The 52917-nt window shown below is 55.6% G+C and carries 50 protein-coding genes and 6 pseudogenes; 21 read left to right on the top strand and 35 right to left on the bottom strand.

Going from position 1 to position 52917, the window contains the following annotated elements; translation table 11 throughout:
- Positions 1-260: 260 nt before the first annotated feature.
- The 5 genes and pseudogenes from K7431_RS26375 to K7431_RS26355 all read right to left on the bottom strand — a co-directional run.
- Positions 261-1358: a hypothetical protein gene (locus tag K7431_RS26375; protein WP_224265960.1), complete on the bottom strand. Its 1098-nt coding sequence runs from the start codon at positions 1356-1358 to the stop codon at positions 261-263.
- A gap of 295 nt (positions 1359-1653) precedes the next feature.
- Entirely contained in the window at positions 1654-2745 is a 1092-nt protein-coding gene (locus K7431_RS26370; protein ID WP_012723700.1) for a bifunctional transcriptional activator/DNA repair enzyme AdaA, read from the bottom strand.
- A gap of 84 nt (positions 2746-2829) precedes the next feature.
- On the bottom strand, positions 2830-3666 hold the full coding sequence (locus tag K7431_RS26365) for an isocitrate lyase/PEP mutase family protein (RefSeq protein WP_003191438.1): 837 nt from the start codon (positions 3664-3666) through the stop codon (positions 2830-2832).
- Between the two features lie 408 nt (positions 3667-4074).
- Positions 4075-5397 (bottom strand): chloride channel protein, encoded by a 1323-nt coding sequence (locus tag K7431_RS26360; protein WP_012723701.1) that lies wholly within the window; start codon positions 5395-5397, stop codon positions 4075-4077.
- Between the two features lie 135 nt (positions 5398-5532).
- Positions 5533-5678 (bottom strand): annotated as a pseudogene (locus K7431_RS26355) (potassium transporter TrkH); the annotation flags it as partial.
- A 1-nt stretch (position 5679) separates the two neighbouring features.
- On the opposite strand from K7431_RS26355, the pseudogene K7431_RS26350 reads away from it, so the two are divergent.
- A pseudogene (locus K7431_RS26350) lies at positions 5680-6105 on the top strand (methyl-accepting chemotaxis protein); the annotation flags it as partial.
- A 171-nt stretch (positions 6106-6276) separates the two neighbouring features.
- Positions 6277-6642, top strand: coding sequence for a histone-like nucleoid-structuring protein, MvaT/MvaU family (locus K7431_RS26345; protein ID WP_012723702.1), 366 nt, complete (start codon positions 6277-6279; stop codon positions 6640-6642).
- 116 nt (positions 6643-6758) lie between these two features.
- On the opposite strand, the gene K7431_RS26340 is transcribed toward K7431_RS26345, so the two are convergent.
- The gene (locus K7431_RS26340) at positions 6759-7721 is read right to left on the bottom strand and encodes a GlxA family transcriptional regulator (RefSeq protein WP_012723703.1); all 963 of its coding nucleotides are present in this window, start codon (positions 7719-7721) and stop codon (positions 6759-6761) included.
- Positions 7722-8050: 329 nt separating this feature from the next.
- Between K7431_RS26340 and K7431_RS26335 the strand changes: the two genes are divergently transcribed.
- From K7431_RS26335 to K7431_RS31325, 3 genes and pseudogenes are all read left to right on the top strand, one after another.
- Positions 8051-8509, top strand: a complete 459-nt coding sequence (locus tag K7431_RS26335; RefSeq protein WP_137201177.1) for a hypothetical protein — start codon at positions 8051-8053, stop codon at positions 8507-8509.
- A 144-nt stretch (positions 8510-8653) separates the two neighbouring features.
- Positions 8654-9427, top strand: a pseudogene (locus tag K7431_RS31330) (MCP four helix bundle domain-containing protein); the annotation flags it as partial.
- Positions 9401-10282, top strand: coding sequence for a methyl-accepting chemotaxis protein (locus tag K7431_RS31325; RefSeq protein ID WP_370636185.1), 882 nt, complete (start codon positions 9401-9403; stop codon positions 10280-10282). The pseudogene K7431_RS31330 and the gene K7431_RS31325, both read left to right, overlap by 27 nt.
- Positions 10283-10457: 175 nt before the next feature.
- Here the strand turns inward: K7431_RS31325 and K7431_RS26325 are convergent, their stop codons facing one another.
- On the bottom strand, positions 10458-11432 hold the full coding sequence (locus K7431_RS26325) for a helix-turn-helix domain-containing protein (RefSeq protein ID WP_012723706.1): 975 nt from the start codon (positions 11430-11432) through the stop codon (positions 10458-10460).
- Between the two features lie 312 nt (positions 11433-11744).
- On the opposite strand from K7431_RS26325, the gene K7431_RS26320 reads away from it, so the two are divergent.
- The gene (locus tag K7431_RS26320) at positions 11745-13058 is read left to right on the top strand and encodes a methyl-accepting chemotaxis protein (protein ID WP_012723707.1); all 1314 of its coding nucleotides are present in this window, start codon (positions 11745-11747) and stop codon (positions 13056-13058) included.
- Positions 13059-13111: 53 nt separating this feature from the next.
- Positions 13112-13384, top strand: a complete 273-nt coding sequence (locus K7431_RS26315; protein ID WP_224265959.1) for a DUF1652 domain-containing protein — start codon at positions 13112-13114, stop codon at positions 13382-13384.
- A 399-nt stretch (positions 13385-13783) separates the two neighbouring features.
- On the opposite strand, the gene K7431_RS26310 is transcribed toward K7431_RS26315, so the two are convergent.
- Positions 13784-14125: a carboxymuconolactone decarboxylase family protein gene (locus K7431_RS26310; protein WP_043205211.1), complete on the bottom strand. Its 342-nt coding sequence runs from the start codon at positions 14123-14125 to the stop codon at positions 13784-13786.
- Between the two features lie 21 nt (positions 14126-14146).
- Complete coding sequence (locus tag K7431_RS26305) at positions 14147-14815, bottom strand: FUSC family protein (RefSeq protein WP_012723710.1); 669 nt, start codon at positions 14813-14815, stop codon at positions 14147-14149.
- A gap of 59 nt (positions 14816-14874) precedes the next feature.
- Between K7431_RS26305 and K7431_RS31320 the strand changes: the two genes are divergently transcribed.
- Together K7431_RS31320 and K7431_RS26300 are read left to right on the top strand one after the other, a co-directional pair.
- Positions 14875-15201, top strand: coding sequence for an IclR family transcriptional regulator domain-containing protein (locus tag K7431_RS31320; RefSeq protein ID WP_370636183.1), 327 nt, complete (start codon positions 14875-14877; stop codon positions 15199-15201).
- A gap of 55 nt (positions 15202-15256) precedes the next feature.
- On the top strand, positions 15257-15493 hold the full coding sequence (locus K7431_RS26300; protein WP_052308660.1) for an IclR family transcriptional regulator domain-containing protein: 237 nt from the start codon (positions 15257-15259) through the stop codon (positions 15491-15493).
- Between the two features lie 150 nt (positions 15494-15643).
- On the opposite strand, the gene K7431_RS26295 is transcribed toward K7431_RS26300, so the two are convergent.
- Together K7431_RS26295 and K7431_RS26290 are read right to left on the bottom strand one after the other, a co-directional pair.
- On the bottom strand, positions 15644-16186 hold the full coding sequence (locus tag K7431_RS26295; RefSeq protein ID WP_043205215.1) for a cysteine hydrolase family protein: 543 nt from the start codon (positions 16184-16186) through the stop codon (positions 15644-15646).
- A 100-nt stretch (positions 16187-16286) separates the two neighbouring features.
- On the bottom strand, positions 16287-17177 hold the full coding sequence (locus tag K7431_RS26290; protein WP_012723712.1) for an MBL fold metallo-hydrolase: 891 nt from the start codon (positions 17175-17177) through the stop codon (positions 16287-16289).
- Between the two features lie 132 nt (positions 17178-17309).
- Between K7431_RS26290 and K7431_RS26285 the strand changes: the two genes are divergently transcribed.
- On the top strand, positions 17310-18338 hold the full coding sequence (locus K7431_RS26285) for a GlxA family transcriptional regulator (RefSeq protein WP_012723713.1): 1029 nt from the start codon (positions 17310-17312) through the stop codon (positions 18336-18338).
- Positions 18339-18387: 49 nt separating this feature from the next.
- Here the strand turns inward: K7431_RS26285 and K7431_RS26280 are convergent, their stop codons facing one another.
- From K7431_RS26280 to K7431_RS26270, 3 genes are all read right to left on the bottom strand, one after another.
- Entirely contained in the window at positions 18388-19326 is a 939-nt protein-coding gene (locus tag K7431_RS26280) for a GlxA family transcriptional regulator (RefSeq protein WP_224265958.1), read from the bottom strand.
- Positions 19327-19991: 665 nt separating this feature from the next.
- On the bottom strand, positions 19992-22073 hold the full coding sequence (locus K7431_RS26275; RefSeq protein ID WP_012723716.1) for a TonB-dependent receptor: 2082 nt from the start codon (positions 22071-22073) through the stop codon (positions 19992-19994).
- Between the two features lie 105 nt (positions 22074-22178).
- Complete coding sequence (locus K7431_RS26270; RefSeq protein ID WP_012723717.1) at positions 22179-22568, bottom strand: DUF2946 domain-containing protein; 390 nt, start codon at positions 22566-22568, stop codon at positions 22179-22181.
- A gap of 525 nt (positions 22569-23093) precedes the next feature.
- On the opposite strand from K7431_RS26270, the gene K7431_RS26265 reads away from it, so the two are divergent.
- A protein-coding gene (locus tag K7431_RS26265; RefSeq protein WP_370636182.1) for an IS3 family transposase occupies positions 23094-24313 on the top strand; the annotation gives its coding sequence in 2 pieces (ribosomal slippage) (positions 23094-23439 and positions 23439-24313; 1221 coding nt in all).
- A gap of 37 nt (positions 24314-24350) precedes the next feature.
- Here K7431_RS26265 and K7431_RS26260 read toward each other — a convergent pair.
- From K7431_RS26260 to K7431_RS26220, 9 genes and pseudogenes are all read right to left on the bottom strand, one after another.
- A pseudogene (locus tag K7431_RS26260) lies at positions 24351-24467 on the bottom strand (helix-turn-helix domain-containing protein); the annotation flags it as partial.
- Between the two features lie 216 nt (positions 24468-24683).
- Positions 24684-25160 carry a hypothetical protein gene (locus tag K7431_RS26255; RefSeq protein WP_012723720.1) on the bottom strand — a complete coding sequence of 159 codons (477 nt, stop codon included), beginning with the start codon at positions 25158-25160 and terminating at the stop codon, positions 24684-24686.
- Positions 25157-25366: a hypothetical protein gene (locus K7431_RS26250; protein ID WP_043205218.1), complete on the bottom strand. Its 210-nt coding sequence runs from the start codon at positions 25364-25366 to the stop codon at positions 25157-25159. The genes K7431_RS26255 and K7431_RS26250 overlap by 4 nt, the downstream gene beginning before the upstream one ends.
- A 98-nt stretch (positions 25367-25464) precedes the next feature.
- Positions 25465-26778: a sensor histidine kinase gene (locus K7431_RS26245; RefSeq protein ID WP_012723721.1), complete on the bottom strand. Its 1314-nt coding sequence runs from the start codon at positions 26776-26778 to the stop codon at positions 25465-25467.
- Between the two features lie 195 nt (positions 26779-26973).
- A complete protein-coding gene (locus tag K7431_RS26240; RefSeq protein WP_052308662.1) occupies positions 26974-27678 on the bottom strand; it encodes a hypothetical protein in 705 nt (234 codons plus the stop codon).
- Between the two features lie 375 nt (positions 27679-28053).
- Positions 28054-28494, bottom strand: a complete 441-nt coding sequence (locus tag K7431_RS26235; protein ID WP_012723723.1) for a hypothetical protein — start codon at positions 28492-28494, stop codon at positions 28054-28056.
- Entirely contained in the window at positions 28491-30374 is a 1884-nt protein-coding gene (locus tag K7431_RS26230; protein WP_012723724.1) for an integrase, read from the bottom strand. The genes K7431_RS26235 and K7431_RS26230 overlap by 4 nt, the downstream gene beginning before the upstream one ends.
- On the bottom strand, positions 30371-32050 hold the full coding sequence (locus K7431_RS26225) for a hypothetical protein (RefSeq protein WP_012723725.1): 1680 nt from the start codon (positions 32048-32050) through the stop codon (positions 30371-30373). Before K7431_RS26225 ends, K7431_RS26230 begins: the two co-directional genes overlap by 4 nt.
- Positions 32050-32697 carry a tyrosine-type recombinase/integrase gene (locus K7431_RS26220; protein ID WP_080567232.1) on the bottom strand — a complete coding sequence of 216 codons (648 nt, stop codon included), beginning with the start codon at positions 32695-32697 and terminating at the stop codon, positions 32050-32052. The genes K7431_RS26225 and K7431_RS26220 overlap by 1 nt, the downstream gene beginning before the upstream one ends.
- Here K7431_RS26220 and pncB point away from each other — a divergent pair.
- On the top strand, positions 32685-33902 hold the full coding sequence (gene pncB / locus K7431_RS26215; protein ID WP_012723726.1) for a nicotinate phosphoribosyltransferase: 1218 nt from the start codon (positions 32685-32687) through the stop codon (positions 33900-33902). The two genes, K7431_RS26220 and pncB, sit on opposite strands and share 13 nt — an antisense overlap.
- A 1-nt stretch (position 33903) precedes the next feature.
- The gene (gene nadE / locus K7431_RS26210) at positions 33904-34713 is read left to right on the top strand and encodes an ammonia-dependent NAD(+) synthetase (RefSeq protein ID WP_012723727.1); all 810 of its coding nucleotides are present in this window, start codon (positions 33904-33906) and stop codon (positions 34711-34713) included.
- Between the two features lie 6 nt (positions 34714-34719).
- On the opposite strand, the gene K7431_RS26205 is transcribed toward nadE, so the two are convergent.
- The 7 genes from K7431_RS26205 to K7431_RS26175 are packed head-to-tail and all read right to left on the bottom strand — an operon-like array spanning position 34720 to position 41159.
- Complete coding sequence (locus K7431_RS26205; RefSeq protein WP_012723728.1) at positions 34720-35751, bottom strand: ABC transporter substrate-binding protein; 1032 nt, start codon at positions 35749-35751, stop codon at positions 34720-34722.
- A gap of 14 nt (positions 35752-35765) precedes the next feature.
- Positions 35766-36863 (bottom strand): NAD(P)/FAD-dependent oxidoreductase, encoded by a 1098-nt coding sequence (locus tag K7431_RS26200; protein ID WP_012723729.1) that lies wholly within the window; start codon positions 36861-36863, stop codon positions 35766-35768.
- Complete coding sequence (locus tag K7431_RS26195) at positions 36860-38203, bottom strand: FAD/NAD(P)-dependent oxidoreductase (RefSeq protein ID WP_012723730.1); 1344 nt, start codon at positions 38201-38203, stop codon at positions 36860-36862. Before K7431_RS26195 ends, K7431_RS26200 begins: the two co-directional genes overlap by 4 nt.
- The gene (locus K7431_RS26190; RefSeq protein WP_043205219.1) at positions 38200-38490 is read right to left on the bottom strand and encodes a (2Fe-2S)-binding protein; all 291 of its coding nucleotides are present in this window, start codon (positions 38488-38490) and stop codon (positions 38200-38202) included. The genes K7431_RS26195 and K7431_RS26190 overlap by 4 nt, the downstream gene beginning before the upstream one ends.
- Positions 38490-39284: an ABC transporter permease gene (locus tag K7431_RS26185; RefSeq protein WP_012723732.1), complete on the bottom strand. Its 795-nt coding sequence runs from the start codon at positions 39282-39284 to the stop codon at positions 38490-38492. The genes K7431_RS26190 and K7431_RS26185 overlap by 1 nt, the downstream gene beginning before the upstream one ends.
- A gap of 4 nt (positions 39285-39288) precedes the next feature.
- Positions 39289-40134, bottom strand: coding sequence for an ABC transporter permease (locus tag K7431_RS26180; protein ID WP_012723733.1), 846 nt, complete (start codon positions 40132-40134; stop codon positions 39289-39291).
- Positions 40131-41159, bottom strand: a complete 1029-nt coding sequence (locus K7431_RS26175) for an ABC transporter ATP-binding protein (RefSeq protein WP_012723734.1) — start codon at positions 41157-41159, stop codon at positions 40131-40133. The genes K7431_RS26180 and K7431_RS26175 overlap by 4 nt, the downstream gene beginning before the upstream one ends.
- A gap of 243 nt (positions 41160-41402) precedes the next feature.
- Between K7431_RS26175 and K7431_RS26170 the strand changes: the two genes are divergently transcribed.
- Positions 41403-42233, top strand: coding sequence for an IclR family transcriptional regulator (locus K7431_RS26170; RefSeq protein ID WP_012723735.1), 831 nt, complete (start codon positions 41403-41405; stop codon positions 42231-42233).
- Positions 42234-42287: 54 nt separating this feature from the next.
- Here K7431_RS26170 and K7431_RS26165 read toward each other — a convergent pair whose 3' ends face one another.
- Positions 42288-42953, bottom strand: coding sequence for a response regulator (locus K7431_RS26165; protein ID WP_012723736.1), 666 nt, complete (start codon positions 42951-42953; stop codon positions 42288-42290).
- Positions 42954-43089: 136 nt separating this feature from the next.
- Positions 43090-43332: pseudogene (locus K7431_RS26160) on the bottom strand (3-carboxy-cis,cis-muconate cycloisomerase); the annotation flags it as partial.
- 113 nt (positions 43333-43445) lie between these two features.
- Between K7431_RS26160 and K7431_RS26155 the strand changes: the two are divergent.
- Positions 43446-44177, top strand: a complete 732-nt coding sequence (locus K7431_RS26155; protein WP_173390401.1) for a GntR family transcriptional regulator — start codon at positions 43446-43448, stop codon at positions 44175-44177.
- Here the strand turns inward: K7431_RS26155 and K7431_RS31315 are convergent.
- Together K7431_RS31315 and K7431_RS31310 are read right to left on the bottom strand one after the other, a co-directional pair.
- The gene (locus K7431_RS31315; protein WP_370636184.1) at positions 44174-44881 is read right to left on the bottom strand and encodes a methyl-accepting chemotaxis protein; all 708 of its coding nucleotides are present in this window, start codon (positions 44879-44881) and stop codon (positions 44174-44176) included. The genes K7431_RS26155 and K7431_RS31315 overlap by 4 nt on opposite strands.
- A 420-nt stretch (positions 44882-45301) precedes the next feature.
- A pseudogene (locus K7431_RS31310) lies at positions 45302-45790 on the bottom strand (MCP four helix bundle domain-containing protein); the annotation flags it as partial.
- 258 nt (positions 45791-46048) lie between these two features.
- Between K7431_RS31310 and fmdA the strand changes: the two are divergent.
- From fmdA to K7431_RS26125, 5 genes are read left to right on the top strand one after another with little or no spacing between them, the layout of a single operon-like run.
- Complete coding sequence (fmdA, locus tag K7431_RS26145; protein WP_010211069.1) at positions 46049-47278, top strand: formamidase; 1230 nt, start codon at positions 46049-46051, stop codon at positions 47276-47278.
- Positions 47279-47280: 2 nt separating this feature from the next.
- Positions 47281-47628, top strand: a complete 348-nt coding sequence (locus K7431_RS26140) for an FmdB family zinc ribbon protein (protein WP_012723739.1) — start codon at positions 47281-47283, stop codon at positions 47626-47628.
- Positions 47629-47643: 15 nt separating this feature from the next.
- Positions 47644-48687 (top strand): aliphatic amidase, encoded by a 1044-nt coding sequence (locus tag K7431_RS26135; RefSeq protein ID WP_012723740.1) that lies wholly within the window; start codon positions 47644-47646, stop codon positions 48685-48687.
- Between the two features lie 3 nt (positions 48688-48690).
- On the top strand, positions 48691-49656 hold the full coding sequence (locus K7431_RS26130) for an AAA family ATPase (protein ID WP_012723741.1): 966 nt from the start codon (positions 48691-48693) through the stop codon (positions 49654-49656).
- A gap of 55 nt (positions 49657-49711) precedes the next feature.
- Positions 49712-51067, top strand: a complete 1356-nt coding sequence (locus K7431_RS26125) for an MATE family efflux transporter (protein ID WP_012723742.1) — start codon at positions 49712-49714, stop codon at positions 51065-51067.
- Here K7431_RS26125 and K7431_RS26120 read toward each other — a convergent pair.
- Positions 51051-51638, bottom strand: a complete 588-nt coding sequence (locus tag K7431_RS26120) for a TetR/AcrR family transcriptional regulator (protein ID WP_012723743.1) — start codon at positions 51636-51638, stop codon at positions 51051-51053. The genes K7431_RS26125 and K7431_RS26120 overlap by 17 nt on opposite strands.
- Positions 51639-51778: 140 nt before the next feature.
- Here K7431_RS26120 and K7431_RS26115 point away from each other — a divergent pair.
- A partial coding sequence (locus tag K7431_RS26115; protein ID WP_224316754.1) for an MFS transporter occupies positions 51779-52917 on the top strand: 1139 nt, incomplete at its 3' end.

The raw sequence follows: 52917 nt of genomic DNA, 5'->3' as shown, positions 1-52917 counted from the left end.
CGCGATAAACGAGGCTTTTCATGACGCCGGATGAGGTCAGGCCATGGATTATCAGCCGTCCTACGGCTTTCTGAAGGACTGCTTATACCGTTCTGAGTCATACAAGGTGACTTTGGCAGACGCTTACGAACCGAGCTCCCGCGTCCCGCCGTATCTCGGCCCTGCGGGCGTCCATCCTTCACGCCTTCGGCTGTGCCAGCCTGCGCGCTCCGCTTGCGTTGGTTACTCAGTGCGATATGGTCGATACGCCAAGCGGCTCGTCATTTCTCCGATGGGGAAACCACATCTTGCCAGCCATCAATCAACTCCATATTTTGCGCAACGAGCTGGCAGGGCTTGCCAGTTGCCTTGCGACAATTGCTAAGCGCCTGCTTTCGTGCTGTCTTGAGTGAGCGCGCGCCGTAGTACCAGTAAATGCTGCTACTTTCCTTGGACATGGCCATGGCTTTCTCGGTAACGCTCTGAAGATAAGCCTCAGCGCTCGCACGGTCTTCGGGAGCCAGCTTCGAAAGCAGCAGCATTAATGCGCTGTCGTCCATGGCAGGAAGCCGGTTGCTCCTGAGAAAATCTTCGATATGAGGCTTTAAAAGGGTATTGGCCTCTTGTTTGTAGAGCGAGTGCCCATCCCTACCGAATGGGGGTAGCAGCGCCAGTTCAGCATTACCTCCCGCCGAGCGGTAGCCCGCGATCATCCGACCTACAAGATCTGGGCTGAAAAACGGATCATTCTCGGCGTAAATCCAGAGCGTTGGCGTTGGGTTGCCTTTGCCAAATTTCGTGAGGTTTCGCACAAGATCAGTTTGATATAACGAGCAATTAGAGTCCGCAGAGCCCACATTTGTGTAGTGGTAAACGCCGCCAGAGATGTTAACTACCGCCGTCAATGGGTGACTTGGTTGAGCCGCGAGGTCTAGCATTGACGCTCCGCCGATAGAGATACCAACACCTACTGCCAAGGATGGATCTACATCTGGACGCTCACGCACAGCCGCCAATGCGGCGCCAAGCTCTCTGCCATGCGCATCGAGAAATCGTGCCACGTTGGGATTGGTGCAAGTTCCCCCTTCATTCATGAAGTTTCCGGTCGAACGACCATAGCCGGGCCATACAATAGATGCGGCAAGCCAGCCACGGTGCGCAAAGTCGTGAGCGATATGAGCAAGCCAATCGGCATGTGCGGCGGACGGAGATGTTGCCGCCGAGCCGTTAACAATCAGTGCAATGGGGTACTTACCCTCCTTTACGGGACGAACGATTAATGCTTCGATTTTCTCAATATGTGAGTCAACCTGGATGGGCAGTAAGAGTTGTTCTTCGCTTACCAGTGAGTCTGCACGGGGTTGGCTTGCAAAAAGCATCAGACCAAACGTGATAGTCCTGAAGCGTAGTATTGATTGCATTTAGAACGCTCGCTGATACGTTAGAAGCCAAGCTTAAACTGGTGCGACAATAGCTGATCGTAAGGTTCTGTCCAACACGTCTTGTGGTTAGCCCGGGATGTCTCATCGCGTATCACTCAATCCAGCACCGTTGGGAAATAGGTGATGTGGAATTAACCTGCTGACACGTGGGGACTTACGCCATTAGTTCTGGAGTTCGGAGGGGCTGTTTCCGGAACTCTTTAGTTGTGTCTGCATATGTTCCGATTAGCAGCTAATCCAACAGGAATTCGTCCTGTTGAGTTATCTGCAAAGCAGTCTTCTCCAAACGCAGTAAAAATTCTTTTCGGGGCTGTCCTCCGCCATATCCGGCGAGTGCTCCATTCGTCGCTATGACACGGTGACAGGGAACGATAATGGATAAGCGATTGTGTCCATTTGCATTGCCCACTGCTTGGCTTGCACCTGGCTTACCGATGGCCCCAGCGATGGCACCGTAGGTTGAAATGGTTCCATAGTCGATTTTTAAAAGCTCTGCCCACACAAGCCTGTCAAAAGAACTGCCTGGCATATGGAGCGGTACTGAAAATTTCTTTAGCTTTCCCTCAAAATAAAGTTTTAGTTGCACTTCGATTTGCTTGATGTGGAGATGCTCGCCAGGCGCAATTGAATACCCATGACGCCCACGCAGTTCGTTTAATTCAGCGGTTAGCGCTGGACGGTCAAGAAATTCGAGGAGTACCAAACCTCGTTCCTCTGCCATGGCAATCATTGGGCCCAATGGTGTAGTCAGATGGCGATAAAGCAGGAGGGACGTTTCAGTTGCCTTACCGGGGGGCATTTGAAATGTTTTTTTGAAAGCATCCCTAAAGCCACTCAATGACTCGTATCCTAAGTCAAATGCTGTGTTATCCAGGGTTTCGCCCGAAGAAATCCGGCCTAGGGCGACACCGAGCCTTCTAGAGCGCATCCATGCATGAAAAGTCATGCCAAAATTTTGTTTGAACCACCTGCGTAAGCGTAACGGATCGATACCACGCGTAGTTAGTTCAGCATCACTCCAGCGAGCGTCAGGTGATGCAGATACAGAGGCCAGGAGCCCCTTGACCCAATCTGGCGCGGAAGCCGCGAGATCTAATGGCTTGCATCGTAAGCAAGGCCGATAACCTGCAGCCATCGCTTCGTTGGCCTGCGAAAAGAACTCTACATTCTCGGGCTTTGGCTTACGTGCACCACATGTAGGGCGGCAAAAAATACCTGTAGTTTTGACAGCAGTGAAAAAAACGCCTTCATAGGCGGTGTCGCTGCATAGCATCGCATTTACCATCTCGCTTCTGGGCGGAAGAGCGTGATTGTAAGATCTCATTAGAGCGTAGCCTCGTCTTCGAATGGGTGTGAAAATCGCTTTCGAGGTGCGGAAAACAGCGGCGATTTTCATGCGGATCACAGATTAATAGGGCGAAGATAACTTTTCGCTTAGGTGTTTTTTTGCTGCCATAAGGTTATTCAGGTCGCTGTAGGTATATGCGTCCAATGGATACTCGAAAAGCTTTCCCGTTCGCAGGAAGCTCTTGGCGAACGCCTTGTTGGCGCCGCATAAGAATTCAGCAATGCTGGAACCAGCGCTTAGCCGTTTGACGCCTAGACTCGTTAATTCATCCATGCCGGGTTGGCCGTTCCAGGCAAGCAGGTTGACGGGTAGCCGCGTTGCCTCGCACAGTGTAGCAATGTCGTTTTCCTCAACCATTCCAGCCGCAAAGATGCCGTCTGCACCTGCTTGCTCGAACAGCGATGCACGGAAGAGGGTCTCTGGCAATTGTCGCGCTGGCTCTACCAAACATCTCAGATAAACGTCAGTTCGTACGTTCACGAACAAGTCTATTCCATGCTTGTTTGCTACCTTCTTTGCCACTTCGATTTTTCGCAAAATCAGATCAGTGCTGCCTGTTCCGTCCTCAATGTTGATTCCAACGGCTCCAGCCCTAACTACGCAGTCAATAACTTTAGCAACCGATTCAAGGTCGTCGGAATAGCCCCCTTCGACATCGACCGTGAGGGGGACTGTAAGCACTCGAACCATTGACTCAACTGTAGTAGTCAGCAGTTTTAGGGGAAGTTGATTGCCATCCTGGTATCCATGCGCCCAAGCAACGGCGGCGCTGCTGGTCGCGACTGCCTTACTCCCTACGCTCTCGACAATACGTGCGCTGCCAGCATCGCTCACGTTGGCGAGTACCAACAAATTATCTTGGTGAAGGTTGCGGAAAACCGCACTTAGTGGCGTCATTCAGTGGTGCCCCGGAGAGAGAAGACTGATGCAGATCGCGCTATCGTAAGCTGACTACACAGACGTCTCCACCGAGAAATCGACAGTGATTTAAGATCTAGCGAATATAGTTTCTGCGGGCTAGGAATGGGTGAATACCTACTCAAAAGCCTGCTGAAAGACGTTGCCGTACACATCCAGTCATTGCAGGGATCGGATAGATGATTACGATCTTCTTCCATCGCCAACGCTGCACTGAAAGGCAAAGCGATGCAGGTGCATCAGTCTCGCTGGAATAAACCCAGCGATCTTTAAGGATGCATGCGGCAGGCACGTGGATCTTCTTATCACTCGTGCAGAGGACACGTTAGCGCTGCAGCATGAGAAGGATAAACTGAGCTCACTGGCTAGAACGACCACGCGGTAGGCTTATCGAGTAGGAATCTTTGGCTTAGTGGCAGGTTCTGCACTCTCGAGAAAGCCTCGCGCCAACTGCTGATACAACTCAGGGCCCATTCTTGAACTGACAGCCTTGGCGATCAGGGCTACCGCCATGAGACTGATCACCATGCTGTGGCTATTAATCATCTCCATCACAATGATTGCGGAGGTGATTGGCGACTGAGTAACGGCAGCCAGAAATCCGACCATGCAGAGTGCAATAGTGGGCTGCGCGGCCAGATGGAATAGCTCTGCGGTATTGGCGCCGACTGCGGCCCCTACAGCGAGCGAGGGGGCGAAAATACCTCCTGGAATACCAGAGAAGTAGGTCACTACGGTCGCTAAGAAGCGAGTAATGGGGGCGTGCCATGGCAGGACTACATCGGATGCGATGACCTGAGAAGTAATGCCGTACCCACTACCGAACGACATTCCGCCGCTCAACCAACCTAAGATGGCGACGACCAATCCACAGATGCCGGCAAACCACACCGGGTGCAGGCGCCGCCATTGCCAGATGATGAAGTGTGGATGCCGCTGCGGCCATAACAACATTCGACTAAACAAACCACCCAATAGCCCGCATCCAATTCCTATGACTAATGCCGGGACGACAATGTCGAGGTTTATGTCCTGAATGCCGAAGTGACCGAAATAGTTGTAGTTTCCCTGCAAGGCAATGGCAACCATCCCAGAGAGGATAATGGTGCTGAGAAGAACCCCGCTGGTACGGGTCTCCAGCTTGCGTCCAAGTTCTTCTACCGCGAATGCGATCCCTGCCAAGGGCGTGTTGAATGCTGCCGCAATACCCGCTGCACCTCCCGCCAGAATGAGATCCTCGCTGCGCACGATTCGCGCATTGGGCAGGAAGCGGTGAAAGAATTGCATGATGGATGCGGCAACTTGCACTGAGGGGCCTTCACGCCCCGCCGAAAAGCCGCCCGTCAGCGCCAGACTTCCAAGGCTTATCTTGGCGAAAGCAATGCGCAATGAAACCAGTCTGTTAATGGGCTTACCTTGACGTGCAAGTCGTGTTGCTGCGATTACCTGAGGAATTCCGCTACCTTGGGCGCCCACAAAAAAGCGCGTTGTCAGCAAGACTACGAGCATGCCGATCATTGGGGTGTAAACAAGCGGAAGCCACGCTCGCTCAGCGGTCTGTTGAGCAAACTGCGCCAAGGCCATGTCTGCCAGCCTAGCGAAAGCCACCACCAGCAGCCCAGCAATGGTTGCTGCAATCCATAGCGTTACCCTGGTGCGCCAGCGTATGGAGGCGAAGCCTCGGCGTAACAGCATTATCGGCTTGATCACCCGAGGAGCTCCTCTTGAAGTCGCTGTATTGACCGCAAGACTAACCAAATAAGCAGCTCGTTCCAAACAGCTTTGGCGGAGTCGCTCGACAGGCTTTTTTCGCGCCCATGGGTATTCACCTATTCATTGATAGGACTAATACCTCCAAAAAACCGGTTTTACGAGTACCAGGACGGTGAGTATCTCCAGCCGTCCCAGCAGCATGCCAATGGTAAGCAACCATTTTGCAGCGTCAGGTAATGACGAGAAGTTACCAGGGGGCCGATGATTGTGCCTAAGCCTGAGCAGGGTCGAGGATTCGCGGTGGTCGCCGACGAGGTCAGAACTCTGGCCTCGCGCACACAAAACTCCACTGAAGAGATCCGCCGGATTATCCAAGAGCTGCAACTGGCAACAGGCGACGCCGTCGAGCAAATGAAAGCGGGAAAACTGCGCGCGCAGGAGTGCATCGAATCCGCTGATCAGGCCTCTACCAGCCTGGATGCAATCAATGACGGCGTTGAGCAAATCGTAGGAATCAACACCCAGATAGCCAGCGCGGCGGTTCAGCAGCACGCCGTCTCGGAGGATATAAATCGCAATGTGACTGAGATTCGTAACGGTAGCCTTGCATTGATGGAGGGGATAGAGGACAACGCTGTGACTGCGGAAGAACTCTCGCTGCTGGCTGGGCAACTGCGTACTGTCGTTTCGCGTTTCAAGCTGTAACGCGACAGAAGGGGAGCTCAACTTGTTGCCTCCCTCCAGCTTTTGCTTACGCTCCTACCGATAGCGCGTTAACACCCAGCATTTTATAGGGGTCTAAGAGTTGAGTCTTCTCCTTCCTGCGAGTGTCTATTCTCTCGTAACGTGACAATACTAATTACTCAGGAAACTCCCATGTCCAAACTCGCAGAATTCCGCCAGCTAGAAAAACACCTCGCCGAACAGCTCCAAGCTCTCGAAGCCCTCAAGGGGGATGCAGGCCTCAAGAAAGAAATCGAATTCGAAACGAAGCTGCGCGATTTGCTCGCAAAATACGGCTACAGCCTCAAGGACGTGATCAACCTGCTTGATCCGCAAGCCGGTCAACGGGCTCCAGTAGCCGAGTCCAAAGTGGGCAGTCGCAAGCCTCGCCAGTTGAAGGTTTATAAAAACCCTCACACTGGTGAAGTCGTCGAAACCAAGGGTGGTAACCACAAAACGCTTAAAGATTGGAAATCCAAGCACGGCGCCGCGACAGTTGAGTCTTGGCTGAGCAAGTAATCACCTTCTGCAAGGAGGCCCTTATGGGGCCTTCTTGCTCACAATTTTACTGTGCGGGATCAGCTATAACGCTCGTTGACGAGTAATATCAGCAGTCTGATGGTCAGACCGTACATTCATATGGTTGACTTAAATCTTTGGCGATACTCACTTGGAGTTACGCCAAAAAACTTCCAAAATTTCCTTATCAAACTTGCCTCATGTCCCAGTCCCGTCAAGTGTGCGATTTCCTTGAGAGGGCACTCGGTGCTCACCAGCAAGTGACGTACGGCATCAACTCTTAGTTTTTCGACCATCTTGCTCGGGGTCTGCCCTGTTGTTGTCCTGTACCTTCTTATGAAGGTACGCTCGCTCATATGCATTCGCTTGGCAAGCGCCGCGATAGACAAGTCTTCTACAAGGTTTTCATTTACCCATGCATGCAGATCAGAAAAAGTGCAACTTCTGGTTTGCAAATCTAAGCTAGAGCTAAACTGACTCTGGTCACCAGGCCTCTTTAAGAATACGACTAAGTGCTTCGCGACTTTCAAAGCTAAAGCGTGCCCTAAATCAGCTTCAACAAGTGCTAAGGCTAAGTCAATACCTGAGGTGACACCAGCTGACGTCCAAATGCGTCCATCGTTGACAAATATAGGCCCACGACGAAGTAAAACATCTGGATGAGTTTTCTCAAGTTCATCATACGCAGACCAGTGGGTTGTAACTTTGCAGCCTGAGAGCGCTCCGGCTGCGCCTAGTCCAAACACTCCTGTACAAACGGAGACCAGACGCGTCACTTTCTCAACGTGAGCCTTAAATACAGCGCTAAATTGGGGATGTTTACAGAATTCGTATATGCCTAACCCACCAGGAACGATTAGCGTATGTGGGGCTAGTGAGCTCTCATCTAGAAGGGCGGTGTGGATATAGGTATCAGGAAGCAAAGCGGCTACGCTATCAAGCGAAACCATCGATAGATGGTAGGGCGGAGCTTTCGGATCTGAAAAATAGTTGGCTGTTGAAAATACTTCTAGAGGGCCGGCCAGGTCGATCAAATTAGCTTGGGCAAAAGCGATGAACTGAATCGTTTTAGTTAGCATTCAGCGGATTCCTGCGCACCTATGTAGTGCGCATGAATCCATTTTTGGCGTGAATCGTCAACCTGTTGTCATTTTTTTCGGACGAAATGATAGCGTATTATGATCACATCGCCACCTTCCTTGAGCCAACGTTAGATTGCAAAAACGGATTCTTTTAACAGTGTTATCGGTTTTAGACACGCATATGATCTGGATTGCGCGTAAATACATCTTCAAAGCGAGGGATAGTTAGCCATAAAATTTTGGTTCAGCTTCAGCGCGCTCGTCGTCATGGAAGACAAGAAAATAATAATTTCATGATAGTCAACGAACTCTGCTGGTTTCCTATAATGCCTAAATTAAAAAAATATATAGAAGCAACACAAAAATGCGAAGAACTTACCATGCAGATGGTAGAAGATGTAGGTGGGATTGTTTTTTCAGTGCGGGCGCTTGAGCATACCTTTTTGCTCGCTAATCTTGAGGTGGAAAAAGCTGCGCAACTCGACGTAAGTGATACCAATAAAACTACCTCGTTGCCTTCCTATATGCTTGCTAGAGAGTTGAAGAAACTGAATTTTTCACTTGAAGCATTGAAAACGTCTATTAAGCGTAACATCGGCGAAAGCCTTAGTTATCTCAATTCACTTACAGCCAATCTCGAAATGGAGATTCCGGATGACCCGGATGATCCGCTTTGGGAGGCATTTCGTGACTATAAGAAAGTGTTGATTAAAAGTGTCCGAACCTTGAAGAAGCTTGATGATGAATTATTTAATGCGGAAATTAGTCTTGTCGACGAATCGTGACGAAGCGCACTAGCATGCGAGCTACTTCCGTATCGCAGTAAAATTAGTTAAGGTTATTGCCTAGCGCAATAATATGCATTATTTCTATTAAAATACTTGTCCAGGCTAGCTAGCTTGTGATGAAAGACGACTGTCGGAGTCGCTATGAATTTCAAGAATTTAGGTATTTCAACTAAAGCTACTTTATGTTTCGGAAGTATCACTGCCATTCTCATTTTCTTAGGTGTTTTCGCTTACGTGCAGCTATCTCACTTAAGGGCCGCCGGACAACAGTTAGCAGAAAATGCTTTGCCGAGTACGCAGACTATCGATGATATCCAAATCTCCTTGCTTAACGCCCGGCTAGAAAGCATCAGGATGCTTGCTAACTCAACAAATGTGGCGGGGAAAAGCGCCGCCGAAGCTAAAGTCCAACATTCGGTGCAAATATTAGAAGAGCGTAGCGATTACTATCGTAAGAACCTCATGGCTGGTGAGAAGGATCGGGAGCAATTCGAGGCTGCAGATCAAGCAATGAAGATTTATATTGCAGGGCTTGCGCAATTGTCAAAGCTTGACTTGTCTGAGCATGAGCAGGCCTTGATATTTGCTAATTCTACCCAAGCGGATAATGCCAGCTCATTTCAGGAAAAACTTAATGTTATTAGGCAGTTCAATGCCGAACAAGCAAAAGCTTTGGGGGTCGAGGCGGACGTTGTTTATAATGAAAGCGTGAATGTACTTGTTACTATTGTTGTCGTTTCTCTTTTGCTTACTATTGTTTTAGCTATAGCATTGACGCGCAGTATAGTAAAGCCTGTGGGGGACTCGCTCAGGCTTGCTGAGGAAATTGCGTCGGGGGATCTTACGCGGCGTCTTGAAATTACGGGCACAGATGAGGTTTCTAGGCTAATGGTTGCCCTCAATCTTATGTCTAAGAATCTCCAGGACACAGTTTTAGAAATTTCTGAAGCGTCCATCCAGCTGAGTTCAGCTGCAGTCGAAATGACCTCCATAACTGAGGCTGCGGATCGGCATCTTCAGCAACAGAATAGCGAAATTGAACAAGCTGCCACTGCTGTAACAGAAATGACTTCCGCAGTTGAAGAAGTTGCTCGTAACGCAACCTCTACCTCCCAAGCAGCCCAGGAGTCTAGTGAGGCGGCTAAGCTCGGTAATCTCCGTGTTTCCGAAACTTTGTCTGCCGTAGAGACTTTGACAGAGCTCGTGGAAAGCTCCGCCTCTCAGGTGACAGAATTGGCGGGACAGGCGGAAGATATAAGCCAAGTCGTAGGCGTAATCAGAAGTATAGCGGAGCAAACCAACCTGTTGGCTTTAAACGCCGCAATTGAAGCCGCACGCGCAGGCGAACAAGGGAGGGGGTTCGCTGTTGTTGCTGATGAAGTGAGAGCGCTCGCGCATCGAACTCAAATTTCCACCTTGGAAATAGAGAAAATGATAACAGCAATTCAGAGTGGATCCTCAACAACAGTCGAGTCAATACGTCGAAGCACTGAAGAAGTTTATAATACTAAAAGGACAGCTGAGGGGGCGGGTCAATCATTGCGGCAGATCACGGATTCCGTTCTTCAAATCAACGAGCGTAACCTACAGATCGCAGTCGCATCGGAGCAACAAGCACACGTCGCTAGAGACGTTGACAGGAGCTTGTTGAGCATTAGATCTTTAGCGATCCAAAGCAGCGAGGGTGCAAATCAAACAATTAAGGCCAGCAATGAACTCAGTCGGCTAGCGGTTAACTTGAACCATCTCGTTCAAAAGTTTAAAGTTTGATATTGGTGCATTTGAAAATACTTTAAGAGCTGCTTTATTGGAATGCGCGTACCAGGCGCGGTACCCTAGGTGAGCCCGCAGCAAAGCCCAGGAGCCGCCGCTGCGTGCTCGCTGATCTTCCAGCCGCCACCAATCACCTCTCTCAACTTGCTCGCACCTAATAAACCCGTGTGTGTCACGATTTCTTACGAAGAGAGGGCTGTCCTATGAACGAAGGATGAATGAAATATTTAAGACTGTAGTATTTGCAAAAGGATTGATAATTGGTGAAGCCACACGCGTATGCAATTTCTTTTGGAGTGAGGGAGTTATCCTCCATGTTTAACATACGCCTCGCTTTTTCCAGTCTCTGCTCTCGCAAAAAGACGATAGGCGTAGTGTTCTTAAATTTCTTAAACCCCATTTGCAGAGAGCGAACGCTAAGGCCTGCATGGGTGGCGACTTCGCACACGGTTAAGTGTGGGTCTACACTGGATGCCATGTATTCTGCAGCCATGTTGATTAAGTGAGGCGTAAGCGTGATGGATCTTTTGGGGCCCAGGATACTCAAAGTGTAATTGTTACGAAAGTTGCAGAGAAAAAAACCTATCAAGCTTTCTTTTAGGCTGTCAGCAACTCTTTTTACAAATATTGGTGATTTTTCCGAAAAATCTAAAATGGTTTCTACGAGTCTCTGGATAGAATTAATCTGCCATCGTTCGCTTGTTCTTTGGTCGAAAAAAATTCTCGATTTAGGGGAGTAGCCTAAGATCAAGGTAAGTTGTTTTGCCATGTCAGCGTTGGAAATATATATCGTTGTGTAGTTTATTCCCTCGGCATAATTCGCGAGAAATATTTCTCTCTGGTCAGCGATTACGAGAGCTCCTCGCTCGACCCTGTGTATTCCATTATGGTTGCGCCATTGCATAAAGCCAGAATGTGGAACTGTAATAGAGAAACCATCCAGTTCGTTCGACGTTCTATATCCCCATCCAGACTGGCTATAAGAAAGACTTACGAATGACGTGCCCATAACACAAAACCTTTTTTCATAGTCTAGCGTCCCGTTCAAACCCGGAGTTATCGACATGAAATTATCGTAGCTTTGGAAGTGCTCTGACGCATCCCCTATGTCATGAAAATGTAGTTTGTTAGCGCCGTAGATATCCATCATTCATTCGTGGTCACAGAAAATTCTATTATAGCTTTTGCCCCGCCCTGCATTCAATTCCGTTTTTATTGCATTTGAATTGATAATCAAAGAAAAGCGCAATACTAAAGAAAAGCGCAGAATTATTTTTTTTTGTTGCTGGTGTTTATAAAAAGTCATATTTATCCTGGTCGCGAGTTGACGGTAGCCCTCTATTTTTAGCCCAATGGCTAGTTGACAATTAGGTGTGGATTGAGCTTGAGGGGTAGAGAGTTATCCATTAGGTTTTGCGCAATAACTATTCATTTCGTTATCATTTACTAAGGGCTGATCATGTTTAATAAAGCACTGAAAAGAAAACTATCCGATTTGGAAGCTAAAAGCAGCGAGCTTAACGAATTGTTTGTGGCTCTTGATCGGTCAACGGCTATCATTGAGTTTAATGCAGAGGGAAATGTGGCAAGTGCGAATAATAATTTTTTGCGCTTGTTTGGTTATCATGCTGACGAGATTTTGTGCAAAACGCACAAAGACTTTTGCCTGGCGAGCTTTGGCCGAAGCCCTGAATATCCTTCTTTTTGGCAGAGGCTGCAGTTAGGAGAGTCATTGTCTGGCACCTTCCCTCGGATTACGAAGAATGGTGAAGTTATTTGGATTGAAGCCACTTATAGCCCACTGTTGGGCGCATCTGGGAAAGTCGAAAAAATAATAAAATTCGCCTTTGATGTAACGGAGCAAGTCGCTCGAGATTCAGAATTGCGCGCGAAATTGAATGCGATTGACAGGGCGATGGCAATTATTGAATTTGACACATGTGGAAATATAATATGTGCAAATCAGAACTTTTTAAATGTTGTGGGTTATGATGTGTCCGGATTAAAAGGGAAGCATCATAGTTTGTTTTGTGAGCCGGAGTTGACGCGCACAGAAGGATACATTGATTTTTGGCGACGCCTGAATGCGGGCGATTTTTTTAGCGGCCAATTCAAAAGAATAGCCAAGAGCGGCAAAACGGTCTGGCTAGAGGCAAGTTATAATCCTGTTTACGATCGTGATGGGAAGTTAATCAAGATTATAAAATTTGCTAGCGACATTACAGCTCGCATTGAGAAAATTGGCGAAGATGCCCAAGGTGCATCACGTGCGTACCATATTTCCGCTGAAACTGAGCGAGTTGCAAAACAAGGAGCGCAGGTCATTCACGAGACAGCGATTGAGATGCGCTCAATAGCTGAGAGCATTGGAATATCTGCGCGATTGGTTGGAGAGTTGGGGGATAGATCGGAGCAAATAACGGCTATCGTCAACACTATACGGGGTATCGCTGAACAGACCAACCTACTTGCGCTGAATGCTGCAATCGAGGCAGCACGTGCCGGTGACCAAGGTCGTGGATTTGCGGTAGTGGCGGATGAAGTCAGACAGCTGGCGGGACGTACAAGCCGCTCTACAGCGGAAATTGCAGAAATGATCGGTAGAATTCTTACTGAGACACGCGACGCGGTGGCGAGCATGGTTTCTACGCGCGATCGTGCACAGCGCGGCGTGATGCTGGCTGATCAAGCGGGAGAGGTTATATCCCAAATCCAAAGGGGAACAAGCGATGCGGTTGAGGCGGTGAGCATGTTTGCTTCTAAATGTGACTGAAAGCAATCTATTATAGGTTGAGTTTAGTAGACCCTCTGATAGGGCGTCTCCGGGTGTCAAAAATACTAGCAGGAATTTCTGCGCTTCAGTTGCGAAAGGCTCTTGAGTCGGCTTTTCGACCACTTTCGTGCGATTGTACATTGAGCGCAGATGGCACCCTTACTATCAAACTTTACGAACCTTGTTCTGGTCGTGTGGATCTTCTTGTTACCGCTGTCCGTGGTGATATCCTTGCGTCCAGTTCCGCACTTTCGTCGCTGATCGAAGAGCTGAGCTTTGAGATCGACGCTTGCCGACGTTCGTTCTCTCAGATCGGTAGGAGATAAGTCTTTTTCCATACCCCGACATTCTTTCCGCTCGTGTGCCTTCATTCTGCTCACGGTAAAATATTCATACCGATTTACCCGGAGCGACCGAAATTGTTTGGTAAAAGGCGATAAAGTCGGGTGGGAGACATCCCGTGCTATACTTATGCGTGCCCACCGTGTGTTTGGCACCCATTACTTTCGAGTGAAGTGATTAGATGAGAATGACCTCGTTTGGTAAGCTCTAACTTGCATTAATGGACTGATTGAATGCCTCACATATGTTTTTCCAGACTCGAAGGGTCGGGCACGCCAAGCAAGTCCACATCACGTTTTATTTCTGTGCAAAGATCGGATTGCCGCGATGCGCAGCTTCGATCCGATAGCGTTTTTTTGAAACGTACCCAGACGAATACTGCTTTAGCGTCGTGACTCATCACTTTGATGGGCAGCTTTCATCGCTTGCCATCCATGGGTAATCCCTCCACCCGCTCGAAGCGCTGTCGCTACCATGATCGCCTCGGCTACATCTTGCTTCGACGCCCCCGCGCTGATGGCTCGCTTCGCATGGTCGGTAATGCAAGAAGAACACTGTGTAGTCACTGCTACGCCAACAGCGATTAATTCCCGCGTGGCTAAATTCAGGCTACCGACATCCTTGTTGAATACAGCTTTGTCAAAGTTGAAAAATGCCGCGACCATTTCGGGGGCAGCCTCTTGGAGATCTCGCACGAAGTTAGCATCAGCCTGATGGTTGTGCATTTTTGTATACCTTTAAATTCATTATTGGAGCGTGGAATTTGATGCTTGGTGCTGCTTGATTGAGTTCACGGTCATGCGGTGGCCAGACTCAAATACTTTAAGCCCACGCTGTGTCAGCTTCCTACCGACCGGCGATGGCGGCTCGTATGCAGCGAGAAAGGCCAGACGCTCAGCCGCACGTTGTGTAAGCCAGTTGACTGACAATCGCTTTTTCCGCATTTTTTCCAAGTCGGAATTAAGTGCTCTGATAATTCGTCGCTGCAGCCATGTGGCCTTGGGCGGCCCTAACAGATCAAACCCTGCGTACAGCAAGCCGAGGCCCGCTGCGATTCCCAGTCCCGTGGACAGGCATTGATCGACTGCAAATGTCATGTAGTTGCTCGGCTGAACAAGCACAGCCAAGGTGAGGCAGAAACCAAGCCCGTAGGGGGCGAGTGTCGGTGACGTCATGCTCATCAGCCCCAGAAAAAGAGGCGCAGAAAGCACCAGGATCAACATCTCGAAATCGCCCGAACCCTGCGCAAGCGAACTGAGTACAAACAGGATAGCGACAGGGATGGCGATCAAGGCTCCCCCAGTAACTTGGCGGTTGCCACGCGTGGCACTGGGTGTGAGGAGAATGCCTGGGAGAGCAAGACAGGTAGCACGATCATCATGATGAGTGCGGCTTGTTCTCCTGACAGAGTCCATACCCCGATAGCGCTTAGGAAAACAAGTGAGCCCAGGCGGTAGATCTGCCTCGCTCAACGGTGCAGCGCATCGTAGGAGCGCTGGAAGAGCAGGGAATGATTCGGAGTGAAGGAGCCGGAGGAATCAGTCTCGGGGCGGGTTTGTTAAGGCTTGTCGCGAATGCCCATGTCGACCGCATGACTGTCGTTCGCCCTTGGCTGCATAAGCTGAGCGAGGTGGTTCAAGAGACGGTTGTATTTTCGAGGCCTGCCGGCATCCAACTGATCGTTGGAGACCGTGTTGTTGCTGATCGTGAGTTACAGGTGGTGCCACGTCTTGGCCAATTGGATACCCCGTTGTATGGGACATCTGTTGGACGGGCGCTCTTGGCTCTAGACAAAAAATGAGGACGTTAAGGCTCTGTTTGCAGCTGAAATCGCTACGAAGCAGGAGACGGCAGTATTGTTGACGCTGCTGAAACAGTTGGACAATATTCGCAAAACCGGGATTTCAAGCGATCACGGTGAACTCATCGAGGGCATCACCACGACAGCTGTCGCGCTGGATACAGTGTTAGGCCGTTTTGCAATCTCAATGCCAATCCCTACATTTCGTTTCGAAAGGGCTCGCGATACCTACATTGAGGAGTTATTGCCTTGCAAGGCTGGAGTGTTCAAAGAGATCGGTATAGTCGGCTAGCGCACAAGCGGGACGATCCTGACAAGGTATAGTCCGTCTGAATCTAAGGCGATGAATGCTTAACTCGTTGCCGGCGCCATCAAATTGCTAGTGCGTTGATGATGAAAGCAAGGGCCCCATGGGGCCCCGCAAAGTCAAGTCGTCGCGCGGTTAGGCCGACAGGTACTCGTCCACCGATTTGACGGTGGCGTAGCCGAACTCAAAGGCTGCCATCATCGTTGCATGTGCATGAGCGGCTGGAACGTTTACACCACCAAATTTGAGATCCAAGGTCGCGCAGGCATCGTGCAGCACAGTAACCGGATAGCCCATGTCCACCGCCGCACGAACTACTGCGTCGATGCACATGTGGCTCATCGCGCCTATGACTACGACTTCCTGGACATCAGCGGCTTCCAACTGCTGTTTCAGATCGGTTTCTCTGAAGGCGTTGATGTGTTTTTTTACGACTACAGGTTCATTACCTTGTGGAGCTACATCTGGTTGAATTTCCGCACCCTTGGATCCCTTCGCAAAGATCGGAGCGCCTTCAGCGGACTCATGTCGTATGTGGAAAACAGGAAACCCCTTATCACGGAAGTGGCTGATCACTCGGATAGCATTCTCGACAGCGGTGTCGATGCCGGTCAAAGGCAGCTTGCCAGTGGGCAGGTATTCGTTTTGCAGATCAACTACTACAAGGCCACGTTTCATGAACGATCTCCGGTCAATTATCCGAGCATAGGGAATGGGTGACGAAGGCTCAGATCGGCAGGTAGAGCACCTGCCTTATTCCGAACCCAAAAGGTTTGAGTCAGAACTCCAGTGAAGCGCCATCTTCCGGAATATCGACCCGGCTCTCGATACCTTGCTTTTTGACGTATGTGCGTAGCTCGTCACGAGTCAGAGACATGTGGTTAATTGCGTCCAGGTGCACTGCGACGATTTTCGCGTCCTTCGCAGCCTTTGAGGCGCGTAGAACGTCTTCCTCGCCCATGATGATCGATCCCTTATAGCCGGTCATCATTGCTTTCCCGGCATTCAGTACGATGACTTCGGGATGATATTTCTCAATGGTCTGGTCGACCTCTTTACGCCAGACAGTGTCACCGGCCAGGTAAAGGGTCTTGTAGCCTGGAGCTTGAAAAACAACGCCCATTGCTTCGCCAAGAGGCTTCGCTAAAGCGGGTACTGCATACATTTCGTCGGTGCCATGCTGACCACCGGTCTTGGTGATTTTGACGCCGCCGAATTCAGCTTCGTCAGTCAGTACGCGCACATTTTTGAAGCCTTGGGAGCGGATCAACTTCGCATCCTCCTCGTGCTGCGTAAACAGCGGGATGTCTTTAGGCAGCGCTTTCTGTGCGGCATCGTCCCAGTGGTCAAGATGCGTATGAGTGACGATGACGGCGTCTACACCAGAGATCACTTTTTCGGGCGACTCAGTCAGATCAACCAAGGGATTGCGCAGGTCACTACGGTAGGTATTTTCAAATCCTGGGTAGGTACCCTTTTTGGACAGCATCGGGTCGATCAGAAAGGTCGTGCCGCCGTAGGAGATTTTTACCGTTGCGTTGCGAACTTGCTGTAAGTCGACTTTATGGGCCGCGTCCGGGGAATTGGGAGTGTCGGAGCTCGCAAATGCCGAAGAGGTTGCGGCAGTGCAGGTAAGGCCGAGGGCGATTGGAAGTGTTTTAAAGTTCATCTCGTTAATCCTGTTATTGCATCAGTGACTCCATTCTTGCCCAATACTCTGGGACTCAACAGTGGCCTGAATGACAGATTGCGATATAATCAGGCCATAAACCTGCGCTGTTCTCGAATGTGAGGCTGACTGATGCAATCCACACGCGTTGCTGTTCTGGCTTTTGACGGAGTCAGCCTGTTTCATCTTTCCGTCCCTGGAATGGTGCTTGGAACAGCTCAATCTGCACCCGGTGAACCTCATTACGAGGTCAGTTACTGTGCAGAGGCTCCGGGAATGGTGATAAGCGACCAAGGCATAGGCTTAGCGGTCGATCATGGCCTGGAACTGATGGAGGCATCCGACGTAATTGTCATTCCGGCGTGGGGTGATCATTCGGTCGCAGCGTCTGCAAAGCTTGTGCAAGCCTTACAACGTGCAAATTTCCAGGAAAAGCTCATCGTCGGGTTATGTCTGGGAGCATTCGTGCTCGGCGAGGCCGGGCTTCTTGATGGCAAAGAAGCAACCACTCACTGGGCAGTCAGAGACGAGTTTGGGCGACGGTTCCCAGAAGTTCGTTTCAGGCCTGAAGTGCTCTATGTAAGTGATGGCAACATCATTACCTCTGCAGGAACCGTTGCGGCAATAGATTGTTGCCTTCACTTGGTACGGCAGCGGCTCGGCGCCGATGTAGCGAATCGAACCGCAAAAATGCTGGTGACACCGCCGCACAGGCAGGGCGGCCAAGCTCAATACGTTGAGCATCCTGTGCCGCAGCTATCCAGCGAGACTCACTTGTCTGATGTGCTGGTATGGGCTCGTATGAATTTGGCCAGTGATCTGTCGCTCGACGTAATGGCGGACATGGCGAAAATGAGTAGGCGCACCTTCACTCGTCGATTCAGGGAATCGACTGGCAGTACCGTCTCAAAGTGGTTGAATGCTCAACGCGTTGTCAGAGCGCAGGAGCTGTTAGAAACGACTGACCTGCCTATCGAATGTGTAGCCGGTGAGGCAGGATTTGGAACGCCTTTATCGTTGAGGCAGCAATTCGCTGTGCACCTCGGCACGTCGCCTTCTGAGTATCGGCGAATGTTTTTCCGTGAAAAAAAATTGGAAGAAAAAAATAGCGAACTAGATGTTTTTCCAAGAATCAAGCTCGATATTACGCTTAATATATAAATACTAAGTTAGTATAGTATTCAGTCCGCCGCTTAATGTGAAAAACCTTTCAGAGAAGCGGCTTAAACCGCTCTCGATATTCCTTGGGCGTGACGGAGTATTTTTTTGTAAAGTTACGAATAAACGTTGACTCGTCACCTAGCCCACACTTATTGGCGATTGCTTTGAGTGGCGAGTTTGACGTCACAAGTAAGTGGCAAGCCGTTTCTAGGCGAATCTGCTCGACCATTTTACTCGGCGTGCTACCTGTGACTTCACTATATTTACGTGCAAAAGTTCTTTCACTCATGTTCATAAAATTTGCTAGTGAAGATATCGATAAATCGCTATTAAGATTGCTATTTAGCCAAGCGTGAAGATCTGAGAATTGACTGCTTTTTGACTGTAACGTCAAAGATGAGCTGAACTGATCTTGATCTCCTGGCCGTTTTAAAAAAACAACCAGATGTCGTGCTACTTCGAGTGCAGCAGAATGCCCCAAGTCGGCTTCAACCATTGATAACGCCAAATCGATCCCGGAAGTAACACCCGCTGAAGTCCATAAGTCCCCGTCATTAATAAATATAGGGCCGCGCCTTACGTTTACAAATGGAAAGTCTGTTTCCAATTTGTCATAGGCAGACCAATGAGTAGTAACGTGTCGCCCGTTTAGTTTTCCAGCTCTCGCTAGCGCAAATACCCCCGTGCAAACGGAAACTAGACGCTTTGCATTTTCAGCATGTCTTACAAAATGTGTAAAAAACTTTGGATGATCACAAAATTTGTGGATGCCAGGCCCGCCTGGGACGATCAGCGTGTGCGCTCCCGGTGTTTCCGCTCCCAAAACCGCAGCGTTTAATGAGAAATTAGAGAAAATCTCAGTGGTTCCACTTAAAGAAAGGATCGATAAGGAGTAGGGGGGATGATCCGGGTCTGCAAAGTGGTTAGCCGCAATAAAAACATCCAAAGGGCCTGCTAAGTCGAGAAGGCTAACTTCGGGATAAGTCATGAACTGAACAGATCTTACAAGCATTTGTGTTACACCTTCCGGGAGAGCACCTTGTGGGTTCTGGTGATTTTGGCAGAAATCATCAATTTTTTGTCATGTTTTTAACTTATTTTCGTCTATCGTAACTTTAACCTAGAACGCTGCAGCATAGCCCAATCTCACCTAGGGATAAATTTAGTAACTTGAACATCCTTGTGCGATGTATTGGTAATTCGCACGGCCTAATTATTTTTTCGATTTGGAGATTGGTTTTATGTCGGGGCTTATGAAGAGCGCTATGGGGTTCGAAGTGAACATGGATGATGAATTTGCAGATAAGATTTGTAATATTCTTGGGCTGTTGGAGATTGGTTCTTCAGGTGTTGCAGGATGTGAGTTGAGGAAGGTCGCCGAATCGAATAGTTGGATAATCGAATTTTTTTGGCGCGACGAACAATCTATGCATGCTCATTTTCGATCATGTCAACTGCAAGAACTGATTAAGCTGTTGGCTTCTAGATCGCGTAAGATTGTATTCGAATGCGACAGTGAATGAGCCTAATACATATAGATTTCTCAGGCGATTAGTTACCAACCAGCTTTCTCTTAGTTAATCGGATTGCGGTGAGGAAGACGCGCATTCCTTGGAGCTGATGAGGCCTAATAGGCCTCAACAGAATTCCTCCTCAGAAGTCCAAAGTCACTCCGGTGTAAAGCGCACGGCCATCACCCGGGGAATGTAGGGATGCCTGGGCACCGTCCGGGTCATACCAAGCATATTCATAATAACGATTTGTAAGGTTTTTCAGCTGTAAGTCGACACTAACTGATCGTGTCACTTTGTATGTTGCGCCGAGGTTCATCAGCACGTAACCGCCATACGTCCCTTTTTTATTCTCCCGTTCTAGGTAGTAATTGGTCTGGCCGTTCATCCAGGCCGTCAGATGTAATGCTGGTGTCGCGTCGTAGCTGATTCCCGCGTTGTAGAGGTGATGCGGGATGTGGTCGATTTCCTGACCTTTGCTGTTAGGCAACGTGGCACTCGGCTGGAGTATTTTCGAATATTGCCAAGAGTAGGCCATCCAGATATTGGTGCGTTCGTTCGGATACAGGTTCATCTGCAAGTCGTAACCCCAGCGCCGTGTTTCACCAACATTATCGGATTCGCCGCTTGGGTCGTTCAGCCTTCGACTAACTTCCCCCGAGGCCTCTTGCTGCCAATAAGCAACGCGCCCGTCTACCCAGTCATCCGGCGTGAACTTGATTCCGGTTTCCCAGCCCTCGTTGATCGAGGGTGCCAGATCGGTATCCCGGGGAGGTATCTTGTAAGCCGCCGCCCCGGTGCCCACTTGAAAGGTACGTCCCCAGTTCGCATAGAAGCTGGCAACGTCCCAGGGAGAATAGACAACGCTGATCTTCGGCTGCTTGATCAGCCCGTAGTCGTTGATGTCGTAATCTGTGCCGGTCATTTCATTAGTGAAGTCGCCCTGGATCTTGTCGACCCTGTAGGCGGGTACGATCTTCAGAGACTCGAAAGGTTTGATCTCTGCCTGGACATAAGCGCCGTAGGTGTCGAAGTCGAACTGTTGGTCGCGGGTGGTAGCTAGACGTGTGCGGTCTCTAGTGCGATAGCGCTCACTTTTATTTTGCTGCTGCTGTACGTCTGCGCCTCCTTCCAAGGCGAAGTCGTAAAGCCAGCTGACTTGCGGTCGCCAGGTCACGGAGGTTAGCGCGCCATATTGCGTCTCGTAAGCGTCGCGTTCCTGTTGAGCGCTGGTGCTCCAGTATTGCGTCCAACGCCTGTCATCGAAGGTGTTGACGTAGGTCTTCGCTGACCAAGCGAGGTTATCAGCCAGGTCTGTATCAAAATGCAGACTGACTTGGTTCATGCGACGCGTACCCTTGTCAGTAGCGTTGAAGCTGTTGGTCATTTCCGGGTGATGACGTGCATCGTCTTCTCTTAGATAACCTGGCTCCTGAGCTTCAGTTTCGTAGTGACGAGCAATAAGGCCGATACGGTAGCTGTCATCGTCCGGCGTGTAGAACCATTTGCCAGACATTGAAAACTTGTCGGCTTCGGCATGATCCCGGTAGCCATCAGATTTTTGATAGGCGAAAAAGTAATTCTGAGTCCAGTTGCTGCTCTCAATTCCCTTGGCCAGCTGTGCTTCTTGGGTATTGAAGCTTCCATAACGCAGCCGCGCCTTGTTGTAGTCGCCACCTGTGCGGGTGAGCATGTTGACGTTGCCGGCAATGTTGTTCAGACCATAACGCGCATCGCTGGTGCCACGCACCACCTCAATGCTGTCCAGCTCCATGGGGAAAATCATGTCCATGAACGGCATATTGCCGTCGTTGCTGTTGCTCGGAATGCCGTCGATCAAAAGCTTTACGGCATTCACTTCGCCTTCACCGTTAAAGCCACGGAAGGAAATTTTCCCTGAGGTCGTGCCTTGGTTGAATTCAGTGAGCATGACACCCGGTGCGCGACTGAACAGTTCCCAGCTGTAATTTACTGGCATTTTTTCGAGGATGTCTCCTCCGAGAATATCCACCGAGCTGAGAACGTTGCTGGTACTCAAAGGGCCGCTTGCCGAGCCCTGAATGCTGACCGCACCTAGGGTCAGGGTTGAATTTTCGATTCTGCTGGCTTCAGCTAATGCCACTGACAGCGGGCTCAACGCGAGCACGCCTATTGAAAGCAGGGGCCAAAGGGGGCGGGACACAGACAAGCGCTTTGCGAGAGGCAAAGTAATTGGAGCAGGCATAGCACGCACTTCCTGATGATCAAGAAACTTCAAGGGCGTTTAGCTTCCTTCGAGGCCGCTAAAAGATTTAAAGAGGCAGCACCGGACAATGTCAGCGGTGTGTGATCAGGCGAAGGGAGAGGCGCGTGGACTTAGGCTTGGCCACCGAATCCTGGGATGGAGCTTCGGCAGTACAGGATTTTCGAGGGAAGTGTCAGATGTGTATTGCGGTAAAAAGTGCCGGTAGTAGTTGGAAGGAAGCGCTGCCATTCCAGCATGGCCACAGCAGCAATCACCGTGCTGCATAAGCGTTTTTGAAGGAGCTTGCTGGAAAGTGTCGACTGTTTTCTTGAACCCTGGAGGTAAAGCTTGAGAACCACCTCCCGAGCAGAATCCCCCCCAAAGCATTAGCTGAACATCCGGCGTCTGCATAGCGCGGCTCATCGGCATGGCAAACATGTTTAGCAACACGGCCAGGCAGGCGATCCAAGGGCTTATGCGTTTCAACGAGGACATGTTCAAAGTCAGCGTAGAGGGGCGGTTATTTAGCCGGAATTAAGGAGCAATGTAAAAGTTTCATGCGTGCGCCATTTCGCCACAGGCAACGCCATTCCTTTCCCGAGATAGTTGGCTGACGAGTACGATCAGGCCATACGGTGTCAATGCGTCGGGGATCGTCTACTCCACGAAGCAGAATTCTACTTGCGGAGAGTTCGTCACTGAGCGATTACTTGAGGTCTTAGTTGAGAGGCGTGTGACCGGTGAGCCATCGTCCGGCGAAATCGATAAATTCTTAAGAATTCCGTCATGGGCTAGATCCGCTAATTCATCTTGAGCCCGGCGCAGCAAAGCGCTGGTGGACTCCCCCGATTCGGCGCAAAGGGTAAGGGCTACTAGGGTCAGAGGATGTACATTGAGTGGGCCACTTAGCGCGGTGATCATCTCTAGCGTTGGACTCGATTGACCGCGTTTGAACGAGCCCCATGAAAGACAGGACACCGTTTCCCCCTTACGATAAGGGATAGGCAAACGGTTATGTTTATGACTAATAGCAACGATAAGAGTGGTGAGCTTTTGGGCCAGGAGCGGCGTCGTCGCTGGAGCCCAGAGCAAAAGCTGGCCACGGTTCGAGAGAGCCTTGAACCAGGACAAAGCGTTTCGGTCGTGGCTCGGCGCAACGGCATCAATGCCAACCAGTTGTTCCTGTGGCGCAAGCTCTATCAGGACGGCAGCCTGTCGGCGGTCAGTGCTGGTGAAGCCGTGGTGCCGGCCTCTGAGCTGAGCGATGCACTCAAGCAGATCCGTGAACTGCAACGGATGCTGGGCAAGAAGACGATGGAAGCAGAAATCCTCAAAGAGGCCGTGGAGATCGCCCGGTCGCGAAAATGGATTGCGCACTCACCCTTGTTGCCGGGGGACGACCAGTGAAACTGGTCAGCGAATGTCTCGGTGTGGCGCGCTCGCAATTAACGGTTCGAATCAAGCAATCGGTATCGCCCAAGACACGGCGAAGCAGGCCTGTGAACGACGCTGAGTTGGTGGCCGAAATCCAGCAACAGGTCAGCGAGCTGCCCAGCTATGGCTACCGTCGAGTCTGGGGATTGCTGCGTCGCGCCCGTGAAACCCAGCTGCTACCCGCGATCAACGTGAAGCGGGTTTACCGGGTGATGCGTGATCACAACCTGCTGCTTGAGCGCCGGATCAAACAACCCGGCGTGCCGCGTCGGCACGAAGGCCGTATTGCGGTGCAAACCAGCGATACGCGTTGGTGCTCGGACGGCTTTGAGTTCCGTTGTGAGGACGGCGCTAAACTGAGCGTGACCTTCGCCCTGGACTGCTGTGATCGCGAAGCCATCGGCTGGGTCGCGAGCCCGACCGGGTACAGCGGCGATGATATCCGCGACTTGATGTTGGAAAGCGTGGAGAAGCGCTTCGGTGATCAACTGCCTGCAACGCCGGTGCAGTGGCTCAGCGATAACGGTTCGGCCTACACCGCCGAACAGACGCGCCTGTTTGCTCGGCAGATCGGCTTGCAGCCGGTGACCACACCAGTGCGTAGCCCGCAGAGTAATGGCATGGCCGAGAGCTTCGTGAAGACGATCAAACGTGACTACGTGGCGCACATGCCCAAACCGGATCGAGAAACGGCGTTGCGTAACCTGGCAATTGCCTTCGAACATTACAACGAGCAGCATCCGCACAGCGCCTTGAACTACCGTTCACCGAGGGAGTTCAGGCGCTTGGCAGCTGCATCAATTTAACGGGGAGTTGGTGTCCGGTTTTGTAGGGGCAAATCCAGCGTTCTAGTTTCGAGACGTATGTCCTACTGCTGACTTCTGCCAGGTTTCTCTGGGTCAGTCCCCTACCAGCGCGCATCGCTTTAAGCACAGCAGCGAAAGCTTTTTTGAGCGACATGTAAGCGTTCCTGATTTGAGTCAGTCCCTGTGAGCTTGTATACGTTGGGACGAGCCATTCTAGGCAAATCAAAGCCTATCACGGTATGCCTGGGTTTCATGCTCAAGAGACGCCGAGATGAACCTTGTAGCTCGCTGGAACTATGCGCACTGAGTTGGGCTACTTACTCTAACGCTACCGGGACTGCTGTGATTTTCATCTGCGGTCTCGATTGATCTATTGCGAGCTTAGCCAGGCCTCCACTTGTTTCAGCATACCTAGCTCGAAGAGCTTAGGCTTTCCCATCTCAAGAATTGCGAGCAGCAGCTGTTTTTCTACTTTGGTTGGAAACCATTCAGCTACTTCGACATTGCAGTGCCTGGAACCGCTCAGTGCCCACTTCACGATCATGTCGGAAGCCGCTCGGTAATGATCGGCCATGAAGAGGCGTTTGCCCTCTGATGCCCATCCTAGCTTCGCCAACTGGCCGGTAACGTCGCATATCCCAGCGTCACCAAAGAAGTCGGTGGTATCAGGATAATGAATACCTGCGAGCGACACTTTCGCTACGCCCGAATCGCGGTCGAAGTAGGACAGGAGATGCCACCCACCTGTAGTTCTTCCAGCGTGCGGAAAATTGATGGCGGCTTTACCAGTTATGTAGTGCTCGCGTGAGACGCGTTTGAGATCAAAATCAAAAAGCGGCTGCCTCATGGGAGCTTTTTGAGCCGGGCCAGCCCCTGTTTGATATGACCAGCGTTCTCACCAATTGTGTAAAGCGCACCACGTACGTTGTCCCCGACTTCCGCATGTCCCTGAGCTTCCACCTGGAGGGTCAACTCCATGAGCGCAGCTTCGAGAGCGAGCTGATTCTGGTACATCCTTTCCAGCACATCTGATAGCGAATACTCAGCATGCATTTAGGTCACCTCCATGTTGGGAACAACAGCGTATCGGGCCGGCATACAGGCGAATCACGTCACGAAGGTTACCTGCCAAAATCTTCAAACTACGATGATTAGGTGGGGTTAACCGCAGAATCGATTCGACCCAATGATTTCAAGTACAAAGATACGACTGTTCCCTTGTCGGGAGCAGTTTCTACCATGACGGTGCCCCCAGCGTTCTCTGCGAACTCCCGGACTTGCGATAAGCCCAAGCCCGTACCTTTTCCTTTTTCCTTTGTGGTGAAAAAAGGATCAAAAATTTTAGCCGCTAGGTCATCCGGTATACCAGGCCCGGTATCAGCAACGCTGAGCACGACGTAATTGCCTCCAGCCAGTGGAACATCATCCTCAGCCCGTACCAGTCGAGTTGAGATACAGATACTTCCTGCTGACCCGAGCGCATCTCTGGCATTCGTGAGAAGGTTCAACACAGCCGCATTCAACTGGGCCTCTTCACACATCACAGCGGTGTTGGGGGCTGACAGGTCGAAAGTCAGCTCAACACTTTCGGTCGCGGTGCGGAACAACACATCGCGCATTGCTTCAAGTCGGGCATTAACGTCAATGCACACCAGATTCGGGCTGTCGAGTCGAACACACGAGAGCAGATGACTTACTAACTGTCGTCCCTGGTCAACCGCCTGCAACCCGGTATCACTAAATTTCTCGACATCTTTCGGTCGTCTGGCGCGCAAGCGGATCATCTGCAAGCTTGCACTAAGCGCCTGAAGAATGTTGTTGAAGTCGTGCGCAATACTGGCCGTGACCATTCCCAGGGAGGAGATACGCTTGGCGTGACGCAGTGACTCTTCGGCCATTTGATTAAGCGCATTTGCCTGGGCCAGTTCTTGGACAAGAATTTCTGCTCGACGCTCTCGTTGATGTCTTAGCAAGCGCAATTGCAATAACGAAGCGGTCTGTCTCGCCAATGCCAGCAACGCCGTGCGCTGCGGTGCTGTCAGAGTTCGCGGTTTGGTATCAATTACACACACCGTACCCAGAGCGTGCCCCGTATCGTCAATGATAGGAGCTCCTGCGTAAAAGCGAATGTAGGGCGGGCCAAGCACCAGTGCGCTGTGTTCAAAGCGCGGGTCGCGTCTGGCATCTTCGACAGTCAACACATCGGCGGGAGCCAGGATCGCGTGCGCGCAAAACGCCAGATCCCGATGCGTCTCCCTCACGTCGAGCCCGACGCACGCCTTGAACCACTGACGGTCTCTGTCCACCAGAGAAACCAGCGCGACCGGTACTTCACACAAGGTGCTCGCGAGCACGACGATGTCGTCGAATTCTTTCTCCGGAGCTGAGTCCAGCACCCCAAGATGCTCTAGCGACAGGGCTCTTTCATCCTCGTTCGGAGAAAAAGGGGCAGGAATGTGGGGCATCTGATTATGCATCGCTGAGGGCAGTAGGGCGATCATGCTGTTTTGATAGCTTGGACAGCAAGAAATTGTTTCTCCATCCGAGCAGCGATGTATCTGTTTCCAGATAGCACTCGAAGGGCTGGCGACGAGTGGTTGTCGTCAACCGTGGAACTCCCGGTCGCAGTCGCCAGTCAATTTTCTGTCCAGATAGGACACCTAAACCCCTGGCTCGAAGACCGGTCTGCTCAGCAGCGTCTTGACATCTTTGGTCGGCCAGCCTGGTAAAACTTCAGTGGCGTGTACTCCTTGAATGTGAATTTCTTTTTCGGGGAGGGCGATGGAGGAATGTTGCCCTAGGGTACCCTTGCGCTGTACTACCTCCCAAAAGCGTTTCAGATCTTCTTGGCTGATAGGATCTGCTGGTCGCTTCCTAAGCTCGGCACTCAGATCGTCGCGTAGCTGTGCAGGACGCGTCGACTGCTCCTGGTTGGCAGCCCTAGTCAGGTCATTGGCTGGCCTGGTGAGTAACTCAAAGACGGACTGAGAAGCGAGAGCGCTGGGCTGTTGTGAGCGTGACATCTGGAATACGGTAAGCTCGTGTAGGGGCAGCAAGCTTACTAGCTGGTTGACGTCGCGCTCGTCCATGTCAGTAACTTTTTTGGACTGGCAGAAAGCGGTAATGGCGTTACTGATTCCGTTCCTTACTTCATCTTGAGTAGGCCCGGCGACATTCTTGCCGTGCTCGCTAGCCGATGTTTGCAGATCATGAAGATCCTGATAGCCAAGACCCTTCGAGAGGATTTCTTGCGAAGATGCGAGGGATAGAGAAAAGGCGCTCCGCCAATTGCGCTGGAGCTTTTTGGCGATACGGTTGAAGCCGTATTTGACACGAAGGTCGGCAAGAGAGATTGGTACGCGCATAGCATCCTCCAATTCGCCAGCGGTGTCGGCTGCCCTCTGACTATTGTCGGAATGCATGTGAAGCAAAAGAGGTGAAGCACCCTGTGGCTATACCGCCTTGGCGAACCGACCGCCCGATCTCGACTAGGGAACCGAGGCGGTCAAGTTAGCATATTCGTAGCGCTTGTCTATTGGATCAAATGGACGACCTAGATGCGTCCACGTGACTGATAAGGCAAGCGGAGCGCGCAGAGCATGAGGATGGAAGCCCGCAGGGCCAAGACTCGCCGTAGACAGGCTTGGTTAGCGACAGCCGTCCGCGCAGGGGCATGCCACGGCAACAGTAGCATCAATGACTATTTGCTTTCTCTTGATGTCAATGAACGGAGGACTTCTTCAGATGCCAGGTTTATCCATGCGGGTGGACGAAACCAGTTCAACCACATTTCGCTCTTTCACCTTAGCCTTTAGGGTCTCGTTCTCGTACAGCAGTACCTCATTGATGGATGCGAGTCTGGCGAGCTTGGCCTGAAGCTCCTCAATCTCATGACGGTAGCCCTTAGACTTCTGACGCTCGGCAATCAGATCCTGATGTTTTACATCTCGCATGGCACGACTAGATCGCCCTTGGATCAGTCGTATCTCCTCAGCGATTGCTGGGTAATGATTATGGATGAGCGCCGTCGATACTCCGGCCTCACGGGCCACAGCGGCGATGGTCACCTTAGTTTCACCGGTACGAGCCCGACCTTTTTGGATGGCATAGATGGCTAGCTTCAGATCCTTCGCTCGATCCACAGCAGGCTTGTAATTGGATGATTTGTCCTTGCTCTTCATGCACTCAGATCCTCAGGAGGCATATCCAGTTGCACTAATACCTCCCGGCAGCGGTTCAGATCGCGCTTCACGCGTAGGCGACCTCCTTCGCCAATGTCCTTGCAGAGCAGCAGCTCTTTCAGATCATCGTAGAGTCGCTGGTAGATGGGGGCGTGGATACTCCCGATCACCGATTGGTCGCAGCCAGTGCAGCGGGTGCGTTCGAGGGTATTGCCGACACAGCCGTCGTTGTCTGCCGTACACCAGGCATGGCCGTTGCTGCGGATGGCTGTGCTCTCAGAGACGGACTTCAGCATTGAGGCACGATCTTTGAAGATCAGCAGGTTTTGAGGGTCTCGCTGCCATCCCTTGATGGAGCGTCCATAGCCTCCTGCCAACGATTCATCGCCCATCCAGTTATCGACGACGCCGAGTTTGATGTCCTCCAGCTCATCTTGGATTTCCATGTAAAGGTCAAGATCGAGATGCTGCCCCCAGCCATCGTCCATGGCATAGCCAAGGGTCATGTCCAATGACCAATGGGCAAAATGCTCTTTGAGGTATCGTAGGTCTCCGAAGCGGCTGTGCGCGGCATAGTTAGCGAATTTACGACGAAATTGATGGCTGGTAAGATTCCAACTTAGCTTGCAGTCGTGGGAAAAGCTCTTGAGATAGTCGTCCCAAGAGCTACCAGAAAGGGTACGCGAACCAATCCCTTCGAAAGCGGTTGTAGTGAGAAAGAGTGAATGGCGATGCTTTTGAGCTTCTGCGATGAGCGGGTCGTGGGGGTTGGTGCGACGTCGCTGAATAATCTCAGCCGCGATCTTCGCTTGATATGGAGCAGCCCAACGCTCCATGATACGCAGGGCCCGTACTGCGATCTCTGGAATCATCCAGTCGTGGATCCCTTCATCAGTCTTCTCGGATTTAGAACGCATCCAATGATAGATCGTACCTTCGTCGTCCTCAGTGCGGTGGTGGGCGTTCGACTGCAGATTGGCCAGCTCGTGGTTCCGACAACCCGAGGTACTCGCCAGGACTATATAGCAGGACGTCCGCAGGGACATCAGCGCCGTATTTAAAGTTCGCACACCACCATCCCAGCCCTTAGCTTTCAAGTGCTTATTTTTTGCCTTATATATGCCTCCAGCAAGGCGGCCCCTGCTCTCTACTGCGATAACATCAAGATCATCTCGGAGGTTTAGTAACAACCTTCCGTCTTCAACCTGTCTGTATGCTCGCTCGAAGATCGTGCAAAATATCTCATCGGACATAAGCGGTGTTCGGCCGCTGCTGGCTATACCAAGTTGTCCTGCCATCGCCTTCGCAGAAGTGCCCTGCCACGGATGCCCCGGCATCTGATCGTCTGTATATTGGCTCAACTCATAAATCGCCTCTACTGCGTCGTAGCGGCTATTTAGCGCATTGAGTGTAAGGGGTTTCTCAGATTTTTTGATCTGCCGATAGGCCTTGCAGGCGGTCACATAGGTTGCTGCGATCAAGGGCGTTACCGCACCAAAGTTTGCGATATCAAGTTTCTCTAAGTGACGTAGAAATGGCTGCATGTTATTAGCCAGATCTCGAATCGTATTGCCCCTCGGTCGGCCTGCCTCTAGTCGACCTCGTCGGATGTAGCGATAAAGTATAGCCTTCATCACTGCTCGGAATGCTGGTGGCATGCTGCTGAAATTGAGCCGTCTTGAGGATGCCCTCACGTTGCTTGGAAAACCTTCAAGGTGCCAGACGTCGTCACCGTACCGGCTGCGGATGATCCACTGTCCATCGACCTGAGTTGCCGTGATGATTAGCTTGTCGCGCTCTGAGTTACTAAGCCCGCGAACATCGCTCGGCTGATCCTTCAGGGGCGGCCACGGCAGGTCTTCTGATACCTTTTCACTCATGAAAAGATCTCCAAGCTGGCAATCAGGTCAACTGACCAGAACGGATGTGGATTGGTACGGGCGCGCTCGCGAGCAGCGTCTACCGCTGCCGTTTTGAAAACTCCGCGACGAAGTCCTTCCGCAACGATATAGTTATCGATAAGGCGAGGGATATGCGCATATTCACGTGCCCAGCGCCCCTTGTACATGCGAGAGCGTTCACTCAACACTCGAAAGTAAAAACTGAACAATTTGTACAGGTCTTCGGCGGTCACTGCGTAGTCTTTGCAGCGGAGGCAGTTCATGAAATTCATGCATGTAGCTCCTTCACGTTTCGGAGCGAATTGACCATTTTCTGGATCGCCGCAGTGGCCCAGAGGGTTTTCCTTATAGGTAGCACCAATGGTCGCAGTCAGTAGTTCTCCCACCAGTACCTCCCCCATAAACCGCCAGTTTCGACGGGCTTCCTCAGTCGGAGCTAAATAGTTCTGGTCGGTTACCCGTGGGGTGTTCCCAAGAGCAACGGCGGTGGTTGCGAGGTCTCCATCAGTAAGCTCAAAAATTCGATTTCCAAATGTCTTGCGCAAGCGGGAAATATTGATTCGCAGTGGCTTTCCATCGCTATCTTTCAGGCCATAATCAGCTACAAGACGGTTTATTCCGTAATCCACCATACGCGCCTGCAGCTCTGTGACTTGGCCGATTGATCTTATGGTTCGACTTCGAAACAGCCATACACGGCCTTTGATGTCAGGCGGTGCTTCTGCATCCAAATGCTCAGTCAAGGCGATCACGCGGCGGATCAAACGCTCAACGTTAGTTCTAACGCTGGGTGTTGCTTCTAATAGACGCTCAGCTTTCGACTCAGCGCGCAAAACTACTTTGCTGGAGCTATAACCACGTCGCTTCCATAGCACCAAAAACACCGTGTCGTCCTTGGGGTGCGCGCGCAAGCAATTGCGGCCCATTTCCAGCAAAGGAGTGGTATTGCGGCCAGTGTGCAAAGCAACTATGAGTAACGCATAGACCAATAGTTCGCTGGTTACCGTCGGTACATCGGCCCATATTGGTTTGATGGCTTGTCGTAGAGCTGCCGCAAACTCTTTCCGCTCGCGCTTGGACAGCGCCGTCTCGCCCTTGGCTTTACGAGTGGAGTTCGGAAAAGGATTACGTGGAAAGGTGGCTTCGCCGCCAGATGCGACCAGTGGAAAGATACCTCGTTGCGCGAGAGCAACCAGTACAGACTTTGTTTTTCCGTACGCGTTTTTCTGTCCGTTAGTCGTTAGACCGTTTCCAGACAGATGGCCGAGATAACTATCGATGAGTATTCGGTTCACATCATTCAATGTTAAGTCACGTTCGAAAGCCATCGCTTGGAGCATGCAGAAATCAAGGAAATATTTCAGACCAGCGGTGCAAAGGCCGACGACCGTAGCAACCGAGAGGTCGCCTTCTTGCCCTAATAAGAAGCGCTCAATTTGGCGCTGACACGCGTAGGTAATGGAGTCAATTCCAGATCCGTACCATCGTGCAAAATCAAATCCTCGACGGCTGGAGCTATTACGTCCGAACGCTACCGAGGTGTCCGCCGGAGGAATCACCTCGGGCAGAATGTACACGTTGCCCTCTGTGTCGAAGCCGTGTTCGACTTTCGGGACGCTGAGATCAGTCTTGATAAATACTTTGCGCTTCCCCATCAGGCTACACCCGCCATTTCGCTCAGCTCGTCGTCATATGCCAGCACGGCTTCATCGGCCATTTCGTTGACCAAATGCAGGTAGATCATCGTGGTTTGAATGGAGCTGTGGCCAAGTTGACGTTGCAGATACGTTAGAGGATCGATCCCGTTCTGCGGGGTGCGCTGAAGGTTGAACAGGGTGTGGGTCGCGTAGGTATGGCGCAGCATATGCGCATGGACTTCAAACCCTGCCTGCTTGCCAGTCTGGTTGATTATCCGATTCAGGCTCTTGCCAGCACTGCTATAGGGTTCTCCGAGACGGTTGAGGAGAAGCGCCTTTTGGTTCTTGCCCAGAGATGCCCGCTCGCCACGCACCTTAGAGTGGTAGCGGTAGAGCTCGGACATGAACTTGCGACTAATCCAGATATATCGCTCTTTGCTACCCTTGGTTTCCATCCCGGTGCCGTCGCACGGATCAAGCTTAATTCGGAGATTGCGTTCGATTCGACCAGCTTTGTCCGGGTCGAAAATATACGCCTCCGGGAAAGTAGCCAGTTCGTACGGGCCGTCAATGAATTGCTCAAGGCCGGTGCCGTCATCAGCAGCACCCGCGAAGAACTGGCCGCGATGGCCACGCGTTAAGGAGAGACACCATGGAAAGTGCATACGACTACGAGTCCCCGGTGATCCAGGGCTTGCTCGACACCGACTACTACACCTTCACCATGATGCAGGCCGTGTTGCACCAGCACCCGAATGTCGATGTCGAGTACAACTTCATCGTCCGTTCGAAGGAAAAACTCGGCCACCTGATCCCCGAGCTGCGCGCCGAACTTGAAAAAATGGCCGGCCTGCACATGCGCGAAGGCGAGCTGCGCTTTCTGTTCAACCCACGCTTTCGCGAATACCTCACCCCGGATTACGAGCGCTTCCTCGGTCTGTTCCGCTTCAACCTGCGCTATATCCACGTCAGTGAAGTCGACGACCAGCTGAACATCCGCGTGGTCGGCCCGATGCTGCACTGCATCATGTTCGAACAGCCGGTACTGGCCCTGGTCAGCGAACTGCGCAACCGCGACAAATACCCCGACGTGACCCTCGAAGACGTCACCCGCAAGCTCTACCAGAAGTTCGACTGGCTGGAGAAAAACCTCAGCCGCGATGAACTGGCCGACTTGCGCGTTTCCGACTTCTCCACGCGCCGGCGCCTGTCATTCAAGGCCCAGCGCGAAGTGGTCGACATCATGCGTCGCGACTTCCCCGGCCAGTTCGTCGGCACCAGCAACGCGCACCTGGCCTACGAATTCGACCTGCCGCTGATCGGCACCATGGCCCACCAATGGCTGATGGTGCACCAGCAACTGGGCCGGCTGCGCGAAAGCCAGAATGCCGCGCTGGAAAACTGGGTGCGTGAATACCGTGGTCGCCTCGGGATCGCCCTGACCGACTGCATCAGCACCGACTTTTTCCTCAAGGACTTCGACCTGTACTTCGCCAAACTGTACGACGGTCTGCGTCAGGATTCCGGTGATCCCATCGCTTGGGCCGACAAGGTGCTCGCCCGCTACAAGCAATTGGGCATCGACCCGATGACCAAGGACCTGATGTTCTCCGACGGCCTGAATTTCGAGAAATGCCTGCCGATCCTGCGCCACGTGCGCGGCAAGGCCAAGTTCGGGTTCGGCATGGGCACCAGCCTGGCCTGCGATGTGGAAGGCGTCGAGCCGCTGAGCATCGTGATGAAACTGGTGCGGGTACACGGCGAACCGGTGGTGAAATTCTCCGATGACCCGGTCAAGAACGTCTGCGAAGACGCCTCGTTTTTGCAGTACGCAGCACAAGTGTTCAACGTTGGCAGTGTGGAGGTGTGACATGCAAGACCGTATCGCACGAGAACTGAATATCAACCGCGCGCTGGTCCTAGGCGGCGAGCCCGAGGAAATCCAACGGCGCATCGACTTCATCAAGGTCACCTTGCGCCACTCAGGCTGCAAGGCCCTGGTGCTTGGCATCAGCGGCGGCGTGGACTCGCTGACCGCCGGCCGCCTGTGCCAACTGGCCGTACAGCAACTGCGCAGCGAGGCGTACGCCGCACGCTTTATCGCCATGCGCCTGCCCTACAAGACCCAGGCCGATGAACGCGACGCCCAGTCCTCCCTGGACTTCATCACCCCGGACCACATCGACACCCTGAACATCGCCGCCAGCGTCGACGGCCTGATGGCCAGCCTGACCGCCACCGACGCCAGCGCCGAACACGTCGATTTCATCAAGGGAAACGTCAAGGCCCGCACCCGCATGATCGCGCAATACGCCGTGGCCAACCTGCACAACGGCCTGGTGGTTGGCACCGACCATGGCGCCGAAGCGCTGATGGGCTTTTTCACCAAGTTTGGCGACGGCGCCTGTGACCTGGCCCCGCTGTCGGGCCTGACCAAGACCCAAGTGCGCCTGTTGGCCAGCGCCCTCGGTGCCCCGGTCAACCTGGTGCATAAACCGCCCACTGCCGATTTGGAAGAACTGGCGCCGGGCAAGCTCGACGAGCATGCCTACGCTTGCACGTACGAAGAGATCGACGCCTACCTGATGGGCGAACCGGTGAGTGAGCGGGTCAAGAACATTGTGGAGCGCGCCTACCTGAAGACCGCCCACAAACGCGCGCTCCCCATTGCTCCGCTGTAGCCGCCATCAGCGTTCGATGGACCGACTCCACCGCGCATTCCACTCCGGCCGCGCTTGGTTGACCTGGTCCCAATCAATCGAAATCGCGGTCTGCAGGTAACCCTGCATGGCTTCCACTCGCGCGCGGGTCTTGTCGGTGGTTGGTGTGGTCGGGTTCGACGGAATCTGGTCACCTTCCTCCAACGCCGGCGCCTGGGCCTCGGCGGTCAGCAGAAAGGCCGCGAGTTTCTGCGCCAGTTCCGGTTGGTCGTTGCGTGCGATCACGCATTCGGCCACGTTCAGCACCACCGCGCCTTCCTTGGGTTGTGCATACTCCATCGGCACGCCGAGCAGTTTCTGGGTGGCGACCTGGGTCGGGGTGAGGGGGAAGATCGCGGCTTCGTCGGTCTGCACCATCTCGGAGATTTTCGCCGAGCTGGCGATGTACTCCAGCACGTTGGGGCCGACGGTTTTCGGCCAGGCCTTGAAGCCGGGCTCGACGTTGGTTTCGTCGCCGCCCTGGATGCGGTTGAACATCAGGAAGCCGTGCAGGCCGAAGGTGGACGACGCCAAGGACTGGAACACCACTTTCTCCTTGAAGCGCGGGTCGGCCAGGTCCATCCATGAGGTGGGCGCGGCCCAGCCTTTTTCCTTGAACATCTTGGCGTTGTAGCCCAAGCCGGTGACGCCGAGGGTCACGGCCACGGCTTCCTCCTTGATTCTGGCCTTGGCCGGGATCTGTTCCAGGGGCGGGCTGGGCGCCAGCTTGTCGCACAGGCCCATGGAGATGGCGCGGTACATGATGCCGTCGTCGAGGAACATCACGTGCATCTGTGGGTTGTCTTTGTTGGCCTGGACCTTGGCGAGGATGTCCGACGAGGTGCCGGGCACGATCACCACCTTGACGTTATTGGCCTTTTCGAACGCGGGCAGCACCTTGTCGGCGTACACCCGTTCCATGGTGCCGCCGTTCATGCCCAGGTACAGCGTGGGCGCGGCGTGCGCGGTGGAAGCGAGCAGGGCGAGGGACAAGCAGGACAGCGCAATACGTGGGTTCATGGATGTTTTTCCTCTCAGGCTTGGAAACGACGGATGGAAAACGCTTCGATGGGTTGGCGGCTGGCTCCGTCGCAGACGATCTCTGCCAGGGCTTCACCCACCGCGGGACCGAGCTGGAACCCGGCGCCGGCAAAGCCGAAGCCATGGAGCAGGCCAGGTTGGGTGCTGCTGGGGCCGATCACCGGTTCGTGATCGGGTAGATAACCTTCGGTGCCGCTCCACGTGCGAATCGCCTGGGCACCCTTGAGGAACGGGTACAGCTCGCCGGCATTGCGCAGGATCTCCAGCACCGCTGCCTGCCCCGGCCGCGCGGTCAGCGGGCCCAGGGCAAAACCGCGACCGCCGCCGAGGATGCAGTTGCCCCGGGCGACCTGGCGCGCATAAATCCCGCCGCCTTCAACGCCGGTGCTCACATTCATCACCACCGGCAGCGGCTCGGTGACCAGCATCGCTGGATGCGCCGAGGTGATCGGCACCGCTTCGCCAAACTGCGCGGCGACGGTGCCGGCCCAGGCGCCAGCACAGTTCAGCAGCCAGGGCGCTTGCAGGTGCAGGCCGTTGGCGCACTGCACCTGAAAGTGCTGGCCGTCATGTTCTATACCAATCACCTCAGCCTGCTCGTACACCGATGCGCCAAGGCGCTGCGCGGCACGGGCGAAGGCCGGGGACACCAATCGTGGGTTGGCGTGGCCGTCTTGCGGGCACAACGAGGCGCCCACCGCAATATCGCCGACCCAGGGGAAGCGTGCGCGCAGCTCGGCGTAGTCGAGCAACTGCAAGCCCAGGTCAAAGCCACGGGTTTGTTCGGCATACGCCTGCAACGCGGCGAAATCAGCATGACTGCGCGCCAGCTTCAAATGCCCGGAGCGCACGTATTCGCCGTCGATGCCGATCAGGCCCGGCAAGTCGGCCCACAGTTGATGGGCACGCTGCGACAGCGGCAACTGATGCAATGGCCGGCCCTGGCGGCGCACACCGCCATAATTCACGCCGCTGGAATGCGAGCCACAGAAGTCCCGTTCCACCAAGGTCACGCGCTGGCCTTTCTGCGCGAGCATCAAGGCCGCCGACGCGCCGACAATCCCACCGCCCAGCACGATGACGTCGATCATGACTGCGCCTCCACGCCAAATGGCAGCGGCTTGATTGGCGCCTGGCCACGCAAGCGGCCGACGTTTTCGATGCCCCGGCCGCTGCGCTCGGCGACAATCTCCACTGCCGCCGGCCCGCACATGCGGCCCTGGCAGCGGCCCATGCCGACGCGACAGTGGGCCTTGACCCGATTGATCTCCCAGTGGCCTTCATCCACCACCGCCCGTATATCGCCGGCGCTGACTTCTTCGCAGCGGCACACCATCAACGCATCCGGTGCCTGTGCCGCCCACTGCTCAGGGAAAGGAAACGCGGTTTCCAGGCCCTGGCGAAAGCGCTGGATACCCGCCAGTTGTTGCTCCAACACGGCGGGGCGGCGCTGATCAATGGCAATGCCCGCGTCCTCCAGTACCGCCAGCGCAGCACGCTCGCCGGCCATCTGCGCGGCGTCCGCGCCCATGATCCCGGCGCCGTCGCCCGCCAGGTACACACCGCTGACACTGCTGCGCCCGGCGCTGTCGCGTTGTGGAAGCCAGGCGCGGTTCAACGTGTTCCAGGCGAATTCACAACCGAGCAGATCCGCCAGTTGCGTCTCGCTGCGCAGGGCATGGGCAAAGCCCACGGCGTCGCATGCCAGGCTGTGCTCACCCCAACGAATAGCGCTGACCCGCTGTTCGCCTTCGATCTGTGTGAGCGTGGCGCCCTGATGCACGGCAATCCCATGGGCCGTCAGCCAGGCGCGGTAATACAAGCCCTTGGCCAAGGTCGCCGGTTGCCCGAGCAGCGCCGGCAGCGCTCGGCACTGCGCGCTGAACGGTGCGCTATCGAGCACCGCCACGACCTTGGCCCCGGCTTTGGCGTACTGATAGGCGACCAGGTACAACAACGGCCCGCTGCCACAGAACGCCACGCGCTCACCGATGGCGCAGCCCTGGTATTTCAAGGCGATCTGCGCCGCGCCGAGGCTGTAGACACCGGGCAAGGTCCAGCCCGGCACCGGCAGGATGCGGTCGGTGGCGCCCGTGGCGACGATGATCTGCGCGTAGTCGAGGCTCTCGGCGCGGCCGTTGTTGAGCATATCCAGGCGGCCGTCCTCGGCGTTCCACACCAGGGTTTGCGGCCGGTAGTCGATCAGCGGCGCCAGCTCATCCAGGGTGCGGTGCACGGCTTGGGCCTTGCTCGCTTCAAATCCGTAGAGCTGCCTGGCGGTGCGTTGGAAACCTTGGGGTTGGCGCCGATAAATCTGCCCGCCACCGCGCAGGCTCTCATCCACCAGGCACGGTGTGATGCCGTGGTCGAGCAGGGTGCGCGCTGCGCTGATGCCTGCCGGGCCTGCGCCCACAATCACCACCGGCTTCATGGCTGGCGCCCCGGATCGCGGCTGACGGCCTGACCTTCTTCCAGCAGGGTCGAACAGGCGCGCACGCGGCGCCCATCTTCAAGGCGCACCCAGCAGTCCTGGCACGCGCCCATCAGGCAGAAACCGGCACGCGGTTCGGCGCTGAAGTCACTCCCGCGCAGGTGCTCGGCGCAGGTCAGCACGGCGGTGAGCACCGTGTCACCCAGCAAGCCGCTGGCGGGCTGGCCGTCCAGGGTGAAGGACAGGACCGGGCGTTCGGTCTCGGCTAAGCGTTTGAACAAGGCCATCAATGTTTCCCCACCAGCACGCGGTCCAGGCCGTAGACCCGATCCAGCAGAATCATGGTCGCCGCCGTCAGCGCAATCACCAGCGCCGACACCGCCGCCATCATCGGGTCGATGGACTCGGTGGCGTACACATACATGCGCACCGGCAGGGTTTGCGTGGCCGGCGAGCTGACGAAGATCGACAGCGTCACCTCGTCGAAACTGTTGATGAAGGCTAACAACCACCCCCCGGCGACACCGGGCAGGATCATCGGCAGGGTGATCTGGCGAAACAGCGTGAAACGGCCAGCCCCCAGGGATTCGGCGGCATGCTCGGCGCTGCGATCAATACCGATGGCTGCAGCCAGCACCAGGCGCAGCACATACGGCGTGATGATCACCACATGGGCCAGCATCAGCCAGGTAAAACTGCCGTTGACGCCCATCAGCGCAAACAAGCGCAGCATGGCCACGCCCAGCACCAGGTGCGGGATGATGATCGGCGACAGGAACAACGCACTGAGAAAGTTGCGCCCCGCAAACGAATACCGGCTGATCGCCAACGCCGCCGGTACGGCAATCAAGGTGGCCAATGTCGCAGCGGTGAACGCCAGGATCAGGCTGTTATAGAACGCCTGGATAAAATCCGCCCGCTCGAACACCGCGCGAAACCAGCGCAGCGAGAAGCCCGACGTGGGCAGGCTCAAGGTGTTTTCGGGCGTGAAGGCCACCAGGCACACCACCACCAGCGGCGCCATCATGAACAGCACCACCAAACCGTGGAAACCAAGGGCCAAAGGACCGTTTCTGGACATGCGCTTAAACCCCCAGGGACTTTTTGTAGCGGCCTTCGACCATGCGGTTCCAGCTCAGCATGATCAGCAGATTGACCAACAGCAGCACCACCGCGATGGTCGCGCCCATGGGCCAGTTGAGTTCCGAGAGGTACTGGTCGTACACCACGGTGGCGACCATTTTCAGGCGACGCCCGCCGAGCAGGCCGGGGATCGCAAAGGAGCTGGCGGCCAGGCCGAACACGATCAAGGTGCCGGACAGCACCCCGGGCATGACCTGCGGCAACACAATCTTGCGCATCACCGTGGCCTGGCTGGCGCCCAGGGACAACGCGGCTTGTTCAGCCGACGGATCGAGTTTCTGCAGGGAGGTCCACACCGGGATGATCATGAACGGCAGCATCACGTGCACCAGGGCGATGATCACCGCGAACGGCGTGTACAGCAGCTTCACCGGGCGCCCACCGAGGAACTGGATCACTTGGTTTACCAGCCCGTCCGCGCCGAGCAACAGGCTCCAGCCAAAGGCGCGCACCACCACCGAAATCAGCAAGGGCGTGAGGATTAGAATCAGGAAGATCGAGCGCCACGGCGTGCCCATGCGACTGAGGATGTAAGCCTCGGGCACACCGATCACCACGCACAGCAGGGTGACCAGCGCGCTGATCCAGAAGGTGCGCCAGAAAATCTCGTAAAAGTACGCATCGCTGAACAATGACAGGTAGTGCGCGAAGGTCCATTCATTGGCCTTCACGCCCACCTGGTAGTCAAACACATTGAACGACAGCACCAGGGTCAGGCCCAACGGCAGGATCAGCAGCCCGGCAAACAGCACCAGCGCCGGCAGCGAGAGCAGGTAGCCGCGACTCATGGGTGCACCTCATCCGCCGCCAACACGCGCAACAGGCTGGCGTGCCAGTCCAGGCCTACCGCTGTGCCGCAACGCAGCGGTGCGTTGCCGTCGTTGCTGCGCACCACGGTGACTTCGCCGAGGGCGGTGTCGATGTGGTACAGCCATTGGCTGCCGAAGAAGTAGCGATTGATGACCTGGCCTTGCAGGCGACCTGTGCCTGCGTCCACCAATTGGATCTTTTCCGGGCGCAGGCTCAGGGTCAGTTCGCCGTCGCCGCTCTCGTGGCGCACTTGCGGGGTGCCGAGTATGTCGTAGTCGCCCGGCAGCAGGTTGGCCTTGCCGACAAAGTCGGAGATGAAGCGCGTACGCGGATGTTCGTAGAGCGTGTAGGGCGCGTCGATCTGGGTCACGCGCCCGGCCTGCATCACCACCACGCGGTCACTGATCGACAGCGCTTCGGCCTGGTCGTGGGTGACCATCAACGTGGTGATACCGACGGCGCACTGGATGCGGCGGATCTCGAACTGCATCTCTTCGCGCAAATTAGCGTCGAGGTTGGACAACGGCTCATCGAGCAGCAACACCGGCGGCTCAATCACCAACGCGCGAGCCAGGGCCACGCGCTGGCGCTGGCCGCCGGACAACTCCCGTGGGTAGCGGTCGGCGTGCGGCGCCAGGCGCACCAGTTCCAGCACGGTCTTGACCTTGCTGGCGATCTCGGCGGCCGGCACTTTGCGCATCTTCAGGCCGAAGGCGACGTTGTCGCGCACGCTCATGTGCGGGAACAGCGCGTAGCTCTGGAACACCACGCCCAGGCCACGGCTGGCGGGCTTGGCGTGGGTGATGTCGCGGCCGTCGAGCAGGATCTGCCCGCCGCTCACATCGACGAAGCCGGCGATCATTTGCAGGGTGGTGGTCTTGCCGCAGCCCGAGGGGCCGAGCAGGGAAACGAACTCGCCTTTTTCCACCGCGAGGTCGGTGGCGACCACCGCGTCGACGGCGCCGTAGCGTTTGCTCAAGGCGTTGAGTTGGAGAAATGCCATGTCTGCGTTCCACCTTTTTTTGAGTCGCGTCGAGACGCGCTTTTTTGTTTTGGGCAGATGCGAAAAGGGTGTTGCGGGTGCGTTGGCGCTCGATCTCAAGTCGGCTGCCGGTTGTTGTTCATTTCGCCCCTGTGGACGCAGATTAGGACGAAGACTAGGATGGGCGGAAGATAGAATTTCACTGAACGGACTGTTATTTTTAGTTTTATTCACTCACCGGAATTTGCAAAGAGATGGGTTGTTATGCATTCCACTGATCGAAATGAAAAGGGCAAAGAAGTCGGGGTGGGCGGAGTGTCTCGTCTGTTCGCGCTGCTGCGCACCCTGGGTGAAGTGCCGGAGGGTGGCGAACGCGTTACGCAGCTCGCGCAACAGGTGGGCCTGTCCCAGCCCACCACCCACCGCCTGCTGCGCAGCCTGATGGACGAAGGCATGGTCGAGCAGGACGCACGCAGCAAGCGCTATCGCCTCAGCCTGGAGTTCTTCGCCCTGGCGGCCAATGCAGGCAAGACCGGCAACCTGCGCGACCTGGTGCGGCCGAGCATGCTGCGCCTGAGTGCTTCACTGGGCGACTCGCTGTTCCTGCTGGCGCGCAGTGGCTTCGATGCGATCTGCCTGGACCGCAGCGAAGGCCCGTACCCGATCCGCACCTTCACCGGTGATATCGGCGGGCGTGTGGCATTGGGCGTGGGGCAGGGCAGCCTGGCGATCCTGGCGTTTTTGCCGGAGGAAGAGCGCGAGACGGTGATCCGCTACAACCTGCCACGGCTCAAGGATTTCCACCTGTATGACGAAGTGCTGTTGCGCTCGGAAGTGGAGAACGTGCGCAACCTGGGGTATGCGGCGCGCAATACCGGGGTGCTGGAAGGCATGGCGGGGTTGGCGGTGCCGATACTGAATCGGGACGGGCATGCGGTGGCGGCGTTGAGCGTGGCGACCATCAGTGACCGCCTGGGGCCGAGCCGGTTGCCGATGGTGGTGGAGTTATTGAAGCGCGAAGCGGCGGCGATCGGGCCACGGATCAATCCGTTTGATCCGACGTTGCGCAGGCCCTCACACACCTTCGGCGGGTAACCGATTTCAGCCTCGATGAAGAGCAAAAAATGTGCGAGCGGGCACCCCGCACATTCAGAGGGCGGCCAGGGCGACGGAGGTGGCCGCTGTGCGGGTCTCCACGCCCAACTTCACATACACATGCTCCAGATGCTTGTTCACCGTCCTCGGGCTCAACCCCAGGATATCCCCGATATCCCGATTGGTTTTCCCGCACGCCACCCAGCGCAGCACCTCTACCTCACGCTCGGTCAACTGGAACCGGGCCGACAGCAGCCTATGCGCCGGCTCATCTTCAAGCGTCAACACACTCGGCTGCTGCGCCTCCCGCGCCGACAACAAAATACGCGACGTGCGTAAATGTGCCGCCACCCGAGCCAGTACCTCGTCGGTCTGGATCGGCTTGGTCACGTAGTCACTGCCACCCACTTCAAAGCCCTGCACCACGTGCCTGGTGTCGGTCAGCCCGGTCATGAACACCACCGGGATGTCCGCACTGGCGGGTTGCGCCTTGAGCCGGCGGCAGGTTTCGAAGCCGTCCAGGCCGGGCATCATTGCGTCCAGCAGGATCAGGTCCGGGCGCCGGCGTTGTACGCGGTTCAACGCGCTGAGGCCGTCGAGGGCCACCAGCACCATATAGCCCGCGTCGTCGAGGGCGTCGGAGAGCATCGCGAGGTTATCCGGCGTGTCGTCGACGATCAGCACAACGCCGGGTTCAGTGCTGCGGGTGAGTGCATTCATCTTCGGCCTCCTTGAGGGTTCGGTTGAGTTCATCCAGGCGGAAACCCTTGAGCAGCCCGCGTACCTTGCTGATGAAAGGCTCGGTGTCGGGGTGCTGCGCAAGGATCGTGTCGAGTTTTTCGTGCAGGCCGCGCACGTAACCGACGATCTCCGTTTCGTGCTGCATCAGCGCCAGGTCCAGGGCTTCGTACTGCGACAGCGCGGCGATCTGCTCGGCCGCGTCGGCCGGGATCACGCCGCAACGTGCTTCGGCGCGGGCCAGGGCCACTTCCACTTCGATGTAGCGTTCGATCAGGGCTTTATCGGAGAACACGCCGCGCATTTCGGCGGTGCCGAACATGTCGCGGAACAGGGCGGAATCAAAAACGGTGCTCGACATGGGAAAATCCTAATTGTTATTTTTAAACCATACATATTTAATATGTCCGTACATTATGATTGCGCCTGTGCTGATACACTGTCAACTCGATAACGAGGGTAAAAATGGAAAGCGTGAGCCAGAGGCGTTATGCGGCGGTTGCCAAGGATTTGATCGACCGGATTGGCAGCGGCCATTACTCGGTGGGTTCGTTGTTGCCGACTGAGTTCGAACTCTGCTCGCTGTATGCGGTGAGCCGACACACCGTGCGCGCGGCCATTGACCAGTTGCAGGGGCAGGGCATGGTCTCGCGGCGCAAGCGTGTGGGCACGCGCGTCGAAGCGGCGTCGCCCCAGGGGGGATACTCCCAGGCGATGGCGTCGGTGGCCGACCTCGTGCAAGTGGCCGAAACCCATATCCGCGATATCCAGGCGGTGCGCGAGTTCGTCGCCGACATCGCCCTGGCCCGGCGCCTGGGGCTGGAACCGGGCGGGCATTACTTCTGCGTGTCGAGCATCAAGGTCGATGCCGGCGCCGGCAACGCGCCGTTGTGCTGGACCGACGTGTATGCCGAGCAGACCTTTGCCGAGGTGATTCCCGAAGCACGCAAGCACCCGGGTGAACTGATCGCGGCACTGATCGGCAAGGCCTTCTCGCGGCACATTGATGTGGTCGACCAGCAGGTGCGCCCGGTACAGTTATCGTCCGAATTGGCCGCCAGCCTCAAGGCGCAGAGCGGTGCGCTGGGGCTGACCATCATTCGCCAGTACCGCGATGAGGCCGGCGTGCTGATCGCCGTATCGGAATCGGTCTACCCCGCCGACCGTTTCACCCTGACCATGCAGATGAAACGCGACAAACACTAGGCCACGTTGAAAAACGCCACCTTGGTGCTCAAGCGATCCGCCAGCTCCGCCAGTTCGTGATTGGAATTTTCCACCTGCTCGGAGCCCGCCGCCGATTGCACGGTGGAGCTGTGGATGCGCGTGACGTTCTGTGCAACCTTTTCAGCCGCCGCGCTTTGCTGCACGGAAACACTGGCGATCTGCGCGTTCATCGCATTGATCGCGCCGACTTCCTGGCTGATCTTGCCCAGCGCCAACTGAGAGTCTCGGGTCTGCGTCACGGTGGCCTGGGCCAGGCTGCGGCTGCGTTGCATGATGTCGGCGGCGTCCTGGGTGCCGCTTTGCAGCTTGCCAATCATGTCGCGGATTTCCTGGGTGGACTCCTGGGTGCGCGTCGCCAGGGAGCGCACTTCATCGGCCACCACCGCAAACCCTCGGCCATGTTCACCGGCACGCGCGGCCTCAATCGCGGCGTTCAGCGCCAACAGGTTGGTCTGGGCAGCGATGGCGTTGATCACTTCGATCACGGTTTCGATGTTTTCACTGTCGCTGGACACCTGGTTGACCCGAAGGGTGGCCTGGTCGAGGATCGTCGCCAATTCTTCGATGGACACGGTCACTTCGCCCACCAAGCGGTGGCCGCTGTCCACTTCGGCGTCGGCCAGGATAGTCGCCTTGGAGGCGGCGGAAGCGTAGCCCGAGACCTCGCTGACCGAGGCGGCCATTTGCGTGATCGCGGCCGCCACGTGCTGGGCTTCGCTGGTCTGCAGGTTGATCTGCTGGCGGTTATCGCTGGCCACTGACAGCAGGGTGACCGAGGAATGGCGCAGGGCCTGGGCTGCCGAGCGCACTTCGCTGATGGTGTCGCTCAGGCGTGCCAGGGCGTTTTTCAGGATGCCCATCACGCTGTCGGGGTAGCGGGTTTCGATGCGCTGGTTCAGCTCGCCATCGGCCAGGCGGCGGATCGCCTCGGCGACTTCCTCCGGCTCTGCGCCAAGGGTGGCCTTGACCTTGCGGATAATCAGCAGTGACACCAGCACGCTCAAGATAATCGCGACGGCGCTGGCCAGCACCATCAGCACGGCAAAGCTGCCGGCGGCCGATTGCACGGTATCCAGGCGTTGCTTGATGTGCGCTTCTTCGAAGTCGATCAGCGCATTCACGCGTTTGAGCCACTCGGTGTAGTGGACCGAGGCCTGGGCCAGCAGCAAGTCTTGGGCGCCGGCGATGTCATTGCTGCGACGCAGGTTGATCACCCGTTCGGTGGAAGCCAGGGCCTGGCTCTCGATGGCCTTGATATCACCCAGCAGACGGGTTTCCTCGGCGCTGGCGGTGGTGTTGGCGAACAGGCGGTCCATCATCACGGCAGAGTCCTGGTAATCGCGCTTGAGCTGGTCGATCTCGGCCAGATGGCGGTTGAGCGCCGGTTCATCCTTGACCAGTACCGCATCGCGAATGGCGATGGCGCGGTTGTGCACGCTGCCACGGAAGTTGATCGCGTAGCGCTGGACGACGGCGGCTTTTTCACCGACATCCTTGAGCGTACTGTCGATAAAACCCACGCGTTGAATACCGACGGCAGTGATCAGCACCAGCAACGACAGGGTGGACGCGAAGCCCAGCCCGATACGCATTGCCAACGACACAGGGTTTTTCATGAAAGGCTCGATATTCAAGGGTTCAGGAGTGATGGCTAAAAGCTATCTTCGCGGTGGAATCTAACGACCTGCCGGCCTGGCGTCCAATCAGTAAATACTTAAGCTGTCATCGAGCGAATTGATGGAATAAAACCGCGACACCGTCGTTCATACGTCATCCAACGTATTTCCCGTTTTTCCTGGCCGCCCGAGACTGGATCGCACGCACCCCGTCATCCGTCCAGGAGCCAGTCCATGACCGAAACGCTGATCAAAGTCGACCTCAACCAGCCTGTCACCGAGAACGAGCAGATCCATAACCGCTGGCACCCGGATATCCCTATGGCCTGTTGGGTCAAGCCGGGCGATGACTTTATCCTGGAAACCTACGATTGGACCGCCGGCGCGATCAAGAACAATGACGACGCCAGCGATGTGCGCGATGTCGACCTGTCGACCGTGCACTACCTGTCGGGCCCGGTGGGTGTGCACGGCGCCGAGCCGGGGGATTTGCTGGTGGTGGACTTGCTGGATATCGGTGCCAAGGCCGATTCCCAGTGGGGCTTCAACGGGTTCTTCTCGCGGCAGAACGGCGGTGGTTTCCTTACTGATCACTTCCCCAGCGCGCAGAAAGCCATCTGGGATTTCAAAGGCATGTTCACCCGCTCGCGGCACATTCCCGGGGTGAACTTTGCCGGGCTGATCCACCCAGGCTTGATCGGTTGCCTGCCCGACCCGGTGATGCTCGCCGACTGGAATCGTCGCGAGCAGGAGCTGATTGACACCAACCCGACTCGCGTTCCGCCCCTGGCCAACGCACCGCTGGCCGCCACTGCCCACATGGGCAAACTCACCGGCCAGGCCCGTGACGATGCGGCAGCGACCGGCGCACGCACAGTGCCGCCGCGCGAGCATGGCGGTAACTGCGATATCAAGGATTTATCCCGGGGCTCGAAGATCTTCTTCCCGGTGTACGTCAACGGCGCCGGTCTGTCGGTGGGCGATCTGCACTTCAGCCAGGGCGACGGCGAAATCACCTTTTGCGGCGCGATCGAGATGGCTGGCTGGGTGCACATGAAGGTCGAGCTGATCAAGGGCGGCATGGCCAAGTACGGGATCAAGAACCCGGTGTTCAAGCCGAGCCCGATCACCCCGAACTACAAGAATTACTTGATCTTCGAAGGCATCTCGGTGGACGAACAGGGCCAGCAGCACTACCTGGACGTCAATGTCGCCTACCGCCAGGCGTGCCTGAATGCGATCAACTACCTGACCAAGTTCGGCTACTCGCCGGCCCAGGGTTATGCGCTGCTCGGCTCGGCACCGGTGCAAGGGCATATCAGCGGCGTGGTGGACATCCCGAATGCCTGCGCCACGTTGTGGCTGCCGACGGAAATCTTCGAATTCGACATCAACCCCAACGCCAGCGGCCCCACTCAATTCCTCGACGGCAGCATCGACCTGCCCATCGCTCCGGACCTCTAGCCATGCCGACCTACGAATACGCCTGCGACACCTGCGGCACTTTCACGATGTTGCGCCCGATTGCACAGCGTAATGAACCCAGCCAATGCCCGTACTGCGCAGGGCCGGGAGGGCAGTTGCGGGTGTCGGCTCCGGCGCTGCAAACCCTGTCGGCCAACCAGCGCAGGGCCATCGCCGGCAACGAGCGCAGCGCCAACGCGCCGCAAACCGTTGGTGAATACCAGGACAGCCGCAAACACCCGTCCGGTTGCAGTTGCTGCGGCAGCCGCAAGAAGGTCGAGCCCAGCAAGGCCAATCCCTTGGGGCTCAAGACCCGTACCGGCCCCCGGCCGTGGATGATCAGTCACTAGAACAGGAGCGTTGTAATGCGCCATGGCGACATTTCCAGCAGCCCGGACACCGTCGGTGTAGCGGTGGTGAACTACAAGATGCCGCGCCTGCACAGCAAGGCCGAGGTCATCGACAACGCAAGCAAGATTGCCGAGATCATTGTCGGCATGAAACAGGGCCTGCCCGGCATGGACCTGGTGGTGTTCCCGGAATACAGCACCATGGGGATCATGTACGACCATGACGAGATGATGGCGACCGCTGCGAGCATTCCCGGCGAGGAGACCGCGATCTTCTCGGCGGCCTGCCGCCAGGCGAATACCTGGGGCGTGTTCTCCCTGACCGGCGAGCGCCACGAAGCGCATCCGCACAAGGCGCCCTATAACACCCTGGTATTGATCAATAACCTGGGCGAGATCGTGCAGCGCTATCGCAAGTGCATTCCCTGGTGCCCGATCGAGGGTTGGTATCCGGGGGACCGCACCTACGTGTGCGACGGGCCCAAGGGCATGAAGATCAGCCTGATTATCTGCGACGACGGCAACTACCCGGAGATCTGGCGTGACTGCGCCATGAAGGGCGCCGAGCTGATCGTGCGTTGCCAGGGCTATATGTACCCGGCCAAGGAGCAGCAGGTGCAGATGTCCAAGAGCATGGCCTGGGCCAATAACTGCTATGTGGCGGTGGCGAATGCAGCGGGGTTCGACGGGGTGTACTCGTACTTCGGGCACTCGGCGATCATCGGCTTTGATGGGCGCACCCTGGGCGAGTGCGGCGAGGAGGAGATGGGCATTCAGTATGCGCAGTTGTCGGTGTCGCAGATCCGCGATGCGCGGGCCAATGACCAGTCGCAGAACCATTTGTTCAAGCTGCTGCATCGGGGCTACACCGGCATGCATGCCTCGGGCGATGGCGACAAGGGCGTGGCGGATTGTCCGTTCGAGTTCTATCGCACCTGGGTCTTGGATGCGCAGAAAGCCCAGGAAAACGTGGAGAAAATCACCCGCAGCACGGTAGGCGTCGCGGAGTGCCCGGTGGGGAATTTGCCCCATGGTGGTAAAGAACAGACGGCGGGGTAGGGCATGCGCTTTACCTTTGAACCGGCCCAGGTGATGGCCCTGCTGCGCAGCCGGATCGTCGGCCAGGAGGCGGCGCTGGCCCAGGTGGAAGGCCTGCTCAAGGTGGTCAAGGCCGATATCAGTGAGCGTGACCGCCCCCTCAGCGTTAACCTGTTCATGGGGCCGACCGGTGTCGGCAAGACCGAAATCGTGCGCCTGCTGGCCCAGGCGCTGCACGGTCGCGCCGACGGTTTCTGCCGCATCGACATGCACACCCTGGCCCAGGAACATTACGCGGCCGCGCTGACCGGCGCGCCGCCAGGGTATGTGGGCAGCAAGGAGGGCATCAGCCTGTTCAACAGCGAGTTGATCCAGGGCACCTACAGCCGGCCGGGGATCGTGCTGTTCGATGAACTGGAAAAGGCCAGCCAGGAGGTGGTACGCAGCCTGTTGGGCATACTGGAAAATGGTCAACTGACTTTAGCCGGCGGCACGCGCACGTTGGACTTTCGCAACAGCCTGATCTTCATGACCAGCAACATCGGCGCGCAACAGGCGCGTCGGCATCGCCTGCGTTTTACCCAGGGCTGGCGACGCCTGCTGCGCGTGTTTGTACGGGGTGAGGCACAGGTGTTGGAAGAGGCGCTGCATGGGCATTTCGAACCGGAGTTTCTCAATCGGATCGACCGTATCCTGATGTTCGAGCCCATTGACGCGCAGTGGCTGGAGGCGCTGCTGGCGGTGGAACTCGACAAACTCAACCAGCGCCTGGCGGTGCAGCAGCGTTCGTTGGTGCTGGACGCGCAGGCGCGGGCTTGGCTGTGCCGACAGCACGACCTGCGATTTGGCGCGAGGGCGCTGGCCAGGCGCTTGCGGGTCGAACTGGAACCCGCGATTGCCGAATGCCTGTTGCAAGGCAATGCCCGACACCTGAGTGCGACAGTGCGCAACGCCTGTTTGGTGGTCGAACCCGAAAGCACAGGAAGATAGGATCCACTTACGGTATAACCCTCGGACGCTTTAGTTCTTCGAGGCCCCGTTTTTCATGCAAAGCCCTTTGCAACGCCCGCTGTGGCAGATCTACCTGATCTTTCTGGCACCGATGGTGCTGTCCAACTTCCTGCAAAGTTTTTCCGGCACCCTCAACGGTATCTATGTCGGGCAAATGCTCGGCACCCAAGCGCTGGCGGCGGTGTCGGGGATGTTTCCCATCGTGTTTTTTTTCATTGCCCTGGTGATTGGCCTGGGGGCGGGCGCCTCGGTGTTGATCGGCCAGGCCTGGGGTGCCCAGGAAACGGCAATGGTCAAGGCTATCACCGGCGCGACCCTGACCCTGGGCGCGCTGGTGGGTGTGATTGCCGCAGTGTTGGGCAGCCTGTTTGCGCGCCCGGCGTTGCAGGCGCTGGGCACACCGGTTGATGTCCTCGACGATGCGGTCGGCTATGCGCAGAAGATGATGCTGATCATGCCGTTGCTGCTGGTGTTCATCCTCTACACCCAGTTGCTGCGCGGTGTCAGCGACACGATCTCGCCATTGCTGGCGCTGATGGTTTCGACCCTGGTCGGCCTGCTGCTGACCCCGGCGCTGATTCGCGGCTGGGTCGGCTTGCCACCCTTGGGCATCCAGAGCGCGGTGTATGCCGGGCTGGTGGGCAACGCGTTAGCCATGCTGTTTTTGATCTTGCGCCTTCGGCATAAAAACCATGTGATGGCGCCAGACCGCGAACTGCTCGCGGCTTTGCGCCTGGACCGTGTGATTCTTGGCAAAGTCCTGCGTATCGGCTTGCCCACCGGCCTGCAGATGGTGGTGCTGTCACTGTCGGAATTGGTCATCCTCGCCTTGGTCAACGGCCATGGCTCCCAGGCCACGGCGGCCTATGGCGCGGTGACGCAGATCGTCAACTACGTGCAGTTCCCCGCGCTGTCGATTGCCATCACCGCGTCGATCCTCGGCGCCCAGGCGATTGGCGCCGGGCGTCTGGAGCGCATCGGCCCGATCCTGCGCACCGGCCTGTTGATCAACACCTGCCTTACCGGTGGCCTGATTGTGCTGGGTTATGTCTTGTCGCATTGGTTGCTCGGCCTGTTCATCACCGACGACGCGGCGCGGGTCAATGCCGAACACCTGCTGCACATCATGCTGTGGAGCATCCTGGTGTTCGGCTTCCAGGCCGTGATCGGCGGGATCATGCGCGCCAGCGGCGTGGTGCTGATGCCGGTGGTGATCTCGATTTTCTGTGTGCTCTGCGTTGAACTGCCGATGGCTTACCTGTTGAACGCCCATTTCGGCCTGGAAGGGGTGTGGATGGCGTTTCCGGTGACCTACCTGGCCATGCTGGTATTGCAGACTGCGTATTACCGCTTGGTGTGGCGACACAAGCAGATCAAGCGGTTGGTGTAAGGCTGAGGCCACGCAACAACAGCTCCAGGCCCTGCAAACCTTGCTCCAGCCGCTCGCCCGGATGCTCATCCCGGGCGATCCACAGGGCGGTGTTGACCAGGCTGCCGTTGATCAATTGCGCCAGCGCGGTGCTTGGGGCGGGGCGGATGACACCGGTTTGCATCAGGGCTTCCAGCCGTTCGCGCAATGACTCGACACACTGTTGCTGGGAGCCGGTATCGCCCAGTACGGCCGGCGCATCCTGCAACACAATGCGCTGGATCTCGGCGTCCTGAGCCATGCGCAAATAGGCGCGGCAACGTTCGCAAAAGCCGGCCCATGGATCAGTTGCTTCATCTGTGATGCGCTGTAAGTGTGTGTCCATCTCACTGTCGAGTTGGGCAACCACGGCGGCCAACAGCCCTTTTTTGTCACCAAAGTGATGGTACAACGCGCCGCGTGTCAGGCCGGCGCGAGCGGTAAAATCGTCCATCGATGTGTTCGCGTAGCCTTGGGTGGCAAAGGCCTGTCGCGCGCTGGCGATCAGCCGGGCGCGGGTGTCTTCGATCATTTCGGCACGGGCTCGGCTCATGGTAGGTCTCACAATGGGCAGGTGAACGATTGACATACGTTGCGTATGTTACGCATGATTTGTCACATACGCACCGTATGTATCTTGCCTCGGTCATTGCAGATAGCAAGTCGCAGGCATTCAGGAAGAGGTCCAGCAGGATGGCAAACCCTTACGCCGAGTTGTTCCAGGTCCCCGGCGCCCGGGCTTTTGTACTGGCAGGCATGCTGGCGCGTATGCCCGTGTCGATGACGGGGATTGGCTTGATCACCATGCTTGCCCAGGTGCACGGCGGTTACGGCCTGGCGGGTTCGGTGGCGGCGGTGTTTGCCCTGGCCACGGCGTTTTGTGCACCCCAGGTATCACGGCTGGTGGACCGCTACAGCCAGGGCCGGGTGCTGCCGATTGCCGCGCTGATCGGCGGCGGGGCTTTGTTGATGTTGTTGCTGTGCACCCGCTTGCAAGCACCGAACTGGACGTTGTTCCTGTTTGCCGCCTTGGCCGGTTGCATGCCGAACATGTCGGCCATGGTGCGTGCGCGCTGGACCGAGTTGTACCGTGGCCAGCCCAAATTGCAGACCGCGTTCGCCCTGGAGTCGGTGCTGGATGAGGTGTGCTTCATCATCGGGCCACCCATTTCGGTGGGTTTGAGCGTGGTGCTGTTCCCCGAGGCGGGGCCCTTGGTGGCGGCGCTGTTACTGGCGATCGGCGTCACCACCTTTGTATTGCAACGTGAGACCGAGCCTCCCGTCCATGAACATCAGGACCATCACGGCGGCTGGCTGATTGCATCGCCCTCGGTGCTGATCCTGATGATCCTGCTGCTGGCCATGGGCGTGATCGTCGGCGTGGTGGACGTGGTCAGCGTCGCCTTTGCCCAGCATCAGGGCCAGCCGGCGGCGGCGAGCATAGTGCTGTCGGTGTACGCCATTGGTTCGTGCCTGGCGGGGCTGGCGTTCGGTACCCTCAAGCTCAAGGCGCCGTTGCCCAGGCAGTTCCTGTTCTGCGGCGTGGCCACCGCGTTGACCACCTTGCCGTTGCTGCTGGTGAGCAACATCCCGGGGCTGGCGGTGGCGATCTTTATCTCCGGGCTGTTCTTCGCCCCCACGTTGATCGTGTCCATGGCCCTGGTGGAGCGGGTCGTGCCCGCCAGCCGCCTGACCGAAGGCATGACTTGGCTGATCACCGGCCTCAGCATCGGCGTGGCCATCGGCGCCGCCAGTTCCGGTTGGATGATCGACCACTTTGGCGCCAGCAGCGGGTTCTGGGTCGCGTTGGTGGCGGGGGCGGTGGTGCTGGG

The sequence above is a fragment of the Pseudomonas fluorescens group sp. genome (assembly GCF_020093335.1).
In the GTDB taxonomy this organism is placed as follows: Bacteria; Pseudomonadota; Gammaproteobacteria; order Pseudomonadales; family Pseudomonadaceae; genus Aquipseudomonas; species Aquipseudomonas petroselini.
Note: the sequence above shows the minus strand (reverse complement) of the source record. Positions and strands in the feature narration are given on the sequence as shown.

Coding starts and splice junctions, on each gene's coding strand:
- K7431_RS26375 (WP_224265960.1), bottom strand. CDS start 1,358: ATGCTTTTTGCAAGCCAACCCCGTGCAGACTCACTGGTAAGCGAAGAA.
- K7431_RS26370 (WP_012723700.1), bottom strand. CDS start 2,745: ATGAGATCTTACAATCACGCTCTTCCGCCCAGAAGCGAGATGGTAAAT.
- K7431_RS26365 (WP_003191438.1), bottom strand. CDS start 3,666: ATGACGCCACTAAGTGCGGTTTTCCGCAACCTTCACCAAGATAATTTG.
- K7431_RS26345 (WP_012723702.1), top strand. CDS start 6,277: ATGTCCAAACTCGCAGAATTCCGCCAGCTAGAAAAACACCTCGCCGAA.
- K7431_RS26340 (WP_012723703.1), bottom strand. CDS start 7,721: ATGCTAACTAAAACGATTCAGTTCATCGCTTTTGCCCAAGCTAATTTG.
- K7431_RS26335 (WP_137201177.1), top strand. CDS start 8,051: ATGCCTAAATTAAAAAAATATATAGAAGCAACACAAAAATGCGAAGAA.
- K7431_RS31325 (WP_370636185.1), top strand. CDS start 9,401: ATGGTTGCCCTCAATCTTATGTCTAAGAATCTCCAGGACACAGTTTTA.
- K7431_RS26325 (WP_012723706.1), bottom strand. CDS start 11,432: ATGGATATCTACGGCGCTAACAAACTACATTTTCATGACATAGGGGAT.
- K7431_RS26320 (WP_012723707.1), top strand. CDS start 11,745: ATGTTTAATAAAGCACTGAAAAGAAAACTATCCGATTTGGAAGCTAAA.
- K7431_RS26310 (WP_043205211.1), bottom strand. CDS start 14,125: ATGCACAACCATCAGGCTGATGCTAACTTCGTGCGAGATCTCCAAGAG.
- K7431_RS26305 (WP_012723710.1), bottom strand. CDS start 14,815: ATGGACTCTGTCAGGAGAACAAGCCGCACTCATCATGATGATCGTGCT.
- K7431_RS26295 (WP_043205215.1), bottom strand. CDS start 16,186: ATGAAACGTGGCCTTGTAGTAGTTGATCTGCAAAACGAATACCTGCCC.
- K7431_RS26290 (WP_012723712.1), bottom strand. CDS start 17,177: ATGAACTTTAAAACACTTCCAATCGCCCTCGGCCTTACCTGCACTGCC.
- K7431_RS26285 (WP_012723713.1), top strand. CDS start 17,310: ATGCAATCCACACGCGTTGCTGTTCTGGCTTTTGACGGAGTCAGCCTG.
- K7431_RS26280 (WP_224265958.1), bottom strand. CDS start 19,326: ATGACTTATCCCGAAGTTAGCCTTCTCGACTTAGCAGGCCCTTTGGAT.
- K7431_RS26275 (WP_012723716.1), bottom strand. CDS start 22,073: ATGCCTGCTCCAATTACTTTGCCTCTCGCAAAGCGCTTGTCTGTGTCC.
- K7431_RS26270 (WP_012723717.1), bottom strand. CDS start 22,568: ATGTCCTCGTTGAAACGCATAAGCCCTTGGATCGCCTGCCTGGCCGTG.
- K7431_RS26255 (WP_012723720.1), bottom strand. CDS start 25,160: ATGAGGCAGCCGCTTTTTGATTTTGATCTCAAACGCGTCTCACGCGAG.
- K7431_RS26250 (WP_043205218.1), bottom strand. CDS start 25,366: ATGCATGCTGAGTATTCGCTATCAGATGTGCTGGAAAGGATGTACCAG.
- K7431_RS26245 (WP_012723721.1), bottom strand. CDS start 26,778: ATGCCCCACATTCCTGCCCCTTTTTCTCCGAACGAGGATGAAAGAGCC.
- K7431_RS26240 (WP_052308662.1), bottom strand. CDS start 27,678: ATGCGCGTACCAATCTCTCTTGCCGACCTTCGTGTCAAATACGGCTTC.
- K7431_RS26235 (WP_012723723.1), bottom strand. CDS start 28,494: ATGAAGAGCAAGGACAAATCATCCAATTACAAGCCTGCTGTGGATCGA.
- K7431_RS26230 (WP_012723724.1), bottom strand. CDS start 30,374: ATGAGTGAAAAGGTATCAGAAGACCTGCCGTGGCCGCCCCTGAAGGAT.
- K7431_RS26225 (WP_012723725.1), bottom strand. CDS start 32,050: ATGGGGAAGCGCAAAGTATTTATCAAGACTGATCTCAGCGTCCCGAAA.
- pncB (WP_012723726.1), top strand. CDS start 32,685: ATGGAAAGTGCATACGACTACGAGTCCCCGGTGATCCAGGGCTTGCTC.
- K7431_RS26220 (WP_080567232.1), bottom strand. CDS start 32,697: ATGCACTTTCCATGGTGTCTCTCCTTAACGCGTGGCCATCGCGGCCAG.
- nadE (WP_012723727.1), top strand. CDS start 33,904: ATGCAAGACCGTATCGCACGAGAACTGAATATCAACCGCGCGCTGGTC.
- K7431_RS26205 (WP_012723728.1), bottom strand. CDS start 35,751: ATGAACCCACGTATTGCGCTGTCCTGCTTGTCCCTCGCCCTGCTCGCT.
- K7431_RS26200 (WP_012723729.1), bottom strand. CDS start 36,863: ATGATCGACGTCATCGTGCTGGGCGGTGGGATTGTCGGCGCGTCGGCG.
- K7431_RS26195 (WP_012723730.1), bottom strand. CDS start 38,203: ATGAAGCCGGTGGTGATTGTGGGCGCAGGCCCGGCAGGCATCAGCGCA.
- K7431_RS26190 (WP_043205219.1), bottom strand. CDS start 38,490: ATGGCCTTGTTCAAACGCTTAGCCGAGACCGAACGCCCGGTCCTGTCC.
- K7431_RS26185 (WP_012723732.1), bottom strand. CDS start 39,284: ATGTCCAGAAACGGTCCTTTGGCCCTTGGTTTCCACGGTTTGGTGGTG.
- K7431_RS26180 (WP_012723733.1), bottom strand. CDS start 40,134: ATGAGTCGCGGCTACCTGCTCTCGCTGCCGGCGCTGGTGCTGTTTGCC.
- K7431_RS26175 (WP_012723734.1), bottom strand. CDS start 41,159: ATGGCATTTCTCCAACTCAACGCCTTGAGCAAACGCTACGGCGCCGTC.
- K7431_RS26170 (WP_012723735.1), top strand. CDS start 41,403: ATGCATTCCACTGATCGAAATGAAAAGGGCAAAGAAGTCGGGGTGGGC.
- K7431_RS26165 (WP_012723736.1), bottom strand. CDS start 42,953: ATGAATGCACTCACCCGCAGCACTGAACCCGGCGTTGTGCTGATCGTC.
- K7431_RS31315 (WP_370636184.1), bottom strand. CDS start 44,881: ATGGCCGCCTCGGTCAGCGAGGTCTCGGGCTACGCTTCCGCCGCCTCC.
- fmdA (WP_010211069.1), top strand. CDS start 46,049: ATGACCGAAACGCTGATCAAAGTCGACCTCAACCAGCCTGTCACCGAG.
- K7431_RS26140 (WP_012723739.1), top strand. CDS start 47,281: ATGCCGACCTACGAATACGCCTGCGACACCTGCGGCACTTTCACGATG.
- K7431_RS26135 (WP_012723740.1), top strand. CDS start 47,644: ATGCGCCATGGCGACATTTCCAGCAGCCCGGACACCGTCGGTGTAGCG.
- K7431_RS26130 (WP_012723741.1), top strand. CDS start 48,691: ATGCGCTTTACCTTTGAACCGGCCCAGGTGATGGCCCTGCTGCGCAGC.
- K7431_RS26125 (WP_012723742.1), top strand. CDS start 49,712: ATGCAAAGCCCTTTGCAACGCCCGCTGTGGCAGATCTACCTGATCTTT.
- K7431_RS26120 (WP_012723743.1), bottom strand. CDS start 51,638: ATGAGCCGAGCCCGTGCCGAAATGATCGAAGACACCCGCGCCCGGCTG.